64 protein-coding genes, 1 pseudogene and 1 riboswitch (1 of these 66 running past the window's edge) are annotated in these 57,671 nt (G+C 31.2%); of the genes and pseudogenes, 7 read left to right on the plus strand and 58 right to left on the minus strand.

The annotated features are described in order from the left end of the window. Positions 1-198: 198 nt before the first annotated feature. From pyrR to KM800_RS07075, 3 genes are read left to right on the plus strand one after another with little or no spacing between them, the layout of a single operon-like run. The gene (gene pyrR / locus KM800_RS07065; RefSeq protein WP_217812463.1) at positions 199-744 is read left to right on the plus strand and encodes a bifunctional pyr operon transcriptional regulator/uracil phosphoribosyltransferase PyrR; all 546 of its coding nucleotides are present in this window, start codon (positions 199-201) and stop codon (positions 742-744) included. Between the two features lie 16 nt (positions 745-760). Then, positions 761-2,059, plus strand: a complete 1,299-nt coding sequence (uraA, locus tag KM800_RS07070) for a uracil permease (protein WP_217812464.1) — start codon at positions 761-763, stop codon at positions 2,057-2,059. Between the two features lie 29 nt (positions 2,060-2,088). Then, positions 2,089-2,850: an exodeoxyribonuclease III gene (locus tag KM800_RS07075; RefSeq protein WP_217812465.1), complete on the plus strand. Its 762-nt coding sequence runs from the start codon at positions 2,089-2,091 to the stop codon at positions 2,848-2,850. 34 nt (positions 2,851-2,884) lie between these two features. Here the strand turns inward: KM800_RS07075 and KM800_RS07080 are convergent, their stop codons facing one another. From KM800_RS07080 to mraZ, 21 genes are all read right to left on the minus strand, one after another. Next, positions 2,885-3,796 (minus strand): RluA family pseudouridine synthase, encoded by a 912-nt coding sequence (locus KM800_RS07080; protein WP_217812466.1) that lies wholly within the window; start codon positions 3,794-3,796, stop codon positions 2,885-2,887. After that, on the minus strand, positions 3,786-4,241 hold the full coding sequence (gene lspA / locus KM800_RS07085) for a signal peptidase II (RefSeq protein ID WP_217812467.1): 456 nt from the start codon (positions 4,239-4,241) through the stop codon (positions 3,786-3,788). Before lspA ends, KM800_RS07080 begins: the two co-directional genes overlap by 11 nt. A 29-nt stretch (positions 4,242-4,270) precedes the next feature. Beyond that, complete coding sequence (locus KM800_RS07090) at positions 4,271-4,963, minus strand: 5'-methylthioadenosine/adenosylhomocysteine nucleosidase (RefSeq protein WP_217812468.1); 693 nt, start codon at positions 4,961-4,963, stop codon at positions 4,271-4,273. A gap of 20 nt (positions 4,964-4,983) precedes the next feature. Beyond that, positions 4,984-6,060, minus strand: a complete 1,077-nt coding sequence (gene aroB, locus KM800_RS07095) for a 3-dehydroquinate synthase (RefSeq protein WP_217812469.1) — start codon at positions 6,058-6,060, stop codon at positions 4,984-4,986. A 68-nt stretch (positions 6,061-6,128) separates the two neighbouring features. After that, positions 6,129-6,743: a DivIVA domain-containing protein gene (locus KM800_RS07100; RefSeq protein WP_217812470.1), complete on the minus strand. Its 615-nt coding sequence runs from the start codon at positions 6,741-6,743 to the stop codon at positions 6,129-6,131. 15 nt (positions 6,744-6,758) lie between these two features. Then, complete coding sequence (locus tag KM800_RS07105; protein WP_217812471.1) at positions 6,759-7,535, minus strand: RNA-binding protein; 777 nt, start codon at positions 7,533-7,535, stop codon at positions 6,759-6,761. 6 nt (positions 7,536-7,541) lie between these two features. Next, positions 7,542-7,808 (minus strand): YggT family protein, encoded by a 267-nt coding sequence (locus tag KM800_RS07110; protein WP_217812472.1) that lies wholly within the window; start codon positions 7,806-7,808, stop codon positions 7,542-7,544. A gap of 18 nt (positions 7,809-7,826) precedes the next feature. Further along, entirely contained in the window at positions 7,827-8,285 is a 459-nt protein-coding gene (locus tag KM800_RS07115) for a cell division protein SepF (protein WP_017750795.1), read from the minus strand. A 28-nt stretch (positions 8,286-8,313) separates the two neighbouring features. Then, positions 8,314-8,985 carry a YggS family pyridoxal phosphate-dependent enzyme gene (locus KM800_RS07120; RefSeq protein ID WP_217812473.1) on the minus strand — a complete coding sequence of 224 codons (672 nt, stop codon included), beginning with the start codon at positions 8,983-8,985 and terminating at the stop codon, positions 8,314-8,316. A gap of 127 nt (positions 8,986-9,112) precedes the next feature. Next, on the minus strand, positions 9,113-9,844 hold the full coding sequence (locus KM800_RS07125; protein ID WP_217812474.1) for a DUF881 domain-containing protein: 732 nt from the start codon (positions 9,842-9,844) through the stop codon (positions 9,113-9,115). Between the two features lie 10 nt (positions 9,845-9,854). Beyond that, entirely contained in the window at positions 9,855-10,199 is a 345-nt protein-coding gene (locus KM800_RS07130) for a small basic family protein (protein ID WP_217812475.1), read from the minus strand. Between the two features lie 21 nt (positions 10,200-10,220). Next, a complete protein-coding gene (locus tag KM800_RS07135) occupies positions 10,221-10,946 on the minus strand; it encodes a DUF881 domain-containing protein (protein WP_217812476.1) in 726 nt (241 codons plus the stop codon). Positions 10,947-10,958: 12 nt separating this feature from the next. Next, complete coding sequence (locus tag KM800_RS07140; protein WP_217812477.1) at positions 10,959-11,735, minus strand: cell division protein FtsQ/DivIB; 777 nt, start codon at positions 11,733-11,735, stop codon at positions 10,959-10,961. Between the two features lie 157 nt (positions 11,736-11,892). Further along, entirely contained in the window at positions 11,893-13,014 is a 1,122-nt protein-coding gene (spoVE, locus tag KM800_RS07145; protein WP_217812478.1) for a stage V sporulation protein E, read from the minus strand. Between the two features lie 75 nt (positions 13,015-13,089). Continuing rightward, positions 13,090-14,043 carry a phospho-N-acetylmuramoyl-pentapeptide-transferase gene (gene mraY / locus KM800_RS07150; protein ID WP_217812479.1) on the minus strand — a complete coding sequence of 318 codons (954 nt, stop codon included), beginning with the start codon at positions 14,041-14,043 and terminating at the stop codon, positions 13,090-13,092. Between the two features lie 18 nt (positions 14,044-14,061). Then, on the minus strand, positions 14,062-15,459 hold the full coding sequence (locus KM800_RS07155; protein ID WP_217812480.1) for a UDP-N-acetylmuramoyl-tripeptide--D-alanyl-D-alanine ligase: 1,398 nt from the start codon (positions 15,457-15,459) through the stop codon (positions 14,062-14,064). 62 nt (positions 15,460-15,521) lie between these two features. Then, entirely contained in the window at positions 15,522-16,979 is a 1,458-nt protein-coding gene (locus KM800_RS07160) for a UDP-N-acetylmuramoyl-L-alanyl-D-glutamate--2,6-diaminopimelate ligase (RefSeq protein WP_217812481.1), read from the minus strand. A gap of 145 nt (positions 16,980-17,124) precedes the next feature. Next, the gene (locus KM800_RS07165) at positions 17,125-19,317 is read right to left on the minus strand and encodes a stage V sporulation protein D (RefSeq protein ID WP_217812482.1); all 2,193 of its coding nucleotides are present in this window, start codon (positions 19,315-19,317) and stop codon (positions 17,125-17,127) included. Positions 19,318-19,322: 5 nt separating this feature from the next. Beyond that, the gene (locus tag KM800_RS07170; RefSeq protein WP_330655556.1) at positions 19,323-19,790 is read right to left on the minus strand and encodes a hypothetical protein; all 468 of its coding nucleotides are present in this window, start codon (positions 19,788-19,790) and stop codon (positions 19,323-19,325) included. Between the two features lie 33 nt (positions 19,791-19,823). Then, positions 19,824-20,753, minus strand: coding sequence for a 16S rRNA (cytosine(1402)-N(4))-methyltransferase RsmH (gene rsmH / locus KM800_RS07175; protein WP_217812484.1), 930 nt, complete (start codon positions 20,751-20,753; stop codon positions 19,824-19,826). Positions 20,754-20,774: 21 nt separating this feature from the next. Next, a complete protein-coding gene (gene mraZ / locus KM800_RS07180) occupies positions 20,775-21,203 on the minus strand; it encodes a division/cell wall cluster transcriptional repressor MraZ (protein ID WP_017750808.1) in 429 nt (142 codons plus the stop codon). A 232-nt stretch (positions 21,204-21,435) separates the two neighbouring features. Here mraZ and ychF point away from each other — a divergent pair, with 232 nt between their 5' ends. Then, complete coding sequence (gene ychF / locus KM800_RS07185; RefSeq protein ID WP_217812485.1) at positions 21,436-22,536, plus strand: redox-regulated ATPase YchF; 1,101 nt, start codon at positions 21,436-21,438, stop codon at positions 22,534-22,536. 71 nt (positions 22,537-22,607) lie between these two features. On the opposite strand, the gene KM800_RS07190 is transcribed toward ychF, so the two are convergent. Next, a complete protein-coding gene (locus KM800_RS07190) occupies positions 22,608-24,920 on the minus strand; it encodes an AAA family ATPase (RefSeq protein ID WP_217812486.1) in 2,313 nt (770 codons plus the stop codon). 230 nt (positions 24,921-25,150) lie between these two features. On the opposite strand from KM800_RS07190, the gene KM800_RS07195 reads away from it, so the two are divergent. Next, a complete protein-coding gene (locus tag KM800_RS07195; protein ID WP_217812487.1) occupies positions 25,151-25,558 on the plus strand; it encodes a hypothetical protein in 408 nt (135 codons plus the stop codon). A 40-nt stretch (positions 25,559-25,598) separates the two neighbouring features. Here the strand turns inward: KM800_RS07195 and KM800_RS07200 are convergent, their stop codons facing one another. Continuing rightward, positions 25,599-28,136 carry a calcium-translocating P-type ATPase, PMCA-type gene (locus KM800_RS07200; RefSeq protein WP_217812527.1) on the minus strand — a complete coding sequence of 846 codons (2,538 nt, stop codon included), beginning with the start codon at positions 28,134-28,136 and terminating at the stop codon, positions 25,599-25,601. A gap of 208 nt (positions 28,137-28,344) precedes the next feature. Here KM800_RS07200 and KM800_RS07205 point away from each other — a divergent pair, with 208 nt between their 5' ends. Further along, a complete protein-coding gene (locus KM800_RS07205; protein ID WP_217812488.1) occupies positions 28,345-29,985 on the plus strand; it encodes a putative manganese-dependent inorganic diphosphatase in 1,641 nt (546 codons plus the stop codon). A 42-nt stretch (positions 29,986-30,027) separates the two neighbouring features. Here KM800_RS07205 and KM800_RS07210 read toward each other — a convergent pair whose 3' ends face one another. The 32 genes and pseudogenes from KM800_RS07210 to KM800_RS07365 form a co-directional block, all read right to left on the minus strand. Further along, positions 30,028-30,312 carry a hypothetical protein gene (locus KM800_RS07210; RefSeq protein ID WP_217812489.1) on the minus strand — a complete coding sequence of 95 codons (285 nt, stop codon included), beginning with the start codon at positions 30,310-30,312 and terminating at the stop codon, positions 30,028-30,030. A gap of 77 nt (positions 30,313-30,389) precedes the next feature. Then, a complete protein-coding gene (locus tag KM800_RS07215; RefSeq protein WP_217812490.1) occupies positions 30,390-31,157 on the minus strand; it encodes a flagellar hook-basal body complex protein in 768 nt (255 codons plus the stop codon). A gap of 28 nt (positions 31,158-31,185) precedes the next feature. After that, positions 31,186-31,962: a flagellar hook-basal body complex protein gene (locus KM800_RS07220; protein WP_217812491.1), complete on the minus strand. Its 777-nt coding sequence runs from the start codon at positions 31,960-31,962 to the stop codon at positions 31,186-31,188. Then, positions 31,959-32,123, minus strand: coding sequence for a hypothetical protein (locus KM800_RS07225; RefSeq protein ID WP_330655552.1), 165 nt, complete (start codon positions 32,121-32,123; stop codon positions 31,959-31,961). Before KM800_RS07225 ends, KM800_RS07220 begins: the two co-directional genes overlap by 4 nt. 50 nt (positions 32,124-32,173) lie before the next feature. Next, entirely contained in the window at positions 32,174-32,575 is a 402-nt protein-coding gene (locus KM800_RS07230) for a hypothetical protein (protein WP_217812493.1), read from the minus strand. Positions 32,576-32,590: 15 nt separating this feature from the next. After that, entirely contained in the window at positions 32,591-33,319 is a 729-nt protein-coding gene (locus tag KM800_RS07235) for a FliA/WhiG family RNA polymerase sigma factor (RefSeq protein WP_217812494.1), read from the minus strand. Between the two features lie 2 nt (positions 33,320-33,321). Next, on the minus strand, positions 33,322-33,972 hold the full coding sequence (locus tag KM800_RS07240) for a flagellar brake protein (protein ID WP_217812495.1): 651 nt from the start codon (positions 33,970-33,972) through the stop codon (positions 33,322-33,324). Between the two features lie 13 nt (positions 33,973-33,985). Further along, entirely contained in the window at positions 33,986-34,858 is an 873-nt protein-coding gene (locus tag KM800_RS07245) for a MinD/ParA family protein (RefSeq protein ID WP_217812496.1), read from the minus strand. Continuing rightward, a complete protein-coding gene (gene flhF, locus KM800_RS07250) occupies positions 34,852-35,940 on the minus strand; it encodes a flagellar biosynthesis protein FlhF (RefSeq protein WP_217812497.1) in 1,089 nt (362 codons plus the stop codon). The genes KM800_RS07245 and flhF overlap by 7 nt, the downstream gene beginning before the upstream one ends. Next, on the minus strand, positions 35,937-37,961 hold the full coding sequence (gene flhA, locus KM800_RS07255) for a flagellar biosynthesis protein FlhA (protein ID WP_419195460.1): 2,025 nt from the start codon (positions 37,959-37,961) through the stop codon (positions 35,937-35,939). Before flhA ends, flhF begins: the two co-directional genes overlap by 4 nt. Before the next feature lie 55 nt (positions 37,962-38,016). Further along, complete coding sequence (locus KM800_RS07260; RefSeq protein WP_217812499.1) at positions 38,017-39,837, minus strand: fused FliR family export protein/FlhB family type III secretion system protein; 1,821 nt, start codon at positions 39,835-39,837, stop codon at positions 38,017-38,019. A gap of 25 nt (positions 39,838-39,862) precedes the next feature. After that, a complete protein-coding gene (fliQ, locus tag KM800_RS07265) occupies positions 39,863-40,132 on the minus strand; it encodes a flagellar biosynthesis protein FliQ (protein ID WP_217812500.1) in 270 nt (89 codons plus the stop codon). A gap of 10 nt (positions 40,133-40,142) precedes the next feature. Next, the gene (gene fliP / locus KM800_RS07270) at positions 40,143-40,919 is read right to left on the minus strand and encodes a flagellar type III secretion system pore protein FliP (protein WP_254906489.1); all 777 of its coding nucleotides are present in this window, start codon (positions 40,917-40,919) and stop codon (positions 40,143-40,145) included. 22 nt (positions 40,920-40,941) lie between these two features. Further along, positions 40,942-41,358, minus strand: a complete 417-nt coding sequence (fliO, locus tag KM800_RS07275) for a flagellar biosynthetic protein FliO (RefSeq protein ID WP_217812502.1) — start codon at positions 41,356-41,358, stop codon at positions 40,942-40,944. 10 nt (positions 41,359-41,368) lie between these two features. After that, positions 41,369-41,905 carry a flagellar basal body-associated FliL family protein gene (locus KM800_RS07280; RefSeq protein WP_017750828.1) on the minus strand — a complete coding sequence of 179 codons (537 nt, stop codon included), beginning with the start codon at positions 41,903-41,905 and terminating at the stop codon, positions 41,369-41,371. 29 nt (positions 41,906-41,934) lie between these two features. Next, entirely contained in the window at positions 41,935-42,129 is a 195-nt protein-coding gene (locus tag KM800_RS07285; RefSeq protein WP_017750829.1) for a flagellar FlbD family protein, read from the minus strand. A gap of 130 nt (positions 42,130-42,259) precedes the next feature. Then, a complete protein-coding gene (locus KM800_RS07290) occupies positions 42,260-43,135 on the minus strand; it encodes a flagellar hook-basal body protein (protein ID WP_217812503.1) in 876 nt (291 codons plus the stop codon). A 38-nt stretch (positions 43,136-43,173) separates the two neighbouring features. Then, positions 43,174-43,920, minus strand: a complete 747-nt coding sequence (locus KM800_RS07295; protein ID WP_217812504.1) for a flagellar hook capping FlgD N-terminal domain-containing protein — start codon at positions 43,918-43,920, stop codon at positions 43,174-43,176. Positions 43,921-43,939: 19 nt separating this feature from the next. After that, on the minus strand, positions 43,940-45,406 hold the full coding sequence (locus KM800_RS07300; protein WP_217812505.1) for a flagellar hook-length control protein FliK: 1,467 nt from the start codon (positions 45,404-45,406) through the stop codon (positions 43,940-43,942). Then, positions 45,407-45,856, minus strand: coding sequence for a flagellar export protein FliJ (fliJ, locus tag KM800_RS07305; protein WP_217812506.1), 450 nt, complete (start codon positions 45,854-45,856; stop codon positions 45,407-45,409). It abuts the gene before it with no gap. A 15-nt stretch (positions 45,857-45,871) separates the two neighbouring features. Continuing rightward, on the minus strand, positions 45,872-47,179 hold the full coding sequence (gene fliI / locus KM800_RS07310; RefSeq protein ID WP_217812507.1) for a flagellar protein export ATPase FliI: 1,308 nt from the start codon (positions 47,177-47,179) through the stop codon (positions 45,872-45,874). Between the two features lie 23 nt (positions 47,180-47,202). Continuing rightward, entirely contained in the window at positions 47,203-47,979 is a 777-nt protein-coding gene (locus KM800_RS07315) for a flagellar assembly protein FliH (protein WP_217812508.1), read from the minus strand. After that, positions 47,963-48,978: pseudogene (fliG, locus tag KM800_RS07320) on the minus strand (flagellar motor switch protein FliG). The gene KM800_RS07315 and the pseudogene fliG overlap by 17 nt, the downstream one beginning before the upstream one ends. Before the next feature lie 6 nt (positions 48,979-48,984). Next, positions 48,985-50,598 (minus strand): flagellar basal-body MS-ring/collar protein FliF, encoded by a 1,614-nt coding sequence (fliF, locus tag KM800_RS07325; RefSeq protein WP_217812509.1) that lies wholly within the window; start codon positions 50,596-50,598, stop codon positions 48,985-48,987. Between the two features lie 16 nt (positions 50,599-50,614). Continuing rightward, positions 50,615-50,947 carry a flagellar hook-basal body complex protein FliE gene (fliE, locus tag KM800_RS07330; RefSeq protein ID WP_217812510.1) on the minus strand — a complete coding sequence of 111 codons (333 nt, stop codon included), beginning with the start codon at positions 50,945-50,947 and terminating at the stop codon, positions 50,615-50,617. Positions 50,948-50,961: 14 nt separating this feature from the next. Further along, a complete protein-coding gene (gene flgC / locus KM800_RS07335; RefSeq protein ID WP_217812511.1) occupies positions 50,962-51,393 on the minus strand; it encodes a flagellar basal body rod protein FlgC in 432 nt (143 codons plus the stop codon). Between the two features lie 12 nt (positions 51,394-51,405). Then, positions 51,406-51,807: a flagellar basal body rod protein FlgB gene (gene flgB / locus KM800_RS07340; RefSeq protein WP_217812512.1), complete on the minus strand. Its 402-nt coding sequence runs from the start codon at positions 51,805-51,807 to the stop codon at positions 51,406-51,408. Positions 51,808-52,096: 289 nt separating this feature from the next. Beyond that, a complete protein-coding gene (locus KM800_RS07345) occupies positions 52,097-52,942 on the minus strand; it encodes a flagellin (protein WP_017895331.1) in 846 nt (281 codons plus the stop codon). Positions 52,943-52,987: 45 nt separating this feature from the next. After that, positions 52,988-53,326: a hypothetical protein gene (locus tag KM800_RS07350; protein ID WP_017895330.1), complete on the minus strand. Its 339-nt coding sequence runs from the start codon at positions 53,324-53,326 to the stop codon at positions 52,988-52,990. Positions 53,327-53,474: 148 nt separating this feature from the next. After that, on the minus strand, positions 53,475-53,807 hold the full coding sequence (locus KM800_RS07355; protein ID WP_136710703.1) for a single-stranded DNA-binding protein: 333 nt from the start codon (positions 53,805-53,807) through the stop codon (positions 53,475-53,477). 74 nt (positions 53,808-53,881) lie between these two features. Continuing rightward, a complete protein-coding gene (thiC, locus tag KM800_RS07360; RefSeq protein WP_017750844.1) occupies positions 53,882-55,183 on the minus strand; it encodes a phosphomethylpyrimidine synthase ThiC in 1,302 nt (433 codons plus the stop codon). 101 nt (positions 55,184-55,284) lie between these two features. Beyond that, positions 55,285-55,386, minus strand: a riboswitch (TPP riboswitch). A 64-nt stretch (positions 55,387-55,450) separates the two neighbouring features. Next, positions 55,451-55,822 (minus strand): VOC family protein, encoded by a 372-nt coding sequence (locus KM800_RS07365; RefSeq protein WP_217812513.1) that lies wholly within the window; start codon positions 55,820-55,822, stop codon positions 55,451-55,453. 129 nt (positions 55,823-55,951) lie between these two features. On the opposite strand from KM800_RS07365, the gene KM800_RS07370 reads away from it, so the two are divergent. After that, positions 55,952-56,701, plus strand: a complete 750-nt coding sequence (locus tag KM800_RS07370) for an MBL fold metallo-hydrolase (RefSeq protein WP_217812514.1) — start codon at positions 55,952-55,954, stop codon at positions 56,699-56,701. A 25-nt stretch (positions 56,702-56,726) separates the two neighbouring features. Here KM800_RS07370 and dut read toward each other — a convergent pair whose 3' ends face one another. The 3 genes from dut to KM800_RS07385 all read right to left on the minus strand — a co-directional run. Next, positions 56,727-57,155: a dUTP diphosphatase gene (dut, locus tag KM800_RS07375; RefSeq protein WP_017750847.1), complete on the minus strand. Its 429-nt coding sequence runs from the start codon at positions 57,153-57,155 to the stop codon at positions 56,727-56,729. A 75-nt stretch (positions 57,156-57,230) separates the two neighbouring features. After that, a complete protein-coding gene (locus tag KM800_RS07380; protein ID WP_243276268.1) occupies positions 57,231-57,488 on the minus strand; it encodes a hypothetical protein in 258 nt (85 codons plus the stop codon). Next, positions 57,476-57,671 carry the 3' portion of a hypothetical protein gene (locus KM800_RS07385; protein WP_017750849.1) on the minus strand. Its footprint extends 98 nt past the window's final position, so 196 of the gene's 294 nt are visible here — the last part of the coding sequence; its start codon lies off the right edge, out of view — the gene reads right to left on this strand; it ends in the stop codon at positions 57,476-57,478. The genes KM800_RS07380 and KM800_RS07385 overlap by 13 nt, the downstream gene beginning before the upstream one ends.

Here is a 57,671-nt window from a genome sequence, read left to right on the forward strand (position 1 = left end):
TTTTATATTACGAATTGAAGTTACAATAAATAATTTCTTGAAATTGATTGCAATATAGTATATACTATATTAGAAATTTATATATCCTTTAAAATGGTCCAGTGAGGTCATAAGGTATTTTGAACGTTATTGCTATGTCCTCCAATACCATGGGGGACATTTTTTATTTACAATATATTATGAATGGTGGTGAAAACTTTGAAATTAAAAGCTATGATTTTGGACGAAAAAGCTATGAAAAGAACTTTAACCAGAATATCTCATGAAATTATAGAAAATAATAACGGCATAGAAGATATTATTCTTGTTGGTATAAAAAGACGAGGCTATCCTATAGCTAAAAGGCTGGCTAAAAATATAGAAAACATAGAGGGTATTAAATTGAAAGTCGAAAGTGTGGACATAAGTCTATACAGAGATGATTTAACTAAAGTTTCTGATAATCCTCTGGATCTTCCTATGATAAAAGAGGCAAACTTAATAGATGTAGAAGATAAAAAGGTAGTCTTGGTAGATGATGTAATTTATACAGGTAGGACAGTAAGAGCTGCAATAGATGCTCTTATACATTTAGGTAGACCAAGATTAATACAATTAGCTGTTTTAATAGATAGAGGACACAGAGAACTTCCAATAAGAGCAGATTATGTAGGTAAGAATATACCTACATCTAAAAGTGAGATAGTTTCTGTGGAAATATCAGAGATTGACAAATCCGATTCAGTTAAAATCTACGAAATATAAGGAGTATACTAAACATATGAAAAAAATAGTTGATGTAGAAGACAAATTACCTATAGGAATTACAATACCATTAAGTTTTCAACATCTATTCGCCATGGTAGGAGCCACAATACTTGTACCTATATTAACTGGAATGAGTCCTGCAATAGCACTATTCTGTAGTGGAGTTGGAACACTATTGTACATAATATGTACAAAAGCCAAACTTCCAGCATATATAGGCTCTTCTTTCGCATTTATAGCACCTATGCTTGTAGCATCCAAAAATTATGGTTCTCAAGCAATGCTGTCAGGTGTACTAGCTGCAGGATGTGTATACATAATAGTAGCAATAATAATAAAATTTTGTGGAATAAAATGGCTAAATAGGGCACTTCCGCCTATAGTCGTAGGTTCTATAGTTATAGTAATAGGGCTTGGACTTGCAAGTACAGCCATAAACTGGGCAGGTTTTAATCCAAACTTTACTACAGATCAGTTGAAAAATGTACCTCGATGGTGCTGGATGACTGTATCCATAATAACACTTGGTGTAGGTGTGCTTGGAAGTATGTATTTTAAAGGTTTTTTGGGAATAATTCCTATACTAATAGCTATAATCGTAGGATATATATCTGCCATAGTTTTAGGCGTATTACCTGAACAAACATTGCATAGCATAATTACTACTAAATTATTTAAATTGCCACCTTTTATGACTCCAAAGTTCAATATAAATGCTATGATGCTCATGGCCCCTATCTCCTTTGTAACTTTGGCTGAACATGTAGGTCATATTTATGTAACAAATAATGTAGTAGGAAGAGATTTTACAAAAGATCCCGGACTCCACAGATCAATACTTGGAGATGGAGTAGCTACCATATTTGCAGGTTTTGCAGGAGGACCTCCAAATACAACTTATGGAGAAAACATCGGCGTTATGGCTATAACTAAGGTTTACAGTGTATGGGTTATAGGAGGAGCTGCAATAATAGCAATAATCCTATCATTTATAGGTCCTATATCCTCATTAATTGAAAATATGCCTATGCCTGTAATAGGTGGGGTAAGCATACTTCTATTTGGAATAATAGCATCCTCAGGTTTTAGAATATTTGTAGAGGATAAAATAGATTTCAGCAAAAACAGGAATTTAATACTTGCTTCTGTTATAATAGTAATAGGAATTGGAGGTGCCTCCTTAAAATTTAATCTAGGAGGGTCACCAGTTGAAATATCCGGCGTTGCTTTAGCAACAATTATTGGAATAATATTAAATCTTATACTTCCTAAAAACAGTGCTTCTGAATTGGAAGATTCAAAATCAATATAGTAGTTTATATATGGAGATGAACCGTACATATGAAAATATACTCTTGGAATGTAAATGGATTAAGGGCAATTTCAAAAAAAAATTTCTTTCAATGGATAGATGATGAAAATCCAGATATATTGTGCATACAAGAAACCAAACTTCAAGATAACAATCTAGATGAAAAATTAAAGTGCATAGATGGCTATTATTCATATTTTAGTTTTGCTGAAAAAAAGGGCTATAGTGGTACTGCAATTTATACCAAATTAAAACCATTGTCAGTTAAACACGGTATAGGGATTCAAAAATTTGATATAGAAGGAAGAATACTCATACTGGAATTCAAAGATTTCACTATATTAAACATATACTTTCCAAATGGCCAGATGAATGACAATAGATTACAATATAAATTGGATTTTTATAATGCAATCCTTGATTATTGCAATAAGCTTGTAAATATAAATAAAAGACTCATAATATGCGGTGATTATAATACGGCCCATACTGAAATGGATATAAAAAATGCAAAAGCAAATTCGAAGAATTCAGGATTTTTACCTATTGAAAGAAAGTGGCTAGACAAATTAATTCAAAATGGTTACACTGACACATACAGATATATAAATCCCGATAAAATTGAATATTCGTGGTGGAGCTATAGATTTAAGGCCAGAGAAAGAAATGCTGGCTGGAGAATAGATTATCACTTTGTTTCAAATAATCTAATTGAGCAAATTAAAGATGCTAAAATATTGACAGATATAAAAGGATCTGATCACTGTCCAATTATGATTAAATTAGATTAAAATACAGCCAACAGATTGTACCTGTTGGCTGTATTTATCTATTATTTTTCATAATATCTATTATTTTTTTAAAGTATACTGGTAAATCTGTTTCAAACTCAATATATTTTTCTGTAGATGGATGTATAAATCCAAGTTTTTCTGCATGCAAGAGCTGTCCATTTAAATTAAATTTCTGTTTTTTATACCCATACACAGGATCTCCTACAAGTGGATGTCCTATATATGCCATATGTACTCTTATCTGATGTGTTCTTCCAGTTTCAAGTATGCATTTAACAAGAGTATTATTCTTAAATCTTTCAATAACCTTATAGTTGGTAACGGCTCTTTTACCTCCTTGAACTACAGCCATCTTTATTTTATCTCTAGGATGTCTTGCAATTGGCTCATCTATAGTTCCAGAATCTTGTTTCAATACCCCTTCTACAAGAGCTGTATACTCCCTTGTCATGGAATGATTTTTCAACTGCTCAGCTAACTTGTTATGAGCAAAATCATTCTTAGCTACTACAAGTATCCCTGAAGTATCTTTATCAATTCTATGAACTATTCCTGGACGTGTAATTCCGTTTATACCGGATAAATCAGTACAATGTGCCAAAAGAGCATTTACAAGTGTACCATTTTGGATAGAAGGTGCAGGATGAACAATCATTCCCTGTGGTTTGTTCACAACTATTACATCCCTATCCTCATAGAGTATATCAAGCGGTATATCTTCAGGATCTATTCCTGAATTAACAGGTTTTTTTATATTTATGACAATCTCATCTTGAAATTTAAGATTATAATTATTTTTTCTTGCTGTATTATTTACAAGAACGGACCCATCTCCTATTAATTTCTGTATATGTGATCTGGACTTATCAGGAAAATGTTTATGCAAAAACAAATCCAGTCTTATATCCCTATTTTCATCAAATACTATTTTTTTAATTTTCATGCTTTTCTTCCTTCAACAAATATAATACAAGTAATACAGTACCTACTACAACCATAATATCTGCAAAATTAAATATGGGAAAATAATAAACATCTTTATAATGTACCGATATAAAATCTACAACATATCTATATTTTATTCTATCAATTAAATTTCCCAATGCACCACTTATTATAAGAGATAAACTTATTTTTACAAGTTTGTTTTTAGGCTTATTTTTTATAATATAATAGATTATAAAAATCATTACGATTATAGATGCTATAGTTAAAAATATTGTTTTATCCTGAAATATTCCAAAAGCCGCCCCTTTATTTTGTATATACAAAAATGAAAAGAAATCTTTTATTATAGAAATTTCTGAAATTGGGGATAAAGTTTTTATGGCCCATATCTTGGTAAATCTGTCTATTATCAAACCTATTGCTATTATGAGTATTGTCATGTATACCTCCTGAATGTATAAAGTATATACTAATGTTTAAGAAAATATTCCAATATGTTGGTAGAATTTTTTATTGCAATAGGTGCAAATTTTTCATACTCCATATGTGCCCCTGTATTAGCATTATCAGATATAGATCTTATTACAACAAAAGGTATGGAATTCAGATAGCAAACCTGCGCAATACTTCCACCTTCCATCTCACAACCCAAGGCTTCAAATTTTTTTATAAGCCATTTACATTTATCTGGGCCTGATACAAACTGATCTCCCGTAACTATTCTTCCCACAAAACTGTTTTTGTCTTTCAATACACTGTCGCAGGCATCTTTAGCCTTTTTTACAAGTGTATCACTGCATTTAAAATCATATGTATTCAATCTTGGAACCTGACCCAATTTATCACCAAATGCTGTAGCATCCATATCATGCTGTACTAAATTGTCAGCAATAACTACATCACCTGGGCATACATTTTCTCCCAGTCCACCTGCTATACCCACATTTACTATAGAATCAACTTTAAAGTCATCTACAAGTATTTGAGCACATACGGCTGCATTTACCTTTCCTATACCGCACCTTACAACAACTACTTCTTTATCATATATTTTTCCCATATTGAATTTCATGTTTGCCTTTTCACAAACTTTTTCAATATTCATTTTAGATAATAAAATCTCCAGTTCTTCATCCATAGCTCCAATTATTCCAACTACCATAAATAATTCATCCTCTCTTTTTAACTGTCAATTGATTCACCAAGTGCTTTTTTAATTTCAGACTCAGTTACTTCTACTTTTATTTTGTAAGCTCCCATAGACTTTTCGATTAATACAAATCTTATATTTTCATCATTTTTTTTGTCATGTTTAATAGTATCTAAAAATTTACAATAATCTTCAATTTTATATCTTGTAGAAAGTCCCAATCTCTTTAATAGATCTTCTGCAGATTTATATACATTTTTGGATATATTGAATTTATACTCGGATATCTTTAATGCTGCCAAGGTTCCAAGACCTACTGCTTCACCATGAGAAATATTGAATTTCGAAGATATTTCTACTGCATGACCTATTGTATGTCCAAAATTTAATATATTTCTAAGTCCAGTATCCCTAAAATCTTTTTCAACAACATTTTTCTTTACAGCAAGACATTTTTCTATTATATGTAAAAGACATTGTGTATCCTTGTGCAATATTTGGCAATAATTACTATCTATGTAATCGAAAAACTCCTGAGAATCAATAACCCCATATTTAACTAGTTCTCCCAGTCCGTCTTTAAACTGATGATCCTCTAAAGTTTTTAGAAAATGCGGGCATACATATACTAAATCCGGATTAAAAAAATCACCTATTAAATTCTTTATTCCATCATAATTATATCCAACTTTTCCACCAATACAACTATCTATTTGAGACAACATCGTTGTAGGAACATTGACAAATTTAATTCCTCTCATATAAGTTGAAGCTGCAAAACCTACTATATCTCCAACTAATCCTCCACCTAATCCAATTAATATACTATCCCTATTGGCATTATTTTTCAAAAGGAAATCATATATTTTTGATACGGTTTCTATACTTTTATTTTGTTCTCCATGCTTAAAATAAAAAACACTGCAGTTAATTTTTTCTTGTAAATTAATTATAGTATTTTTATATAAATTGTATACAATATCTTCAGTAATTAGAAAAATTTTATTCTTACCATACTTTTCTTTAACTAAATCACATAAAGCATCTAAATTGTCCTTTATATATATTTTATAATTGCTGTTTGTTGACTTTACAAGTATGTCACTCATAATTTTCACCACCTATAATTTTTACTTAACTACCTTGAACAAAAAATCCACTCCTAAGAGTGGCATTTTTACCCTTTTATAAAGAAATTTTTGATTTCGTCTAATTCATTATCATTGGTAGATATTTCATCTTGCTTTGGAACACTTTCAATTTCCTTTGCAACTAATTTTTTGTCATCTGATTTTCCATCAGAAACTTCATTGGTTTCACAACCTATATTATAATTTTTTATAAATGTTTTTTCCATGTCGTCAAACATTTCCAATTGTGATTCCATAAAGTTTCTATATTTTGATCTAAACTTAATAAATTCCTGTTTAACTTTGTCATATTCACTATTAATAGCAAGAACATCACCATGAGACTTATCTATTATCCTTTTAGAAGTTTCATTTGCACTCTTTATTATAAGTTCACTCTCTTTTTTAGCATTTTCTTTTGCCTGATCAGAAGCATTTTGAGCTAAAAGAAGAGTATTTTGTATAGTAGTCTCCATCTTATTGTAATGTTCTACCTTTTCCTGTATTGATTGCAACTTATCCTTTAAATTAGAATTCTCTCTATTCAACGCTTCATAATCAGATGCTATTTGATCTAAAAATTCATCTACTTCATCTATATTATAACCCCTAAGTGCCCTTTTAAATTCCTTATTAGTTATATCTACAGCTATTATTGCCACTTCAAACACCTCAAATCAACTAAATTTTTTTATAAGGAGTTTAATTCTTCCTTTTCCTGTATTTCCTATTTTTCCTGCAAGTTTAAACTTCCCATATCCTTGGACTATTACAGTAGAATTGTCTTCTACGATTTTATCTTTTTTCAGAATTTCGAAATAATCAACCTGAACTTTTCCTTTTTTTACAAGTACTTCACCTTTAGATCGGGATATATTACAAAGTGAACTAACTATACAATCAATTCGCATGGAGGAAACATTTAAAGATAGCGTATTAAAATTATAGTTTGGAATTTTAGAATTACCTAAAGCTAAAATATCTAAACTACACTTTGCTTTACCTACACTTGTGAAATTTGAAGTTACATATTCACTTATATCACTAGAACAAGCTAAATAGCATTCTTCATTTTCCTTTAATATTAGATCTCCAAATTTCTGCCTTTTAATACCCAATGACATAAGTGCTCCTAAAAAATCTCTATGAGAAGGTTTGGAAAATTTAGAATTCAACTGTATTCTCAGCAAATCCAATGGATAATTTTTCATATCTTCATAAAAAGAAAACAAAATCATTCTTCGCTCAGCATCTTCAAATATTCCATAACTATAAACATTTATCTCAAGTTCAGTTTGCATATTTTCAATTTTATTCCATATGTTAGGTGTGTAAAATTCATTGGTATAAACATCCATTCCTGTTTTTTTTGCCAGATTTATTTTATTGTATATATTAGATATAATACTTTCATCATTAAAATCGATTCTTCTTATAAAACTATTCTTATCCATATTAATCTATAATATAGAAAATACAATTTCTCTTATTATATCTATAATAATAAAAGCAATTATAGGTGAGAAATCCATCATAAGACCTGGAATAAGTTTTTGTTGTAGTTTTCTTCCAGGCCTCATGAATGGTTCAGTAAACACATGGAGCAAATTCACAAAAGAATTTCCTCCCCTTGGCATTACCCATGATAATATTACATCTAAAAATATAGCACCTTCCAAAAATCTAAAAAGTAATGATAGTGCAACTGCTAAAGTATTTGTTATCATTTTTTCCTCCAATACATTCTACTTCCAATTAAACAAACCTTTGCCTGAAAGTTCATTTTTCAAATCATTACTTACTTCTACACTTGCCGGCGAAAGTATATATACACCCTTTTCTATTTCTTCCAAACTTCCACCTAAAGAATAACTTGATCCTCCCATAAAGTCAAGAAGTCTTTGAGCTACCCTGTTTTCCAAACCTGTAGTATTTATAACCACGATCTTTCTATTTTTCAATTCATCACATATATCGGCAGCTTCTTCATAAGTAGTTGGTTTAACTATTCTTATTTTAGCCGAAATAGTTGTATGTATGCTTACAACTTTATTTTGCCTTTTTGAATTTATTACAGGTTCCACCTCTTCAAAATCATTTACAGCTTTTTTATTATCTGTTTCTTCAAATTCTTCAACTTCATCTTCCAAGTCATCCTCAAGTCCTAAAAAACCCATCATCTTGTTTAACATCTTGCTCGCCATAGTAATACCTCCTACGTTTATTATATTTTTATTTTACATGTATTGAATAATCTCTTTTACCAAATATTCCTTCCCCAATTCTAACTAAATTTGATCCTTCCTCAATGGCTATCTTATAGTCATGGGTCATTCCCATGGATAATACATCCATTTTTATGTTTTTAAAACTTTTTTCTCTCAAATCACAGAATATATTTTTTAATTTTTTAAAATAATATCTGCATTGCTCCTCGTTTCCTTTTGGAATAACTGACATAAGTCCCTTAATTTTTACATTTTCACATTCTTCACAAGAATTTATCAACTCTTGTAGATGTTCTACACAAACACCTGTTTTACTCTCTTCTTTTCCAATATTTATTTGAATTAGAGCTTGTGCTATTAAATTTTTTGCCTTATAATGCTTTTCTATATCTTTAAGAAGTCTTATACTGTCTAATGAATGAATCAAATAAACTTTTCCTACAATATATTTAACTTTGTTTCTCTGAAGATGTCCTATTAAATGCCACCTTATATCATCTGGAAGATTAGGTTCTTTATCCATTAATTCCTGAACCTTGTTTTCTCCAAAATCCCTTATTCCAAATTGATAAACCTGCTTTATACTATCTATAGGCTTAGTTTTGGAAACAGCCAACAATGTAACACCATCTTTTACATTTTTTCTTATTTCTTTTAAATTTTCCTCAATTGACAATATTCCTCGTCTCCTTTATCAATTAAGCTTAAATACTTATTAATAATATTCTTCATTAATATTGAAAATCCTTCAAATTTTAATTATTTTTTTATATAAATAACAATTTAAAAATGTCTGCAAATATTTATTTGTCTTCTTTCATAAATGCTAAATTGTAATCGCCATTATAAGCAGGTATATATACTTTATCCATTTCATTTATATTTACAACTATTTTTCTCATGATCATTAATTTCAAATAGTTCTCATTAGACATCATATAACTGTTGATAACCTCTTTATTACCTATAGCATATATTAAAAAAGGTGATGATATCTTGATTCCATTTACCCTTAAAAATGGTCCACTGCAATAGATTTCAGATCTATCTATTATTCTATGTCCATTTATTGAAATAGCTTCTGAGCCAGAATTTTTCAAATCATTTATAACTTGGATGATATCAGTATTATGAACAATTCTCATCTGATATTGGAATGCATCCATACCATCATTCGTAGGTCCATCGTTTATTTCTAACTTTATTCCCTGTCCCTCTAAAGCAGTTTTACCAAGTATTATTTTATCCTGCTGTAATTCCTGACTTATGCTATTTTTTACCTGTACTTGATTTTTATCGTCATTTTCATATTTTTTTAATTTATTGGAGTACTTATTATAGTTTTCCATTTCACCAAGTATATCACTTCTAAGCTTATTTCTAAGATTATAGGCATCCTGATATTGGGCTGTACTCAAAAATACTTTCTTGCTTTTTAAAGTATTTCCTTTAGATATACTTATATTCATTGACAACAGTATTCCAATTATTAAAGCTGCTATAAAAAGAAATATATTGGCTTCACTACTCTTCATATAATACACCTCATCTTCTATGAGATTTTGCTTTTTCAAGTAATAATCGCCTTACTATTGCAAAATTATCAAATATCCTTCCTCCAAATACTATAACTGCCGCAAGATATATAGGCACTCCCAATTTATCTCCTAGATATGCCAATGCCACTGCCAAAACTGAATTTCCAAAAAAGCCTGAGATAAATATATCTAGCTTGAAATTTTTGGATAAATTAGCTCTCATAGCTCCAAATACCGAATCCAAACATGCTAAAATTGCCACAGACATATAAGGTGAAAATTTATCTGGAATATTTACATTCCAAACAACACCTACTATTATTCCCAATATAAGACCTAAAAAACCTATCATATTTTATCATCACCCCCCGAACTAATCTTTAACTGGCTTAGCATATTCAAATTTATATGTTTTATTATATTTTTTTATAGATATATTATCTGACTTTTCATATTTAATATCAGCTATATCCTTAAAATCTGCAAAGACTTCTGGAAAACTCATATCACTATACAGTAAATTTTTGTCACCAATGGCCTGAATAACTATCCTGCTTGAGGGCGATATTTTTTCATCATTTATCAATATATAACTTCCTGCCGTTCTAATACCAGTTTCTGATACAATTCTCATATCATTTATAGATATTGCTTCAGCTCCTGCAAATCTCAATTCATTTACTATGTAAACTAGTTTCTTATCTGTTATGGTATCTGACGTGCCAGTTAAATTGCTGCCAAATATTTTATTATTAGGATTAATATATATGACTATGCCCTGTCCCTTGACATCTACATCTCCTGTTAACATTCTAGAATTATCCAGTTCATCAAGAAGATTTTTTGTAGCCGTACTCTTATTGGCAGCCGCATCTTCATAGGTTTTGACTTTACTTTGTAAATCATCCACTTTTTTTTCAAGTTGTTCTTTTTCTTTTTTATATTGTTCTATTTCAACTGTAATATCTGTATTGTTATTATTGGTAGTCAAATTTAAAGTGCTTTCCTGATTCATAAGAACTTTAAATTGATATGCAACCATAAATCCCAATATACCGCATACCAAAGCAACACTTAGCTGTGCACTAAATCTACGCATAAATCTATCCTCCTAGTTATTATATATATAAAATACAGGATTGCCATCGAATCTTACATCCACATATCCTTTGGCAGCACTTAATTTTTCTTGCTCTATTATATTTAACGCTTTGTTTAACTTATTTCTCATATCATCAGCACTTCCAAGTTTTATACACATATCTTTTCTATACGCTTTTATATCTAATGAATTAGAAAAATCCACTGTATCAATACCAAACATTACATTACTCTCTTCAATTAATGACCCTATATTTTTTATTCCATCAATTTTTCTATTATCCCTGGTTTTTATACTCTCTCCAATTTTAGAGCTTGTTAGATTTATTCCATTTAATTTAACAAGATTCATATTATCTATATTACTTCTTTTTTGAAGTAATATACCGAATTTATCCACTATATAAAATTTATTATCCATTTTTATATAAAAAATAGCATTTCTCTCTGCTACATTTATATTTATCTGAGATGGCAATTTTCTACTTATCTTGACACTCCCTATATATGGATTTCTCAATATATTTTTTTCTAATTTATTTACATTTATGTAAAATATATTATTTCCCATACTTATTTTTGAAAGCGACTTAATCTCATTTACATCTATGCTTTTATTTCCATAAACTTTTATGTATTTTATATTAAAATATGGAAGTTTTATAGAAAGTACAAAAAGTACCGCCAGAAGAAATATAAACAATAATATACTATTTTTTATTCTTTTTCTTCTTCTTCTCTTCACAATAAGTTCATTTTTGGTTTTATTAATTAAAGTATCATTCATATTCACACCAACTCACAATAATCTAGCTTACAACATATATATTAACACTTAATTTGATTAATTTCATTAAAATTCTCATTAATTTTTTATTAATTCCCAACCAATAAAATGCAGTACTGTATTTTATTACAGTACTGCATTTCAATAAATAAAGTTTTTATTTTATATTATACTGATTATTTTGCCGCGATATATTGAGAAGTATACCCATCGCCATCATATTGAATAATAGCGAGGATCCTCCATAACTTATAAATGGAAGTGGAACTCCTGTTACTGGCATGGAACCTGTTACAACAGCAATATTTATTATTGCCTGAACTGCTATTACAGCGGTTATTCCAGTTGCCAGAATAGTACCATAAGTATCACTTGCTTTTATAGCAGTTACAATTCCTCTCCATATAAATACTATAAAGAGAATAATAATTATTATGCATCCTATAAGCCCAAGTTCTTCTCCTATTATGGAAAATATGAAATCATTGTGGGGTTCTGGAATATAATAGCATTTTTGTCTTGACTTTCCGAGGCCTACTCCCCATATTCCTCCTGAACCAAGTGCTAAAAGAGATTGAATTATCTGGTATCCCTTTCCTTTTGGATCTGCCCAAGGATTCAAGAAACTTGTAAATCTAGCCATTCTGTATGGCTCTAGAATTATGCCTGCAACTCCTCCCAATGCTACAAAAAGTACTATACCTATCATATGAACAGTTCTGGCCCCTGATGCATATAATACTATAAGTGTAACTATCATGATTACCGCGGCTATACTAAGATTTTTTTCTGCCAATACCAGCCCGGCATAAAATCCCGAAACTAAAAGGTATGGAAAAACACCATACAAAAAACTTCCTATTTTCCTACCACCCTTGGTTTCTATACTTTTTGCCATATACAGTACAACTATATATTTTGCTATTTCAGAAGGCTGAAATCCTACAGATCCAAGCTTTATCCATCTTTGGGCACCCTTTGTAGCTGAAAATGCAAAAACTATAAGCAACAATACTACTGAAACAATCATAAATAATTTAGTATATTTTTTTAACTTATGGTAATCAAATTTTATAGCTGCGAACATAAATATTGTTCCAATTATGGCCCATAACCCCTGTCTTTTAAGATAATAGGTACTGTCATGCAAGTTCTTATCATAAAAAGCCATATATGAACTTGCACTATATACCATAACAACACCTATTGCTATAAGCAGCATTATAGTTGAAAACATCATAAAATCTATAGATCCCATTTTTTTATTCAGTTTATACATAAATCATAATCCTCCTACCAATTACTCATTCACGCTGCCAAAAAACCGAGGTTTACAAGCTAATACTTTTATACATTAAAATGATAAAAATCCTACCAAACATAGTATTACGGTAATTATGCAAAATACAGCAACTACCTTTGTTTCATGCCAACCTGAAAGTTCAAAATGATGATGCAGCGGACTCATCTTAAATACTCTTTTACCTGTAAGTTTAAAACTTGTAACTTGAATTATAACAGATACAGTTTCTATAACATATATCCCACCAACTATTATAACCAAAAATTGTAATTTTAGTATAATTGCTGCAGCTGCAATTGCGCCTCCCAATGCTAGTGAACCTGTATCCCCCATAAAAATCTGTGCCGGAAACACATTATACCTTAAAAATCCAAGAAGGGCACCAGCTGTAACTGCACAAAAAATAGCAAGGCTAATATGTCCCATGGCAAAAGCGACTAATGCAAAGAAAATCATTACAAGTATAGTAATGGATGTAGCAAGTCCATCTAATCCATCTGTTAAATTTACTGCATTAGTAGTAGCTACAAAGAAAAAAACTATAAATGGAATATAAAACATTCCTAAATTTAAGCTTTTATGCACAAATGGCACTATTATAGAAGTACCTATATTGGGATTATTAGCGGCATAACATGCAAAAACAATAGATACTATAAGAAGTAATATCATCTTTTGATAGGCTCTAAGACCTAGATTTTTTTTTCTTGTTATTTTAAGTGCATCATCCAATCCTCCAATTACACCAAATGCTATAAGTGCATATAGGGCAATCATGGCTTCATCTGTTGGTTTCTTAACTATTATAAACATTGTTATTAAAGAAGCTATAATAAATATTATTCCTCCCATAGTTGGGGTTCCAGCCTTCTTTTTGTGACTTTTAGGTCCTTCCTCTCTTTCACTTTGTCCAAATTTAAGTTTATGTAATATTGGAATTATAATTGGTCCTTCTAAGATTGCTATAAAAAACGCTATTAATATTGAATAGATTAATCTGTACATTGTATTTGAACCCACCTCCTAATTATTGATATTCTGTTTTAATTTTTCCACTATATTTTCGAATTTCATGGTTCTTGAAGCTTTAACCAGTAGAACATCTCCAGTTTCAATATAATTGCCGGTTAAAAAATTCACTGCTTCATCATAATTTTCAAATTCCATTATTTTTCCATTATTTGTACTGAGTTTTTCAAAACCTTTTTTATAATATATACTGTAATCTCCAAGTACAATCAATAAATTCACACCCAGTTTTGATGCATATTCTCCAATTTCTTCATGAAGTTCCTGTGACTTTTCACCAAGTTCTCCCATAGTTCCCAAAACTGCAATTTTTCTATTTCCATCAAATCCACACAATACATCTATTGCTGCCTTCATGGAATCAGGATTTGCATTATAGCAGTCATTTATAATTTTAAACTTTTTTCCCTGTATGATTTCAAGTCTCATCTTCGTAGTTTCTAAATTTTTAAATCCAAGTCTTATTTCATTATATGTAAGCTTAAACAATCTAGCACACATAGCAGCTAAGAGAGAATTTATCACACTATGTTTTCCTGGTACCATAACAGCTATTTTTTCATTTATATCAAAGTCATTTTCCTTTACAGAAAATTCTATAGAATTTTCCATCAGTTTTATATTAAAAGCACTTAGATTTGATTTATTATTAAGTGATACTGTATTTATTTTAAATTTATTGCTTTTTACTGTAGATAATAAATCATTGTCATTATTTAACACAAGTATATTTTTATTGGAAAAGAAATCCGTTATTTCAAGTTTTGCTTTTAATATGTTCTCCATTGATTTAAGTCTTCCAATATGTGCCGTACCAATATTAGTTATAACTGCTATATCTGGCTTTGATGCCTCTGCCATATTGTGTATCTCGCCTAAATTGTTCATTCCCATTTCCAGTACTGCAATATCATAGCTATTATCCAGATTGAATATCATATGTGGAAGTCCTATTTCATTATTAAAATTTCCTTCTGTTTTAAATACCTTGAATTTATAACTCAATGCTGCCGCCACCAAATCCTTTGTGGAAGTTTTACCTACAGATCCAGTAATACCTATAACCTTGATATCAAGTATACTTCTGTAATATTGTGCCAGATCAAGAAGTGCAGATCTTGTATTTTCAACTTTTATTATGGTAGTATATGGTCTTATTTCACTATCATCATAATTTATCTCATCTACTATGCATATAGATGCTCCCTTTTCACTTGCTTGTTTTATATAGTTGTTTCCATTAAAATTTTCACCTTTAAGAGCTATAAATATATCTTTTTTTTCTATCTTTCTCGTATCAGAATTCACATTGTTGAATCCTTCATATATTCCTTCAAATATAATTTTTCCATCTATTGCTTTAACAATATCCTCAAGGCTCATATATTCCAAGAATTACACTCTCCCTTTTGTTCAATTAACAATTATAATGCACAGTTCACAATTGCAAACTTCTAATTGTCAATTGTTAATTGTTTTATAATGTCTGCTACAATTTCTCTTTCATCAAAATGTATTGTTCTGTCTTTTAAGATCTGATAATCTTCATGCCCCTTACCTGCAATGACTATAACATCACCTTCTTTTGCTATTTTCATAGCCTTTTTTATAGCTTCTCTTCTATTTTCAATAACTATATAATCTTGTTTTTCTATTCCAGAAACTACTTCATCTATTATTTCCATAGGATTTTCTGTTCTTGGATTATCAGATGTGATTACGGCAAAATCAGATAAGTCTGTTCCTATTTTACCCATTATAGGTCTCTTGGTATTATCTCTATCTCCTCCACATCCAAATACTGCAATTAACTTGCCATTTGTAAATTCTCTAACACTTTTCAATATATTTTCGAGTCCGTCCGGGGTATGTGCATAATCTACTATAACTTCATAACCCAGATTATATCCATCTGTTACCAGTTCACATCTACCTGGTACAGCCTTTAATTTTTCAAGCCCAGATTTTACAACATCAAGTTTTATTCCTTCATTTACACAAGCACCTATACTTCCAAGTGCATTCAGCACATTATATTTTCCTGGTATATTTAAATTTATATGCTTTTTTTCACTTTTATATGTTACATCAAATTCTACTCCCCTGGAATGCATATTTATATTGTCAGCTTTTACATCTGCTGGTTTTTCAATAGCATATGTTACCTTATTTCCAATAGCATCTTTATATACCCTTGCTCCATATTTGTCATCTATATTTATTATTGAGTTAAGCGTATTTTTAAATAGTATAAGTTTTGCTTGATAATAGTTTTCAAATGTTTTATGAAAATCAAGATGGTCCCGCGTTAGATTTGTAAATATTGCCTGACAAAATTCCACTGAATATACCCGGTTTAAATAAAGCGAATGAGAAGATGCTTCCATAACACAATATTCAACTTTTTCGTCCACCATTTCTTTAAATAATCTTTGAAGTTCCAATGACTCTGGTGTAGTTCTTTCAGAATGCAATTTTTTATTTCCTATATAATTTGCTATTGTACCGACTAATCCAACTTTATACCCTGCAGATTCCAGAATGGATTTTATCATAAATGTAGAAGTTGTTTTACCGTTGGTTCCAGTTATTCCTATAACTTTCATCTTGCTGGAAGGATTTCCATAATAATTTGATGCCACTTTTGCAAGTGTTTTTCTGCCATCCTCCACTTTTATAGTAGTGCACCCTGGTAATGATCCTATATTTTCACTGTATATTATTACTGATGCACCATTTTTAAATGCATTATCTATATAATTATGTCCATCAGTTTTATATCCTTTAATACATATAAATACATCTCCACTTTTAACCTTTCTTGAATCATATTGAATCTCATTTATATCCACTACATCTGATCCACTTGTTATCTCATAATCCATACCACAAAGTATATCTTTCAGTTTCATATCAACACCCCTATCTAAAACATTATTAAACATAGTAATTATACACATATATAGTTCCAAAAGGAATATATTTTTGAATTTTTAATCATACAAACACAGCATTGGCATGCAATTCACACTTTTTAGTGTAATTGCATGCCATAATTTAATCTCCAACAAGTTCAGTACTAATATTTATAGTTGTTCCCTTTTCAACCTCCTTGCCTGGTTCTACATCTTGATCAGACACCATTCCATTTCCATGGACATTAGCTTTTAATCCCAGGCTATTAAATACACTTATTACATTTTCAGGGCTCATACCATTTACATCTGGTACTGTTACTACCTTGTTGTACTCCTGACTTTGTGATGTATGAAGAACAACTTTGCTTCCCTCTTTAACAGTATAGCCAGGTTTAGGATTCATATCTACCACATACTCGCCATTATTATCAGATTCTGGCACTAAGTTCATCTCTTTAAGTTTATTTTCAACATCAGATACTTTCATTCCTCTAACATCAGGAACTACTACATTTTTAAGCATGCTTCTGGCAATTTCCTCAGAACTTCCATCACTTTTCATTCCAAGATAATTGAATATATCCAAAAATAATTGTCTAGCTGCAGGAGCTGCGGTCTGAGCTGCATAGTAATTTGAGGAATCCGGTTCATCAATAGATAAAAGCAGCGTTATTTTAGGATTGTTGGCTGGAGCCATTCCTGCAAAAGAAGATACATATTTTCCTGCCTGATATCCACCTACACCAGCTTTTTGTGCAGTTCCAGTCTTACCTGCTATATGATATCCATCTATAAAAGCATTCTTGCCTCCACCTTCTGAAACTACTCTTTCAAGATATGTTCTAAGCTGTGCTGCCTTACTGGAATCTATAAGCTTCTTCTTATTTTTTTCATTTAAATTATATTTTTCATCAACTACTTCTTCATTTTTGCTTTCATTATAGTGATCTATCTCTTTCATGACATGAGGCGTTATAAAATATCCTCCATTAGCTACTGTATTAAAAGCTTTTAAATACTGCATCATATTAACCGTATTTGCCTGTCCAAAAGAAATGGTAGCCAAATCTATGTCACTTATATCCTTGGTCTTTTTTATAATACCCTTTGCCTCTCCTGGAAGGTCTATTCCCGTTTTTTGTCCAAAACCAAATTTTTGTATATATTGATTCAATTTTTCTTTTCCTATCATCTTTCCAAGTTGAGCAAATCCTACATTACATGAATTCTTTAATATATCGGGAAATTTCTGTACTCCATGTCCTCCTGACTTCCAACAATGTATGGTCTTGTTTCCTATAATTATACTTCCATTACAGGAAAAACTATCTTTATTTACATCTACAGAATTAGTTTCAAGCGCGGTATCTGCTGTTACGACCTTAAATATGGAACCCGGCTCAAAAGTATCACTTACGGCCCTGTTTCTCCAACTCTTCTGAAGTTCGTCATAGGTCTTTCCCTTTACCCATGGATCATTTGGATTGTAGTCTGGTTTGTTTACCATAGCCAATACTTCTCCATTATTTGGATCCATAACCACTATACTTACAGCTTTTGCTTTATTGTCCTTTAAAGCCTGATCTGCTGCTTTCTCAGCAAAATGCTGAATCATGCTGTCAATTGTAAGTTCAACATCTTTCCCATCTACTGGTTTTGTGAATTCAGATATAGTATATGGAAGATCCTTGCTCTTGCTGTCAGTTTCGGTAATTCTTCTTCCTGGAGTTCCCGAAAGCTGTTTATTATAATAAAGTTCTACTCCTGTAAGTCCCTTTCCATCTGAATTAGTATGTCCAAGCACATGTGCCAAGAAATTATTATTGGGATAATATCTTTTTGTATCTGCCGAAACAAGTACTCCATTTAAATTCAAACTTCTTACTTTATCTGCTTCAGGTTTTTCTATCCTTCTCTTAAGTGTGGCAGATCCCAGTGGAAGTCCTCCTGGAAGTCTCTTTCCAAGAGTTTTTAGCACCTCGCTTTTATCCATAGAAAGAGCAGAAGAGATCATTGTTGCTACCTGATCCTTGGAAAGTTTTTTTTCTTTCATGGTGTCTCTTAAAGTATTCATATCCAAATCTACCCTATATACATTTGCACTTATAGCCATTTCATTCCCATTTCTATCTAGGATTCTGCCTCTTTTAGCATCAATTTTAACATCACTTGTCCATTGTGCCACTGCCATGGCTTTTAGCTTGGGAGATTTGTAGACCATAACATATAGCATTCTGCTAATTAGTACAAAAAAAGTTATAAACAGAAAACTAAAAACAATTATCATTCTTTTTCTAGTTATAACTCTATCTCTGTATTCCCTTTTAGGCAATTATACTACCTCCATTTAAATTGCTTTACCTTATCCATGATACTATTAATTTTCTTTTTATCTTTTGAGGTATCTTCTTTTATAATTGTCTTATTTAGATCTGCATATACAGCTGAACTTTTTTGAGGTTGTATCATACGGAGTTTATTTATTGCCGTATCCTCTATGTACCCAAGATTATTGTATTTAACCAGTTCTACTGTTAGATTTTCATTTTGTTTATTTATTTTATCCACCCTACTCTGAGTAGAATTCAACTGCATCTGCATGTTGTATATAATAGAGTATCTAGCTATTAATACAACTCCAATTACAAAAACTATTCCTATATTTCTCATAACTTTAATCTTGTGTTTAGTTTGTTTCTTTCTATTGTTCCTCTTGATTTTAACTTTTTTTACAGTAGGTTTATATGGCTCATATTCCGGCTGTATTGCATTGTTTCCATTTATAATTTTATCCTCATTCACCACTATCAATTTATTCACCCCATTCAAATTTTAGAACTAAATTTTCTCTGCTACTCTGAGCTTAGCACTTCTACTTCTAGAATTTTTTTCTCTCTCATCCTCTGTAGGAATTATAGGTTTTCTAGTTATAATCTTTATTACAGGAACCTTTCCACATACACATATAGGAAAATCCGGTGGACAGGTACATGGATTCTGCAGTTCTTTAAACTTCACCTTTATTTTTCTGTCTTCCAGTGAATGAAATGTTATAATTGCTAATCTTCCGCCTGACTTAATATGTTTTACACTGTCCTCCACTGCCCTGTCCAATATACTGAGTTCTCTATTTACTTCTATCCTTATTGCCTGGAAAGTTCTTTTAGCTGGATGTCCATCATTTTGAAATCGCATTGGAACAGCTTTTTTTATAATGTCTACTAGCTGAAAAGTAGTTTCAATAGGTGCTTTTTCTCTTGATTCTACTATAAATTTTGCTATTCTACGTGAAAATCTATCTTCACCATAGTTCTTTATAATTTTAAATATCTCATCTAAACTATATTTATTTACTACATCATAGGCCGTTAAGCTTTGATCTGTATCCATTCTCATATCCAAAGAAGCATTTCTCATATAACTAAATCCTCTTTCTATATTATCCAGTTGATAAGAAGAAACTCCCAAATCCATAAGTACGCCATCTACATTTTCAATATCCAGTTCATCCAGTATCTTATCTATATTATAAAAATTATCATGTACATAAGTTACATTCTTATATTGTTCAAGTCTTTTTGAGGCTGCATTAAGTGCATCTTTATCCTGGTCTATTCCTATGAGCCTTCCTTTTTGTCCAAGTCTTTTCAATATTTCACTAGAATGTCCCCCTCCTCCTAAAGTACAATCTACATATATTCCATCTTCTTTTATATCAAGTGCACTTATAGTTTCCTCTAAAAGTACAGGTTTATGATTGAATTCCATAAAATAAATCCTCCAATTTTGTTATATTCCAAGGTCACTCATTTTCTCTGCTATATTGTCAAAATCTATATTTGAATTATTGTATTCTATCCAATTTTCCTTGCTCCATATTTCAATTCTATTGGATACTCCTATACTTACTACATCTTTTTTTATTATTGCATATTCCAAAAGAGACTGTGGTATAAGAGCTCTTCCCTGTTTATCAGTATTTAACTCATTGGCTCCTGAGAAAAAGAATCTTACAAAAGCCCTGGCACTCTTATTTGTAAGCGGAAGCTTTTCCATTTTCTTCTCCAATATGTGCCACTGTTCTTTAGTATATACGTAAAGGCATTTATCTAAACCCTTTGTAAGTATAAAATTACTTCCAAGACTTTCTCTGAATTTAGAGGGTATAATTATTCTATTTTTACTATCCAGGGAATGCTCATATTCACCTATAAACATAATTACACCCTTTTCCTATATATTCACTCCACTTGTCACCACTTTAAACCACTATTTTTATTTATTCTATATATACATAAAAATTCCTGCATGTTTTATGTATATTTAATATATTTTTAAAAGAGATTAAACTTAATCTAGTTATTATTCAATTTATTGAAATGATGTCTGTTGTAGAGTATAATTTAAAATGAATTTTATACTAGATATATAAGGAAAGGAATGTACATAGATGAAACTTGGAATCGTGGGTTTGCCTAATGTTGGCAAAAGCACTCTATTTAATGCTATAACAAAGGCAGGAGCTGAATCTGCTAATTACCCTTTTTGTACTATAGAACCCAATATAGGCGTAGTAAGTGTTCCAGACAACAGAATTGATGTGCTTGAAAAAATGTATAAATCTGAAAAAAAAGTCTATACAGCTATAGAATTTTATGACATAGCCGGTTTAGTAAAAGGTGCCAGTAAAGGTGAAGGACTTGGAAATAAATTTTTATCTCATATAAGAGAAGTTGAATCCATAGTCCACGTAGTAAGATGCTTTGAAGATGAAAATATAGTCCATGTTGATGGTTCTATAGATCCTCTTCGTGATATTGAAACCATAAATTTGGAATTAGTATTTTCAGATATGGAAGTAATAGATAGAAAACTAGAAAAAATAGTAAAACTAGCTAAAAGTGGTGCTGACAAAGATGCAAAAGCTGAATACGAATTGATGTTAAAGATAAAAAAACATTTGGAAGATGGTAAACCTGTAAGAACTCTGGATCTTACAGAAGATGAATCCGAAAAAGTCAAAGGTTATTTTCTGCTTACAACTAAACCAGTATTATATGTAGCAAATATTTCAGAAGATGACTTGATTTCAAATAATACAAATAATAAATTTGTGCAAAAAGTAAAAGATTATGCAACTACTGAAAATGCAGAAGTTATAACAATCTCTGCAAAAATTGAGGAAGAACTTTCCACTTTAGATGAAGATGAAAAACCTGAAATGTTGAAGGAATACGGTTTAAGTGAAGCGGGTCTTGATAAATTAATAAAAGCAAGCTATAAACTCTTGGGCCTAATGAGTTTCTTGACAGCCGGAGTTAAAGAAGTAAGAGCATGGACAATAGTAAATGGAACAAAGGCTTCTCAAGCAGCTGGTAAAATACATTCAGATATTGAGAAGGGCTTCATAAGAGCAGAAATCATATCCTATGACAAATTAGTCGAGTGCGGCTCTGAAGCTGCTGCCAAAGAAAAAGGATATTATAGACTAGAAGGAAAAGATTATGTAATGCAAGATGGAGATGTAGTCAATTTTAGATTCAATGTATAATTGATTATTGATTATATACAATATAGAAACAGGTCTATTTATACAAAAACCTGTTTCTAAAAATATAATTACTATTTATGTCTGTTTTTTTCCTGTCTTACATAGTATTTCCTGCATTCTTTTTTAATTGTGGAAATCACATCCGAATAATTTAAATTTTCATCCCCCATTAAAATATCTACGGCATCTTCTACTGTTTCCATTGAATATATGTGAAAATTTCCATTTTTTATTTCTTGCTCCACTTCATTTTTCAATGCAATTCCTTTTACATTTGATGCCGGAACAAGTACTCCCTTACCCTTAGTTTCCCCCAATATCTTGCAAGTATTGAAAAAGCCTTCAATCTTTTCATTTACTCCTCCTATTGGCTGAACTCTTCCAAATTGATTAATTGAACCCGTAACCGCTATATTTTGTTTTATTCCTATTTTGGAAAATGATGATATAATTGATACTACTTCTGCTACAGAAGCACTGTCTCCATCTACAGGTCCATAAACTTGTTCAAAATTCAAATGAAAATTCACAGGAAGTTTGTCATATCCACCAATTATATTATTATTTATATATCCTCTTATTATATTTATCGCTTTATTATGAATTTTTCCAGATAAACTGCTTTCCCTTTGAACATCAACTATATTACCTTCCCCTTTCATACATGAACAAGTTATCCTTACAGGTCTTCCAAAACTAAAATATCCTGTACTTAAAATTGAAAGTCCATTTATCTGACCTATACTTTTTCCGTCAATATCTATAAATATCTGTTCTTCCCTAAAGCTGTCATCTATCTGCTTTTCTAACATTTCTCTCGTATATACAGCATTCTCTATATCCTGTATATCTATATAATTTCTTTTTGCTTCCCTTGCACTGCTGTCGGAAAGTGTTAGTATTCTTTCGATTTCATAGTCATCTATAAAAATCTTTTCTTTATTTTCCGTTTTTCTGGATAAAATTTTTGCAATTTCCTTTATGCCATCATCTGTAACCGGCTTAAAACAATTTTTCTTGCATGTATATATTATCTTTGCTAAAAATGACTTCTTTACAATTTTATTCATGTCAAGTATAGAACTGTACTGTGATCTTATTTTAAATATTTTTTTGAAATCTGTATCATAATTATATAATAAATCATAAGTACTATAATCTCCTATAAGTATTACCTTTTCTTTAAACTTAACAGGCTCAGGACTTAAACCACTTAAAGATAAAACTTCAAGATATCCAGTTTTATAATCCAATTTTACTTTTTCACTTATAAGGGATTTTTTCAAATAATAATAGGCATTTGGATTATTCAAGAGACTATTTGCTCTAAGTATAAGGCATCCTCCATTTGCTTTTAAAATAGACCCTGCTTTTATAAGACTTATATCCGTTATATAATTTCCATCTTTATTTCTATATTCTATATTGCCTATTAAATTAGCAGCACTCGGATCCTCTTCAAATATTACAGGTGGATATTTTCTTCCAGAGTTATCAACAATCACATTAACAGAATATTTAAATATTATCTGTTTTATAGTATTTTCATCATTCTTATATTCTATTGAATATATATCTTTTATTCTTTTTTCTATAGTACTGCATATATAATTTAAAAATTTCAATACATTTTCGTTTTCAGAAAATACATCCAAATAATTGTCTTTAATATCTACGGTTTTACTACTATAGTAATGATCCATAAGTATTTTTATTTTTTCAGTTCCGTTTATTTCTATATCTTTTAACTTATCAAGTATTTCTTGAGAAGAATTTTTAAGCAAAGCAACCTTATTTATTATATTTTCTTTTTCATTAAAATTTAATAAATTATATTCTTTTTCATTCATCATATTTCCATCTTCTTTAAGAGGAATAAATACAAAACCATCATCTACAGATTTTAAAGTAAAATTATCTTTTTTGGCTATATCCATCATTTTCTCTATTAAATCATTTTTCTTATTGCGAATATTCTCTATGATAAATTCCTTTTCTTGATCTGATCCATTGTAAAATTCATAAGTTATTCTAAAATACAGTTTTTGGATCTCTTCTACAAAATATTTCAATTTTGCACCATATCCTGATTTTAAAACTATCACTTCGGGAGATTTGATATCTTTATATATAACATAACATATATCATATATTTCTCTGTTTTTAATGATTTTGTCTATATATTTAGCTATATCTTCAAGCTTGTTTTTGGAAAAATCTTCTACAATATATAAATTATAACCTTGTTTATCTATACTAAAAGCTGTATTTATTTTTCTATATATATCCTCATATTCAGGCTTATACTGAGATTCATCTTTTAAATCTATATCTCTTACATTAAAATCATATATAATTTCCTCCGGCGCTACTTCTCTCTTCACCAAAATCCCTCCTTAGCTATTAATTAGCCATACAATATTAACCGTTTAATATAATAGTATTCTTAAACAGTATATTTAGGAACAAATTTGTTGAAACTATAGTTTGTTTAACAATACATGTATTTTAAAAAAATATATACTATGATATAATGAGTTATAATTATCAATATGTTAATATTTTAAAATATAAGACGTAAAATAAAATAAGTGACAAAGGAGTTAATATAAAAATGAGTTTAAAAGAAAAAATCTCACAATATTATGCTAAATCCTATTTTAAAAAATATGGAGATAGATTAACACAGATTCAAGGTACTATAGTATCTGTTAAAATAACAACAAAAACCATATTGTGGATATTCAATACATTAAAGGTAACCCTTCTCGTAAGACCAGAGAGAAGCAAAAACATAACCCACTGTAGTTATATAAAGAAGAAGTGGTTTAAAAAACCTGAGTTTATTCCCATTAAGCAGGGTAATTTTGTATTGGTTCAGGGATTAAAAGGAAAAGCGGGTAAGGGAAATAGAGAACAAATTCAACTTATAAATATTAGAAATATGACTACTAAAAAAGACCTTGTTCCCATAGAGGGAAAAATACCAAAAGTACAGAGAAGAGTACAAAGATTCAAGTAAAGAGGATTAGAATTCTAATCCTCTTTACTTCATATTTATTTTATTTGAAATACAAATATAGACTATTTATAAGTGCAATTATACCTGAAAAGAAGATTACTATACCCCACTGTATTAAACTCATTGCAGAAGTATGAAATACATTTTGAAGAAATGGAATATAAAATATTGCCAAAATCATACATATGGAAGCTGCTATAGCACCTAAAAGATATTTATTGCTAAACAGATTTATTTGAAATATGGAATGATTTTCCGATCTACACTCAAAAACATGTATAAGCTGCGACATTACTAGCGTTGCAAGTGCCATAGTCCTTGCAGTTTTAAGTCCAAATCCCAGGTACTGGGCTACTACAAAAGAAAGTATAGTACACGTTCCTATGAGAGCTCCTCTTACAAGTATTTTTTCTGTTAATCCTCTTGCAAATATGCTTTCATTTTTAACTCTAGGCCTTTCTGACATTATATCACCTTCAGGAGGATCTACTCCAAGTGCTATAGCTGGAAGTCCGTCAGTAGCTAGATTTACCATCAATATCTGTATAGGGAGAAGTGGTATGGCCAGATTAAAAGCCGATGCTAAAAACATAGTTAAAACTTCCCCTAAATTACATGACAAAAGATATCTTATGAATTTTCTTATATTGTCATATATAACTCTACCTTCTTCAACTGCTGACACTATAGTTGTAAAATTATCATCTAAAAGTACCATGGAGGCTGCTTCTTTAGTAACATCTGTTCCTGAAATACCCATGCATATACCTATATCCGCTTCTTTTACAGCTGGAGCATCATTTACTCCATCACCGGTCATGGCAACTACTTTGTTTTTAGATTTAAATGCTCTTACTATTCTAAGTTTGTGTTTAGGTGTAACTCTTGCAAATATAACTTTTTTATCCACTACTTTTTCCAGTTGTTTATCTGTTAACTTATCCAATTCATCTCCTGTTATAACCTGATCCTGTGTCTTACTTATACCAAGATCATGCCCTATAGCAAATGCAGTGTTTTTATGATCTCCAGTTATCATGACAGGTTTTATACCAGCCATTTTACATTTTAAAACAGCATCTTTTACTTCTTTTCTTGGAGGATCAATAATACCTGCAATTCCTACAAAAATCAAATTATCCTCAAGAGATTTTCCTCTTGTCAAATTCTTTTCTTTATAAGCACCTGCTATACATCTAAGTGCATTAAGTGACATATTTTCAATTGCCTTTACTATATTATTTCTCTCATTTGAAGTTAAAATTCTTACATTTCCTTTATCTAATACATATTTGCACTTTCTTACAAGTTTCTCTGGTGCACCTTTTACATAACCTATCTCCTTTGAACCTTCTTTTACTATAACTGACATCATCTTTCTATCAGAATCAAATGGTATATCATATATTCTTCTAGCTCTACCTAAAAAATTTTTTAGAGTCTTTCCGTCTCTGAAATAAGCTTTAATAAGTGCAGTCTCTGTAGGATCGCCAATTAAACTTTCTGAAATATTCTTTTTATCTGTATCAACATTACAATCATTACAATATGTAAATATTTTTTCGAGCATTATATTCTCAGGAACTGACTCTCTATCTAGACTATAAGTTCTTCTGTTAAAATACATTGCTTTTACAGTCATCCTGTTTTCAGTAAGCGTACCTGTTTTATCACTGCAAATTATAGAAGTGCATCCAAGCGTTTCTACTGCAGGTAATTTTCTTATTAGAGCATTTCTCTTTAACATTCTTGATACTCCAAGGGCCAAAGCAACTGTTACTATAGCTGTAAGACTTTCTGGAATAGCTGCAACTGCCAGACTTACACCGAGCAAAAACATCTCATACTTATTTTCACCTCTCATTATTCCGGCAATAGTAACTACAGCACAAACAATCAAACATAATACAACTAATATTTTACCTAAATTATTTAATTTTTCTTTAAGTGGTGAAGTATCCTTTTCTATATTCTGAAGCATACCCGCTATTTTTCCCATTTCAGTTTCCATACCAGTTCCAGTAACTTTTGCCTTTGCATTACCTGTCAATACTATAGTACCCATATAAATGGAATTTTCCTTTTTCTGAATACTTTTGCTTACACCTGCAGATTCACCTGTCAAAAGAGATTCATCTATCATAAAATTACTTGATTCTGTTATCATACAATCTGCAGGTATCTTGTCTCCACTTTCAATAACTATAAGATCTCCTACTACCAGTTCCTGTGCATTTACAATTTTTAATTTTCCATTTCTTATAACTTTTGAAGTAGGAGATGCCATATTTTTTAAAGCTTCCAGTGATTTCTCTGTCTTGAATTCTTGAATAAATCCAAGTACAGAATTCATAATTATAATTATAATTATAGTTACAGCATCTGCCTTTTCCCCCATAAAACCTGATATTATAGTAGCTCCTATTAAAACCCATGTTATAAAATCATTGAACTGTGATAAAAATATTGTCAATGGTGATATTTTTTTCTTTTTTTCAAGCAAGTTTGGACCATATTTCTTTATTCTTCTATCCGCCTCATCCTGGGTTAAACCACTTTGAACTTCCCTTTCATTAATCACTTTTAATCCCTCCATGCGCTATCTGTTTATTTACATTAATGTATATGCACAGGTACACATACATTATTACTTTTGAGATTAGATTTAATAGTACATTTTTTTAGTAAATTCTTTGATAAAACGCCATTATCATATATAATATATATGACAATCTAAATTATTAATTTCAATTGTCAATTGAATAAACTGGGAGGAAAAAATACAAATGAATGATATAGTATACATAACAGGGCATAAGAATCCAGATACAGATTCAATATGTTCTTCCATATCTTATGCTGAATTAAAAAATAAGCTGGGAATAAAAGCCGTTCCCATAAGGCTCGGAGAATTAAGCAGGGAAACTCAATTCGCATTGGATTATTTCGGGGTTAAACCTCAAAAATTAATTGATACAGTAAAAACTCAAATAGCAGATTTGGACTTTGATAAAATAAAGCCAATTTCTCCTAAGACTTCCCTGAAATCGGCTTGGGCAATAATAAGTAATGGTAAAGTAAAAACTCTTTCCGTTGTAGATTCTGATGACAAATTAATTGGAATTGCATCTCAATCCAATATAACTACATCTTACATGGACGTGTGGGATAGCAATGTAATTCAAAAAAGCGGCACAACTCTTGAAAACATACTTGACACCCTATCTGCCAAATGTATTTATCAGCATAATAATACAGATGAATTTAAAGGGAAAGTAATAGTTGCAGCCATGCAGCCAAACAGTATTGATCAAGTTATTGAGAAAAATGACATAGTAATATGTGGAGATAGAGTAGATGCCCAAAATGTAATTTTAGATTCCAAAGCATCTCTCATGATAATTGCTGGGAATCATGAAGTTTCAGATGAAATAATAGAAAAGGCGAAAAAAGTTGAATGTTCTATTATAATAACTCCTTATGACACCTTCACTACTGCCAGATTGATTCCTCAAAGTATTCCAATAAGTTATGTAATGAAAAAAGAAGACATTGTATCTTTTACAATACATGATCTTGTAGATGATGTGAAAGAAGTTATGCTGGATACAAGATACAGAAGCTATCCTGTAGTAGATGATAATAACAAAGTTGTAGGAAGTATATCAAGATATCATTTAATATCCAAAAATAAGAAGAAGATAATACTGGTAGATCATAATGAAAGATCCCAGGCTGTTGATGGAATTGAAGATGCTGAAATACTTGAAATACTTGATCACCATAGAATAGCTGATATCCAAACAGGTTCCCCTATTTATTTTAGAAATGAACCTGTAGGTTGTACTGCTACAATAATAGGATCCATATTTGCTGAAAATGGATTAACTCCATCTAAAGAAACAGCTGGTCTTCTATGTTCAGCCATAATTTCAGACACACTTCTCTTTAGGTCACCTACATCAACTGAAAGAGATAAGGCAATGGTTAATAAATTAGCTCCTATAGCCGGCATAGATCCTGAAAAATTTGCAAAAGAAATGTTTAAGGCAGCTTCATCACTGGATGGGAAAACTGCAAAACAACTCTTAAATCAAGATTTTAAAATATTCAATCTTGGCGGTGTAAAAGTAGGAGTTGCACAAATTTCAACTGTAGATCCAGATAGTTTTAATCCTCTTAGAAAAGATATTATGGATATCATGAATTCAATGTGTAAAAATGACGGATTTGGACTTATGGTATTTATGCTTACCAATATATTGGAAAGTGGTTCAGAGCTAATCAGTATAGGATCATATAGTAATATACTATCCAATACATTCAATGTAACATTAAAAGACAACAGTGCCTATGTTCCTGGTGTTCTATCTAGAAAGAAACAGATAATTCCACCTCTTACAAATGCAATGGTTAAAAACAGTTAATATAAAAGCCCGAGATATACATATGTACATCTCGGGCTTTATTTAATCTACTACATCACTTATGTCTACAGTCCTCATTTTAAGATTTTGGAACTCATGATTTTCATCTTCATCTTCATAGTAATCAAATGGCTCATATGTTGATTCATAATTTGGCTGCTGCATATTGTAATTCATTGAATTATACATCATATATGGATTAACAGGATACATGGTCATAGGTGGATACATAGGTGGAACAGCATACATGTTATAATAATAAGGTTCATAATTATCATACATATCCTCTGTATAATCCCCATACCCCATATTTGGATATCTGTACATACAAAATTCCTCCCAATATAATAAATTACTATATTATATGCATGTACATTAGATAAGTTTACTAAAAATTTGAAAATTTATCTTCTCATGCTATTTATCATTCCCCACATATCATCTGATGTACTTAAAGCCTTGGCACCAAGTTCAAAAGCTCTCTGTGAAACTATCATATCCGTCATTTCCTTGCCGGTATCAACATTAGATTGTTCAAGATATCCCTGATATATAGATGCATCATTATTTTGATAAATTTGTGTTCCCTGTTTTGGAGTGTATAGATTATCTCCTATAGATGTCATTGAATCCTGCCCAACTACATTGTAAATATTTATTTTTCCGTATAACCTATCCTGGTTGCCTTCTCTTACATATACATATCCCTGCTTGTTAACTGTAAAATTATTATTGTTTAAATTTCCTGCTCCCTGAGTCGATTCTATGTTTACAACATTTCCATCATCGTCAACCAACCTGCCTGAACTGTCCACATTAAAATTTCCAGATCTCTCATAAGCAGTTTGGCCATTAGGCGTAGTAACTCTAAAAAAGCCCTGCCCATCTATTGCCAAATTGGATTTTTTATTAGTTTCAGTTAAACTTCCCTGACTGGTATTTCTGATCAACTCAGTAGTTTTGGAACCTGAACCAGTTATAAGAGCTGTAGAAGAATTTCCGTTAACAGGATATCCTTTTCTATTTAAAGTCTCATACATTAAATCTTGAAAATTTAAATCTTCACTTTTATAACCAACTGTACTTACATTAGCTAAATTATTTGATATACTGTTTAATTTATCTTGTTGTGCATTCATTGCACTTACACTGTTCCATATAGATCTAAGCATAAAATAATCTCCTTCTAAAATAAATTATTTAAACTCTTCCAACCTGATTTATAAGCTTATCCAAAGATTCATCTATAGATTGAACGGCCTTCTGATTTGTTTCAAAAGTTCTCATTGTAGTAATCATGTTAGCCATAGTATTAACTACATTTACATTTGAACTCTCAAGAAAGTTTTGTCTTACATTTGCATTGGTCTCCTGGGCACCTGTTCCTCTATATAAGTTGTCCCCTGTTTTTGTTAAATTATTATAATCATTAAAGTCTACTGTATATAATTTATACCTTTTGATGCCATCTATACTTATATTTCCCTGTGAATCACACTGTAATTTTCCATTTCCAACATTTATAGCTCCTAAAGCTCCTGTCTGTATATCTCGTCCAAGTACGTTATCGCCACTGTCATCTACAAGGGTCCCATTTATATTTACATGAAAATGTCCGTCTCTAGTATAATATGTATTATTTGCATTACCTTCCTGTCTTGATACTGTAAAAAATCCTCTGCCTTCAATAGCAAAATCTGTAGCTATATTGGTCTGACTTATACTTCCCTGGCTATATTCAGTATTTACCCCATTGACTTTACTTCCGAGGCTTATACTTCCTATTACATTTCTTACGTTCTTTCCTCCAACTACCTTATCATAATTTTGCAGGAGCATATCGCTAAAATCACCTACTGCAAGATCATCCTGCTTAAATCCTACTGTATTTGCATTTGCAAGATTGTTTGTTATAACATCCTGTTTTGCTTCCTGGGTTATCATGCCTGATACTGCCGAATAAAAACTTCTAATCATTTTTTTCCTCCATTCTGATTATCAATAACCTTAATCTCTTCTGGATATTGCATTCCCATAGACCTTGCTTTTTGTTCTATTTGATTTTTACTCATTGTATATCTGATTTTTGATTCAAGCATTACAGAAGTTGCAATTATAATCCCAATTCCAATTCCCAAAAGAACTTTTCTATCACTCAGCAACTCAAGAATTGTTACAATTTTTTTTATTATTTTATGTATAATTCCTCTATTAATAGCAATTCCCCCTTGCCTATTCCAGTACTCTCTGATATTTCATCTATTGACATATTATCATCCAACATCTTTTTTATTTCATCTATTTTAACATTATTATAATTTTCGAATTTAGATATTTCCTCATTTGATTCACTTTTTTCCACATTATCATTACCTTTGACTCCATTGTCATTTTCCTCTATCTGTTTTTGAAGTTCAAAAACTGTCTCTGCAAATTCATGTCTTAGATTACCTATTTGTACATCAAAATCTTTAATAGAGTCCTTATTTGAATTAAGTTTATTTTGGAAAGAATTTTTGTCTCTAAATATACTTTTGGCATTAAAAACTATAAGTGCTATTCCTACTGTAAATAGTATAATTGATTCCATTACAGGATTCCACCCCTATATTTCATATTTTAACTTTATCAGTGCTTTTCTAAGATGTACTATGGCCCTGCTGTGCAATTGACATACTCTAGATTCAGATACATTTAGAATCTTTCCTATCTTCTTTAATGTAAGTCCCTCATAATAATAGAGGGTGAGCACCAGATTGTCCTTTTCATTTAAGATTTCAAGTGCTCTAGTTAAATATTCCAACTGTTCTTTTTTTTCCAGACTTCTTTCAGGGCTTGGACTTTTATTGTCCTGTATTGTACCTATAATAGGAATATTATCATCCTCTGAAAATATTAAATTTTCAAGAGATACTACTGATATATAATTAATATAATTTTCTATTTCAACTATGTCTTTAATAGAGATATCCAATTTTTGACATATTTCATTATTAGTAGGCTCTCGTCCCAATTCTGTCTGAAGTAACTCTATTACCCTATTATATCTGTTAAGCTTATCTATAGCTCCTTTGGGAATAGGACTATTTTTTCTAAGTTCATCTATCATAGATCCTTTTATCCGAATAGAAGCATATGTAGAAAATTTCATTCCGCGGCTTTCATCAAATTTATTTATAGCATCCATAAGTCCAACTATACCATAGCTAACTAAATCTTCATATTCAATATATTTGGTTTTCCCTATTATGACTCTAGAAGCAATATATTTTACAAGAGGAAGATATCTCTTTACCATCTCTTCTTTTACATCAGATTTAATTGGTATTGCCATTTCTACTCCCCCTTTACTCCTTTTCTTATCTGTTCTCTCATAATTCCAAAAACCAATTCTATTATTTTTTCTCTAGTATTTTTATCCGCATCAATAAAAGATACTCCACATATAAGTTTTTTATTTTCTTTGTTATTACTTATTCTAACTATTTTTCCCTTTACAGTTATATTTTTATCATCAACAGGTATAATAACTATAAGCAAACAGCCATATCTTATTTTATAGTCAGATTTTACATCAATAGCTAACTTTATTCCTCCACCACTTATATTAAGTGCGGTAGCTTTCAAAAAATTTATTTGATTATCCTCAGAAATTACAGAATACAAAATTTCTTTGGTAAATGGTACTCTTACAAAATTTCGTCTTTGATATTCCCTTACGTCAGTAGGTTTTTTGATTACTATTATAAATATTCTATCTATTTTTCTTGAAACAACTACTGTATTAAAAGTATACATCTGCTTATTGTCAAAATATATGCATTTTATCTTGTCACCTTTATGAAGGGGTAAATATGTTCCATTGTTAACTGGAATACTTATACCAATATAATCATTTCCCACATCTTGAATATTGCTTTTATAATATTCATCTTCCATTTCTATTTCCATTCTACTGTTTACTTCAAACTCAATATTAGAGGACATATAAATCTTCTCCTTATGAAAAAATATCAAAAATTCTTTTAAATAACTGCTGAATTCCGTTATCTTTTTTTATACTTTTTACTCCAAGTAATTTTTTTACTATATTTCTTATATCTTCTGATGCTGCTGAACTAGGAAAATTTATTACTACTGGCACTTGATTTTTAACTGCCTGTACTAACTTTCTATCTTCTGATATACATCCAAGATAATTTAAATTTATACTTAAAAATCTATTCACTGCAGCATTAAATTTACTGAAAACTTTTTCTCCCTCTGTATTATCAGATACTTTATTTATAATAATACTGGCCGAATTTTTAATTTTAAAATAATTTACAACTTTTATTAAACTATAAGCATCTGTAATAGCTGTAGGTTCGGGTGTTGTAACTACAAATAGATAGTCACAGCAAGTTATGAATCCCAAAACACTCTTATTTATTCCAGCACCAGTATCCATTATTATATAATCAATGTCCTCCAATTTGGATATCATTTTAATAAAATTATCTCTTTGCTCCTCTGTAATTTCATTTAATTTTGATATTCCCGTTCCACCTGGAAGTAATTTTATTCCAAATGGTCCTTCTATAACAACATCTTCAATGTTTTTACCTTTAAATATTATATCATATACACTGTATTTAGGTAAAAATCCCATAAGTACATCATCATTTCCCATTCCTATATCTGCATCAAATATAAGAACCTTTTTATTCATCTTCTGGAGGCATATAGCTGTATTCACTACAAAATTACTTTTACCTACACCTCCTTTTCCAGAAGTAATTGTAAGTATGACAGGTCTTTTCTGATTATTTGTTTCATAATTTTTTTCACTTTTTTTTACAAGTTTTCTTAATTGCTCAGCCTGATCTAGCATATTATATCCTCTCCTAGTACAAGCTTTGTAAGTTCATCTGAATCCATACACTTAATATCCTCTGGTACATTTTGTCCTGTAGTAACAAAACTTATTGGCCTATTGGATGAATTTTCAATATTTAATATGGAACCATATGTACAGGTTTCATCAAGTTTGGTTATTATTACATTATTATAATTTAATTGCTTGTATCCATTTACTATTACATCTATATCACTGTTTTTAGTAGTACAACTTATTACAAGATGGATATTATCTGTATTTAATTTGTCAATAAATGTTCTCAATTCTGATATCTGCATTTTATTTTTACTACTTCTCCCTGTTGTATCTACTAAAATAACATCACAATCTTTCATGCTTTCAATAGCCTTTTCCATATCTTTAACATTAAGTACTACTTTAAAAGGTATATTTATTATATCTGCATAAGTTCTCAATTGTTCAACAGCACCTATTCTATATGTATCAATAGTTATAAGTCCCACTTTTTTATTTTCAACAAGTGCCGTTTTTCCTGCAAGTTTTGCAATAGTAGTAGTCTTTCCAACACCTGTTGGTCCAACTAAAACTACTGTTTTATCAAGCTTTCTATGATCTACTCTAATCATATTTTGTATTACAAGTCTGAGCTTTTCCCTATCATCCAAATCTCCTTTTATTGTACTCATATCCCTCATTATATTGTTAATTACAGATGTATTTAAATCACTGTTTTCCAATTTTAGTTGAATTTTGGTTTTTCCTATATCCATTGTATTTTGCATTACCTTATTTAACATATTCCTCATATCTTTTACTTCTTTTATAATATCCTGATTATTTATACGTTCCAGATCATGTGTTTTATGCTTTACTGCCCTTTTAAATGCTTCAATACTTTCAGTGGTATCATAATCATTTGTATCTGAATTGTCTGCTGTTGCTGTAACCTCAAATATCTTATGTGAAAAGAGTCCTAAAAATCCACCCTTTCTTATCTTCCTCTGACTTATTATAACAGCATCTTTTCCAAGTTCACGTCTTATTTTTAAAATGGCTTCATTCATACTTTTAGCTCTATATTTTCTTACAATCATTGTATTGAAACCACCCCTTCAGTTTTTATTTCCACATCATTAGGTATTTCATTTAATGAAAGTACATTTACAGAAGGAAATACCATTTCAATCAACTTTCTAAATGCAGCTCTTATTTTGGGAGATACTAAAATTACAGGCTGATTATCATTAAAATAAACTGAATCCATTGTTGATTTAAGTGAATTCAATATTTTGCTGGTAGTATCCGGGTCTATAGCTGGAAATGAACCCTGCATGGACTTTTGTATATTATTTGCAACCAGTTCTTCCAAATCAGGTGAAAGTGTAACTACAGTAATTGAGTTGTTTTCATCAATTAGAGAATTGCATATACTTCTTCCAAGTGCAAATCTAACATACTCAGTCAAGAGTTCTATATCTTTTGTATTCCTTGAATTATCTGCAAGTGATTCCAGAATAGTTACCATATCCTTTATTGAAACTCTTTCTCTTAAAAGATTTTGCAATACCTTCTGAACTTCTCCTATAGTTAGAAGATCAGGTATAAGTTCCTCAACAACAGTAGGATACTTTTCTTTAACAGAATCCAAAATCATCTTTACTTCTTGCCTACCTATCATTTCATAAGAATGATTTTTAATAGTTTCAGTCAAATGTGTAACCATAACCGTAGTAGGATCTACAACTGTAAGTCCTTTTATCTCGACTTCCTCTCTCTGATCTTTATTTATCCATGTAGCCGGTAATCCAAAAGATGGCTCTACTGTACTTATTCCCGATATACTATTTTCTCCATTTGTAGGATCCATACACAATAGCATATTAGGCATTAGTTCTCCCTTTGCAACTACAGTTCCTCTTATCTTTATAACATATTCATTGGTTTTAAGCTGAAGGTTATCTCTTATTCTTATAGGTTGTACCACTATTCCCATCTCTATAGCACATTGTCTTCTGACTGAGGTTATTCTTTGAAGTAGATCCCCTCCTGAACTCTCATCTGCAAGTGGAATAAGTCCATAACCTATTTCAATTTCCATTGGCTCTACAGATATCAAATTCATTACATTTTCAGGTTCTTTATTCTCTATTTCAGTCATTTCCTGCTGCTTTACCTGACTCTGTTGCATATTGTGATGCATTTCATCTTTATATAGAAGGTATGCAGCCACCATGCAGAGTGCGGACAGTATTATAAATGCTACATGCGGAAGTCCTGGTATTATAGCCAAAAATAGCAAAACTGCTGCTGCAATAGCTATTACTTTTGGAAAGCCAGTTAATTGTTTTATAGCTATAGAACCAAAATTTTCATTGTCTCCAGAACGTGTAACAAGTATACCGGAAGCTGTAGATATGAGAAGTGCCGGTATTTGAGATACAAGTCCATCACCTATAGTAAGTTTTGTATAAGTTTGTGCAGCATCAGAAGCCCCCATACCCAAAACAACTATTCCCATTATAATTCCTGCAATTATATTTATCACTACAATTATAAGAGATGCTACTGCATCACCTTTTACAAATTTTGAGGCACCATCCATGGCCCCGTAAAAATCAGCTTCTCTTTGAAGTTTTTCTCTCCTGTTTTTAGCTCCTCTTTCATCTATTAACCCTGAATTCAAATCTGCATCTATACTCATCTGCTTGCCTGGCATTGCATCCAGTGTAAATCTTGCTGAAACCTCTGCAACTCTTCCTGCACCATTAGTTATTACAATAAACTGTATAATAACTATAATTAAGAATATAATTATACCTACAATATAGTTTCCACCTACAACAAAGCTTCCAAAGGCATTTATAACCTCTCCTGCGTATCCATCCCTAAGTATAAGCCTCGTAGATGAAATATTAAGTGCCAATCTAAATAACGTAGTTATTAAAAGCAGTGTAGGAAATATGGAAAATTCAAGTATTTCGGTAGTAAACATAGTTAAAAGTATAATAACTATGGATAGTGTTATATTGGATGCTATAAGTACATCCAATACTGCTGACGGCAGTGGAATTATTATCATGAAAACTACCATTATTACTACCAGTGGTACTAATATGTCCTTATGCGCTTTTAATTTAAACTTTCCTTTAATTTTGCTGTTTTCCAAAGTATCACCTCATCTTGTAAACCAAAGCCAATATTTCTGCTACTGCTTGATACATATCAACAGGTATCTCCATATCAATATCTACTTTTTTATATATAAGCCTAGCAAGTGGTCTGTTTTCAAATATTGGAACATCATTATCCTTAGCTACCTGTTTTATTCTAAGAGCTGTATTATCCAATCCCTTTGCTACAAGAACAGGTGCATTCTCACCTTCTTTGTATTTCAGTGCCACAGCCACATGGGTAGGGTTTGTAACTACCACAGTTGCTTTTGGAACCTCCTGCATCATTCTTCTCATAGCCATTTCTCTCTGTTTCTGTTTTATTTTATTCTTTATCTGTGGATCTCCTTCATCCTGTTTGAATTCCTCTTTAACTTCCTGTTTGGACATTTTTAGATCATTGTTGTATTGGCGGAGTTGAAATATGTAATCAATAACTGCAATTATAATCATGATCAGTGTTATTCTGAAAAATATTCCTACAGCCAGGCTCCCCACAGCCTTTGCTACTGCCTGTACATTCAATTCTCCCAGTGTTATTATATATGTATAATTTTTCTTTACAAAATTGTAGCCTACATATCCTACTATTACTACTATAACCGTATCTTTTAAAAGTTCCATCAAAGATCTGGCCGAGAACATCCTTTTGAACCCATTTATGGGATTTAATTTCTTAAAATCCATTTTCAGTGGTTCCATTGTTATAATTCCCCGCGTCTGAAAAAAATTGGCCATAACACCAATAATAAGTATGGGAATTACCACTGGGAGAATTACTATGGCAAGTCTCCATACAGTTACAAATAATATCTTATTCAAACTGTCATAATTAAGTGCAGTATTCATATAATTATTTAAAAAAGCTATCATGGTTGAACCAAGCTGTGAACCTACGTATCCTCCTAAAATTGCAATCAGCAATGTAGATACTAAAAGTGTCATAGCCAATGATACTTCTTTACTCTTTGCCACCTGACCTTTTTTCCTTGCTTCACTCTTTTTTCGGGGAGTAGCATCCTCTGTTTTATCATCCTTTGCAAATACCAGAAGTACAGGCAGAGCATTATAGAATCCCCTAAAGGAATTCGGTATGGCAGTAAATGCACCTTCTATTAATTTTAAAAATATAGGAAGAGCAAAACAAAATGATGCAAGTCCTATTAATATTTTAATTGGAAGACCAAGTATCATTACATTTAACTGCGGAACTGTTCTTGCAATAAGCGACATGGTCAAATCCGCAAATAATATTATTAAAATTATAGGCAGTGCTATTTGAATTGATATAGTAAAATATTCTATAAAAGCCTTAATTATTACATTAATAGAAGCCTGATTTAAAAATAAATTTCCCAGCTTTATTATGCTAAAACTTTCAATTAAAGATTTTATAAGCATATGGTGACCATCTACTATAAGAAATATTACCATACTAAACCAATAAAGCAATCGTTCAATCAATGTAGTATTGCTGTTGGATGATGGATCAAACATACTCATCATTGACAATCCAATTTGAGTATCCATAAGATTGCCTGCAAGTCTTACCATGGAAAAGCACAAACTTGTTAAGAATCCCAGTGCAAGACCCGCTGCTGCCTCATTTAAACAGTTAAACATAAAATACATGGTATTATCTATACTACTTACAGAAGAATAATTTATCCCCGGCATCAATATATAAGCCATAACTATAGTAATCCCAACTTTAACTATGCCGGGAGTTCCTTCTGGGAAAAATACTGGAACCAGTACAAAAAAACAGAATATTCTTATTGATACAAGCACCAATGCTGTCAAGTACAATGTATTTATCAAATTATCCAACTCCAATTATATATGTTCATTGAGTTATCTGTGCTATATATGTAAAAATTCTCTCGGTAAAATTTACTAGTTCATGAAGCATCCAGCTCCCTGTTATAAGTCCAACTGCAGCTATAGCTATAAGTTTAGGTACAAAAGTAAGAGTCTGCTCCTGTATCTGAGTAGTAGCCTGAAATATACTTATTATAAGCCCCACAATTATCGAAACTGCTAGAATTGGAGCAGCTACTGTAAGCCCTGTCTGTATAGCATCTTTTATAATGCCGATTACCATGTTTTCACTCATTTAACTCACCTCACGAGAAACTTGAAATCAAGGATTTCACAACTAGATACCATCCATCAACCATTACAAATAGAAGTAATTTAAATGGCAGAGATATCATAACCGGAGGAAGCATAAACATTCCCATGGACATGAGAACACTTGCAACTACCAGATCTATTATCATAAATGGTATGTAAATCAAAAATCCTATTTCAAATGCAGTTTTAAGTTCACTTATCATATAAGCAGGAATTACAACATAAAGTGGAGCATTTTCTCCATTTTCTGTAACTTTATAATTTAATTTAGCTTGATCTACGAATAGTCTTAAATCCTTTTTCCGTGTCTGCTTTAACATAAACTGTCTCAACGGCTTTGCCCCAGCATCTATAGCCTGCTCCTGTGTTATTTTGTTTTCCATATACGGAGTAATTGCATTTGAATTTATCTTTGAATACACTGGAAACATTATAAAAACTGTCAAGAACAAAGCAAGTCCTATCAATACCTGATTAGGAGGTGATTGTTGTGTACCCATTGCAGTTCTTAAAAATCCAAACACCACTATAAGCCTCACAAAACTTGTCATCATCATTATAAATGAAGGAAGCAGGGTAATAACTGTAAGCATTACAAAAATCCTTATGTTTTGCACATACTGCTGAGGGGTAGATGAAGATGAACTTCCATTATTCATAGAAACATTTATATTCGGTATTGACATAGTCTGTGATGCATCTGGCGCTGCATATACATGCTGTGAAACCATAATAGCTATAATAAAAATCAGAATAGATATTGACATAGCTATAATATTTTTCCTGTGTTTATTTTTCATGCTTATTATCTTCCTTTTTATATCTAAGTTTTTTTACCCATTCATTGTTCAATGTATTTTTCACTACTTTCTCAATACCAGATCTTTCATAGAAATCTTTTAGATTTTTATACTGTGGAAGTTCATTGGCCTTTTCCAGTGTAGAAATTTCATCTTTATCCAATTCATATAATATTTCAATTCTACCTGTTGTTGAAGAAATTACATATGCCCTTTCCCCTATTTTCACCAGGAGTAAACTATTCTCCTTTGATATTTGTGATCTTTGTATTATCTTTACAAATTTATTCTTTTGAATATTTTGGAACTTTCCACCACCATATTTGAGAGAAAGATATATCAAAAAAATCACAAAGGCGAGGGCCATAATAGTTTTAAAAAACATCCATAAAAATTGTGAATCCATATATATTCTCCTACTGCACTATAAGATCTGTAAAATATACATTATTGATCTGGCCTTTTTTAAGCATAGGATTTACTTTCTGAATTATTTCCATCTTTATAGTATCCATATTCTTTGGAACTATATCAGCTGCTTTTTTAGTCCTCAAAATTCCAATAACAGCATCAGTCAACATAGGCTGTTTTTCAGTTAATTCAGCCGTTAATTTTTTTTCATCATATCCAAAATAAACTGATACTTTCAAATATCTGCTTGCATTTGTATCTGCAAGATTAACTGTAAGTCCATCAGTAGATGACACCTGGAATGTCTTGGATGATACTACCTGTGATAATGCTGATGAATTCACAGTTTGTGTCTGTCCAGTATTCTGAACTTGCGGCACCTGATTTTGTACTTGATTTTGAGTCTGTCCTGTCTTGTTGGAACTACTTAAAAATTTGCTGTATCCAATATAGGCTCCAGCCCCTATTACAGCAAGAATCAGTATAAATATAACAACCAACTTTCCCTTGGAAGAACCCGCCTTTTCTACTTTGTTTTCCATGATGCATACCTCCATTTGTTCATTTGCATTTATTTAAAATTGCCTTCGTATATTTTTCTCTTGTACATTATCACTTTCTCTACTATTTCATCATTGGATTCCTGGACTAAAAACTTTTTCCCGTTAATAAGCGTTATAACACTTTCAGGTATAGCATCCAATCTCTCTATATTATCTGCATTTAAAATAAATTCCTTATTGTCAAGTCCCATTAATCTTATCATAAAAAGCCTCCTAAAATAATCATAATTATATTATAAATCCAAACCATGTATATTTACCAGAGACTTATAAATTATATTACTGCCTATCAGTTAAAAAACTTTACTGATAGGCATAAAGTATTACAACATATTATCTTTTGAGATTTACCAAATCCTGTAGGACTTCATCATCTGTGGATATTATCTTTCCATTTGCCTGGAAAGCTCTCTGTGCTATTATCATGTCTGTAAACTGCTGTGCCAGATCAACATTTGACATTTCAAGCATTCCCTGATTTATATCTCCAAAGCTTCCACTGCCGGACGTTCCATAAGTTGCCTCTCCTGAGTTTGGAGAAGTCTTATAGAGATTCCCCCCCATTTTTACAAGTCCACCTTCATTTTGAAAAGAAGCCAACGCTATTTGCCCAACATTATAAGAAGTTCCATCTCCAAGTTTTACAGTTATACTTCCATCTTTTCCTACAGAAAAAGAACTAACTTTTTGTGCATCAGTACCCGTATTAGCTCCATTAGTAGCACTTGTATAATACTGTTTAATTGAAAGAGCAGTAGTTGGGTTACCTGTAACAGTAGCTCCTGAGGCATAACCCATAACATGATTTCCCTCTTGAGTTAAAAGACTTCCATCTTTATCAAGTACAAATGCTCCATCTCTTGTATAATAATCATCGGTTCCTCCGTCAGGACTCACCACAAAATAGCCTGTTCCATCCAGTGCAAAGTCAAGGTTTCTATTTGTACTCTGCATACTTCCATTTGTAAAATCAGTACTTATACCACCGACCTTGACTCCAAGACCGCTCTGCTTTCCATTTACTCCACCAATACCATTGTTCACTGGTGCACTGGGATCTGAAAGATTCTGGCTTATCATGTCTTCAAAATTCATAGATTGGGTTTTAAAACCTGTTGTAGATGAATTTGCTATATTATTTGCAACTACATTTAATTTTTGCTGATTGGCTCTAAGTCCGCTAATTCCTGAATATAATGATGGTAACATATTTTTCCCTCCAAATTTAATTTATTTTTGCAATTGATTTATGAATTTTTTACATTTAGTACATCATCAAAATTGAATTCTTTACTTGTCCCATCTTCAAGCTGTACTTTTACAGCTATGGTTCCATTACCTCTGGATACAGATTGAACAATTCCACTATAGTTATTTCCACTTTCATCTTTCTGATCTATATCAACATTTTTACCAATAAGCGAGCTTGCTGTCAGAAGCATCATATTGTTGCTTGTCTGATTATAAGCATCTCCCAAATCATCAACTCTCTGCACATCATTTATATCCAGTTTCTGATATTGATTTGACACATTGCCTTCACTGTCAGTACTCTGACCTACCATAACATTTAAATATGTACTGTCACCATCTTTTATCACACCAGTTACTATACCACTAACAGCATTTCCATTGGAGTCAGTATCACTGAAAGTAACATATTTATTTATTAGTGAGTTGGCAGCATTTAATTTATTGGTAGTATTTAAATTAAGCATCTGTTGTAATGATGAAAATTGTGCCAGCTGGCTTACATACTCAGTACCACTTTGATTGTCACTATTTGTAGGATCTTGATTGGCAAGCTCTGCTGACAATATTTTCAGGAACATGTTTTCATCTATATCCTGACCCTGCTTTACTATTCTGGTTCCCCTATCAGTAGTATTTGTACTTGTAGAGTCTACTGAATAACTTTTCTGGTCATTACTTGATGTACTATCTGCAGACGCTGGAACACTATAATTATTTGAATTTGAAACCTGTATAGGCATTTACATTCTCCTCCCTAAACTATGCAAGCATATCTACATTATTTTCACTATAATCATCCTGTTGTAATATTTTATCTTCATCAGATATATTATCTATATTTAATGTCCTGTTTTGTTTACTGCTTCCCTGATCCTGTCTATTTTTGCCTTCTTCTTTGAAAAAAGTAGTATCTTCATGATATAGATTTAATGAAAAATTTTGTATTTTTATTTCACTGTTCTGAAATTTATTTGACAAATCCTGAATATTTGAGTTTAAAATATTATAAGCATCTTTGTTTGAAGCTGTAATTACAGCTTTCATTTTTCCCTCTTCCATAACTAAATTTATAGTTATATTACCCAATTCTTTAGGAGAAATTTTAACAGTCATATCTTTTACATTATTGATTTCCATATATTTAACGGATTTTATTATATCTTCAGTAAAAGAATTTTTATTTATATTTAAATTTTCCAATGAATTTTCAGTTGGTACAGTATTTTTATTATTAATATTATTGAATTGAGTCATAAAATTAACCGTTTTGTCAATTTTATTGTTACTCTCACCTGAGTTCAATATTTTATTGAGAACATCTGTATCTTTATTACTGTTATTGTCTGAAGTTCCATTGTTTTGATTTTCAGAATCATTCAACTGTGTAATTGAATCTGTATTAACACTTTTCAATATACTAGTATCTGAATTAGAAAATTGAAGTAATTTATTATCTGTAATATTGCTATTTTGTGTATTGCTATTGTTCATAGAAGTACTTTCTGGTTTTAAGTTGAGTTTATCCATCAATTCCATATAAATCTGTGTTTTCAAATCAGTTTCACCGACAATATTTTTATTATCAACTATCTGAGATTGAGACAACTGTGCTGCTATATTTTGAGATACCTTTTGAGACAAATTTTGAGATATCTTTTCTAAGACCTGATTTCCCTGGCTGGAATTATCTAACACATCTTTTAGAAAATTCAATTTTGTATCTACAACTTTATTTATAATATCTTTAATACTTGATGTATCTCCATTAAATGAATTATTCAATATTTTACTGCTTAATTCTTGTGACAATTCATTCAAAAAATCCTTTGATTGAATCTTGATTTCTGTATTATCTCCAAATAACAAACTAAGCATATCATATATACTGTTCTCACTTATTTGATCCTTGTCAATTTTTTCTTTTATATTTTTTATCTCTTCATCTGTAAATCCTGCTTCTTTTAGATAACTTTCAATTTTTGAATCTTTTTTTGTGGAATCTTCTTTGTCAACATTATTTAATTTATCTGTTTTTATATCTTTATTATTTTGTTTTGATGTATCAATTTTAACCTTATCATCAGTTTTATTACTAGTAGTATTGACAGATTTTTGTACCATTTTATTGAAACTGTCATCATGTACTGAGTTGGTATTTCCAGTATCATTTTTAGAAGACTTTAAATATGAGTTTTGAATTTTAACACTTACTGTATTAACATCCATCTATTCACCTTCTTTCAACAAGAAATTTTTTCTTATAAATCCATATAGAGCAAATTCATCATTTTGATTTTGTTCTATTCTATTTTCAAACTTTATAAAAGCAGCTTTGTCTTTTTCCTTTAAAATATCTACAGTTTTTCTATCGATCTGTCTCTGTTTCATTTCTTCTCTTTTAACTTCAACTATTTTTTGTTTGTTCTGAAATTCTATTTCAGAAGCATCTATACTTCCTGTTAATGATTTTAAGTATATATGGGTTATCTTTTGTTGCATTGAATTTTTAACATGTGACAGATCCTTATACTTGTCATAACTGTACTTCATAGAATCCAATTTTTCTTTTACCTTCATACTATCTTCTTTGGCTTTCTGAAATTCCATCTTACTTTTATCTTCTTGATCTTCTCTTATGTCTAAAAGTTTTTGAAGTTTAAACTCATATTTCTTCATATACTACGCCTCTGTTCAACTAAAAATTTTCTGAAGTTTGTCCACACTTTCATCGAAAGATGAACTCTCATCTACTCCCTGCCTAAGATAGGAAATTATCTTATCATAATATAGCATTGCCATATCTATTTTCTTATTACTTCCCTTTACATAGGCTCCTATATTTATAAGATCCTCAGAGTTTTTATAAGTTGAAAGCATATCTCGTGCTAGAGAAGCCTTTTCTTTATGCTCTTTTGATGCTATTTCAGACATAAGTCTGCTTATACTTGCAAGTACATCTATAGAAGGATAATGATTTTTATTTGCAAGTGTACGAGAGAGTACTATATGTCCATCCAATATACTTCTTACAGAATCTGCAATTGGCTCATTTAGATCATCTCCATCTACCAGTACAGTATAAAAAGCTGTGATAGAGCCAATATCAGACATTCCAGCTCTTTCCATAAGTCTTGGAAGTTTTGCAAATACAGATGGAGTATAGCCCTTTGTTGCTGGAGGTTCTCCTATTGCCAATCCTATTTCTCTCTGTGCCATGGCAAATCTCGTAACAGAATCCATCATTAAAATTACTTTTTTACCCTTATCTCTAAAGTATTCTGCAATTGCGGTAGCTGTAAATGCCCCTTTCAATCTTACCAAAGCAGGTTTGTCAGATGTAGCACATACTATGACTGACTTTTTCATACCTTCTTCTCCAAGGTCTTTTTCTATAAAGTCCCTTACTTCTCTTCCTCTTTCACCTATTAAAGCTATTACATTTACATCTGCTTCGGCATATTTGGCAATCATTCCAAGAGTAGTGCTTTTACCAACTCCACTTCCTGCAAATATTCCTACTCTCTGTCCTTCCCCACAGGTAAGAAATCCATCTATAGCTCTTATTCCAGTTGGAATAACTTCTTTAATCCTCTTTCTCTTCAACGGGTTTGGAGGTTCTGAATCCAATGGATACTGAACTCCACTTGATATAGTAGTTCCATCTATAGTATTTCCCAGTCCATCAACTACCTTGCCAAGTAATTCATCACAACACCTTACGCTTAATGGTGTTCTTTCAGGTACTACTCTACATCCTGGTGCAATTCCATTAAGTTCTCCAAGTGGCATCAATATTACATTATTTTCATTAAATCCAACTAATTCACAGGTAATTCTGCTGTTTTCCTCATTATATATAGTGCATACTTCGCCTACTGAAGCTTTGATTCCCTCTACTTCTACAGTTAACCCAATAACCTTTTTTACAATTCCCTCCTGGTAATCATAGCTGACTTCTGATATTTTTTTATTTATTTCATCAAAATTTATGATTATCAAAAACTTCACCTCAATTTTAAACTTTATCCTTCATTTTCAAGTATTTGCTTTAATTTATCACATGCAATATCTATACCTAAAACCATTTTTCCAGAATCTCTTTCTATAATAACAGTACCTTCCTCCACAGATTCATCGGGTATTACGAATATGTCTCCCTTAAAAGGCATCTGTTCTTTCCATATATCCACATGTTTCTTAAATTCTTCAGAATACTTTTTTCTGCTTTTCACTACAAAAGTATTTGTATTTCTCATCTGCCTTAACGCATCAAATACAGCATCATTTAGACTATCCTTGTCTATAATTTCATGTCTCAATATATTTTCCACTGCATTTACTATAAGTTGTTTGATTTGAGCTTCTTTTTCTTTTAAATAGTGTTGCTTTTCCTGTATAGCACTATTTAATACACTTTCAGCATTTTTCTTTATCGCTTCGCCCTGTTTTTTAGCTTCATTAAAATTTTTCTCATAACCTTCTTCATAAGCAGATTTATATCCGTCTTCCCTGCCCTTTTTCATTCCTGCAACATAACCTGTTTTATAGCCATTATCTTTAGCCTGTTTTTCTATCTGTGATGACTTTTCATAAGCTTCATTCAATATGCTTTCCTTTTTTCTGTTTGCATCTTCTAAAATAGTTCTTCCTAGATTTTCATAGCTATTGGCAACTGGATATATTTTCATTTCTGTATTTTCTTCAGGTTTCTTTTTACTTGTATAGTCAGTAAGTATCTTTTTTGTATGTGTTCTCTCAATGCTTTCACCTTTTAATATGACTTTATACGACGATTGCATCTTCTCCACCTCTTGATAATACTATTTCTCCTGATTCATCCAATCTTCTTATTATATTGACTATCTTCTGCTGTGATTTTTCTACATCCATAAGTCTAACAGGTCCTAAAAATTCTATATCTTCTTTTAGTGCAGCAGCAGCTCTCTTTGACTGGTTCCTGAATATACAATCTGCCACTTCTTCCGAACAACCTTTAAGTGCAAGTGCAAGTTCTTTCGTATCTACTTCTCTTAAAACTCTCTGTATTGAAACATCATCCAATGTAATAATATCTTCAAATACAAACATTGAATCCTTGACTTTTTCAGCCAATTCTGCATCTTCTTTTTCAAGACCTTCTGTAATATTCTTTTCTGTATTTCTATCAACTTGATTGAGTATATCCACAATTGTTGGAACTCCACCAATTATCTTCATATCAGATTTAACCACAGATGACAATTTTCCATCCAGAACTTTTTCTATTTCTTTTACAACCATATGAGATGTATTTCGCATAGTAGCTATTCTATATGCCACCTCTGCTTGAATGCTTTCAGATAAGGCAGACAATATCTGTCCAGCCTTATCTGGTTGAAGATAGCATAGTATGAGTGCTATGGTTTGTGGATGTTCATCAGATATTATATTTAAAAGCTGATGAGCATCTGCCTTCCTGGCTATAGCAAAAGGTCTGAATTTCTGAGTTGCTTCTGTTACCTTATCCAATATCTCCATAGCTCTTTGATTTCCAAGTGCTTTTGATAGAAGACTTTTGGCATATTCAATTCCGCCCTCTATGAGATAATCCTTGGCTTTGTTTATCTGAACAAATTCCGTAAGTATTTCTTTTTTTGATCTGACTTTACAGAAGATATATTTGCTATTTCATAAGTTATCTTTTGTATTTCGGGTTCAGGTAATTTTTTAATTATCCCTGAAGCCGCTTCAGGTCCCAGCGTTATAAAAAGTATGGCCGCCTTTTGTACACCAGTTAATTGCTGAATATCTTTAGACATCTTATATCACCTCTCGTCTTCTGCTAACCATGATTTGATTATATCAGCAACCTGCTCCGGCTTTTCTTTTGCATATTTCTTTATTTCATTTTCAACATGAGTATCCTCATTTTCTTCTTCAAATTCTACTGGTTTGAATTTAGGTTTAGGCTGTTCCCGTGTCATGTCATTATCTCCTATAACAGTATCTATACCCTGAGGGCTTATATCTTCATCAAAAATTTCGTCATCTTCAGCATGTTTTCTTCTCCACAATATAAAACCTACTATTGCTGCTATCACTATAGCTCCAACTATTGCTCCTGTCATTATTAGCTTGTTTCGTTTGGCTGTGCTTTCTTCCTTCTGCATTGCATTTAAATCCTTTTTGGCATTATCCTGTGCTGTAGTGTCAAAAGGAATTGATTCAACACTTATAGTATCTCCTCTTGTTTCATTGTATCCTATTGATGAAACTGCAAGATTTCTTATGGCAGTCCTTGTTGCATCATCTACATTTCCATCCAATGCCACTGAAGCTGTAAGTCTTTTCACACTTCCTGGAGACTTTATAGTCTTTTGTTCCACTTTAGGCACATCATAATTTCTTGTAACTTCATTACTGGTTGACTTGCCATTATTTGTATCTGAAGTAGTAGTATTACTCATATTATTATCCACAGGGCTTGTTCCAGTATTATTTGTTCCACCATCCCCATTTGTGGAATTTATAGTGTGTTCACTCACTACTACATTATTTTTATCATAGGTTGTAGAATCCTGTTGAACTGCATCAAAATCCAAATCTGCATTTACTGTAACTTTAACTTTATCTTTTCCATATACAGATTCCAACATAGAAAGAAGCTTTTTTTGAAGATCATTTTCATAGTTCTGCTGTAATTTCTGTTGTTTTTCAACTGAAGTATCTGAATCGGAAGAACTATCAGAATCAGTGCTATTTCCACTATTGCTTTGATACAAATTTCTTGATAGCAAATTCATATTGCTGTCTACTATTTCCACATTTTGCTTAGGTACATTCTTTACACTTCCAGATACCAATTCAATCAATGCTTTGACCTGATCCTGACTTAACTGCTGTCCAGCTTTTAATTTTATTGTCACTGAAGCACTTCCAGGTGTAGTATCTTTTACAAATTCAGTATCATCAGGAAGTACAAGATGCACCCTTGCATCACTAACTTGAGACATTGATTTTATAGTTCTCTCAAGTTCTCCCTGAAGAGCTCTCTGATACTCAACTTTAAACTGCTGATCTGTTTCCCCAAATTTACTTTTATCCAACAGTTCGAAACCCTGACTTCCATTAGTAAGTTGAACTTCAGAAAGAGTTTGCATTCTTATTTTATCCACTTGATCCTTAGGAACAAGTATTGAATTTCCTTCTACTTTTACATCTACCTTGTCACTTTCCAATTGTTTATAAATAGATGCTGAATCTGTAGAATTCAAATTGGAAAACAATACGGCATATTTAGTCTTTCCTAAAGATATTCCTACAAATGCCAGTGCTCCTATAATTGCTATACATACAATAATAACAGCTGCCTTTTTATTGTTACTGGATTGTTTCCATTTATCTCTTAAATTTTTAAAGAATTGTGATAGCTTAGCCATTCATTAAGCGCTCCTTCTATAACTGTGTTCTATTAAGCTCCTGATATGCATCAACCAGCTTATTTCTCATTTGAACTGCAAGTTCCAATGACATTTTAGCCTGTTCTGCATCCATCATAACATTATGTATATCCGTGTTATCCCCACTTACAAATGATTGTATACTATTGTCAGCCTGTACTTGATCACTGTTTACTTCATCAAGTTTATTCTTTAACAGTTTTCCAAAATCAGATACTCCACTTACATTATTTGTTCCACTATTATCATCATATAAATCCAGACTTGAAGTATTTCCAGTTACATTCTTAAATATATCTGTATCTGGCGTGTATTCATTTATTTTCATATGTATTTATCCTCCTATTTTCCTATTTCAAGAGCTTTTGAAAACATAGACTTTTCAGAATTAATAGCACTTACATTAGCTTCATATGACCTGGTTGCAGTCATCATGTCAGCCATTTCATTTAATACATTTACATTAGGCATTAAAACATATCCTTGAGCATCTGCATCAGGATTGGATGGTTCATAAACCCTTCTAAAAGATGAGGTGTCATTTTCTACACCCACGGCCTTTACTCCCATCGGCACATTTTCATATTTTCCATCTTTACCTAACTCTCTGTTTAAATTTTCCTGAAAAACCGCTACCTTTCTTCTATATGGTTGTCCATTGGCTCCATGAGTAGTTTCAGCATTTGCCATATTTGAAGATATTGTATCCATTCTAAGGCTCTCTGCAGAAAGTCCACTTGCACTTATTCTCATAGTATTAAAAGCCTGAATCATAAAATCACTCTCCTAATTTCCCATTATTACAGATTTTCTCATGCTCAATCTGTTATTCTCCAAAGTAATAAGTGAATTGTACATAAGTTCATTTGCAGCTTGATTTACCGTCTCAACATTGATGTCCACATTATTGCCATCATCTCTCATGCTTGTAGAATTATCAGTATTTGTAGTTATAGAACCCGGATCATTACCTAAACCAATGTGCCTTGTATCATCCTGCTTCAACTGGATATTATCCATACTTTGCTTAAGATTTTCCTCAAAAGTGACATATTGTCTCTTATAGCCCTTGGTATTAATATTTGCTATATTATTTGATATGGCACTGCTTCTAGCCGATGCAGCATCTAGCCCTCCACTGAGTAAATTATCTGTCAATTGATCATTGGAAATATTTGATATGTTCAATTTATTGTGTCTCCTTTCGAGTTTTTTAAAAATCTTAAATTAAATTTAATTTTATATTAAAATTATGTCAAATCTGTTATAAATATATTTAATTTTATCATAATTACTAATTAAATTCTATGGCTAAAATTATTATGTTTTAAATTTATTGACATTTTTCAAATGTTTATTTCATGTTTTTTTGTTAAAATATTGATAAAATACTATTATTTTTAAGATAAATGTTATTTTTCATAAATAAAAAGATACCTGACCATAAGACAAGTATCTTTAATTGTCATAAACATGACTATTTTATATTATTTAGTATACTCAGTATATCTTGCGGCAATTTATTCGCCTGTGCAATCATGGCATTGGATGCCTGAACAATTATGTCCTCCTTGGAATAGTTCATTATTTCTTCACCCATATCAGAATCTCTTATACTACTATCAGCACTTGTCATCTGTTCATTTAAATCCTGTATATTATTATAATTGCTTTCAAATCTATTTTCCAATGCACCATACTGGCTTCTAGTAGAAATTATTGTATTTATAGTTTCATCTATAGTATCTAAGGAATCTTGAATATCTCCGCTTAATATATCATTATCTCCCCCTGACTTTATAGTATATAAACTTGAAATTGAACTATCTCCACTATTACTCAAATCTATCTGAGGTATATCAACACTTTCCCCAGCATTGGCACCTACTGGCATAGTTAATGTATTTTTTTGGCTAAGTAATTTTAGTCCATTGAATTCTGTGCCTTTTGCAATGGAATCTATACCATCTATCATCTGATCTATCTCACCTTGTATTTTCTGTTTATCACTATCTGTAACTGAGCCACTGCCTGCCTGGACACTAAGCTGCCTTATTCTCTGAGCCATACTTGTTATTTCCTGAAGTCCACCTTCTGCAGTCTGAAGCATACTTACGCCATCTTGAACATTTCTTGATGCAACTTGAAGTCCTGAAATTTGCATTCTTATATTTTCACTTTGTACAAGAGCTGTAGGATTATCTTTAGCAGTTATTACTTTATATCCACTTGATATTCTAAGTGAATTTCCGCTCTGCCTATTTAGAGCTTGATTTTGGAGTAAATGCATTGTAAGCGCCGGCATGTTATAACTTATTCTCATAAAATTCACTTCCTCTTTATATAATTTAAAATATAAATAAATTGTTTATTCTATTGTTTTATCATAAGGTTCTATCTTTATATACATATTATATAATTCAAGTGCTTCTTCTTCAGTTATACGACCATTTACCAGATTGCGATACAATATATACAAATTTGCATTCATACTTGGATCCGAATTTTTAGTTTCCTTCATCTTACTAAATATCTTTTCTTTAAGAGATATATTATCATAATTTAATTCACTTTCAAGCATATCCAATAATTTAGATACATCTTTTTTAAAATTTCTATTATTGGTATTTACCTTTATAATTTTTAACTCCGTTCTTATCTTTTCTATACATTCTCTACTAATTAATACTTTTTCATTTTGGTCCAAACTTCTCCCCACCCTCGACTTACTTTGAAACTTTAATAACATATATTATTATATACTTAATATTATCAGCAATTATATATCACTGTCAATTACAGTATATAAAAAAGCCGAACATATAGAGTTCGACTTTTTATACTTAAAAATTGATTTAAGCCAGAGTTTCCTTTTTATATTCCAAAAATTGAATGGTATCAGCTTCTACATTGGTGTAATACTTTTTTACACTGTCCTTTACATAACTTTTAGTGGTTATCTTTCCTGTAACACCTAAAAGTCTTCCCTTTGTCAGATACTGCTGAAGTTTTTCTGCTCCTCCACTAAAATAAGATACAGAAATAAAATCAGCCCTCCTTTGTCCTTCTTTATTCACAAATCCTTTATCCACTGCCAATACAAATCTCAGAATACTTCTCTTGCTATTTTCTATTTTTATGAGATCTGCATCTCTAGTCAATCTACCTATAAGAGTTACATTATTCAACTTATTTACCTCCCAACTGTTTTTTTATAATTATATCCAGCTTGGAGGATTTTAAACGTAACAAATAGAGTAATTTAAAGTATATTTACATCTTCTCCGCCCATAACCTTGTTCATATTTCTAACGGCACACATTTTTCCGCACATGGTACAAGTATCATCACATTCCGGAGTAGACTCTTTTCTATATCTCATAGCCTTTTCGGGATCAATAGACAGTTTAAAAGTTTCTTCCCAATCAAGCTTTTGTCTTGCATCTGCCATCTTATTATCCCATTCAACAGCACCTTTTACACCTTTTGCTATATCTGCCGCATGAGCAGCTATTCTAGCGGCTATAATCCCCTCTTTCATATCATCAAGTGTAGGAAGTCTCAAATGTTCAGCTGGAGTTACATAACATAGAAAATCTGCTCCATATGAGGCTGCAATAGCTCCGCCTATGGCACTTGTAATATGATCATATCCCGGTGCAATATCCGTAACCAATGGTCCAAGTACATAGAAAGGTGCATTATGGCATAACTTCTTTTCAAATACCATGTTTGCCTTTATTTCATTTAATGCCATATGACCAGGTCCTTCTATCATAACTTGTACATTTTTTTCCCATGCTCTTTTAGTAAGTTCTCCGAGAGCTATAAGTTCTGTTATTTGAACTGCATCTGTGGCATCTGAAACACATCCTGGTCTGCAGGCATCTCCAAGACTTATAGTAACATCATATTTGGCGCATATATCAAGTACTTCATCAAAGTATTCATAAAAAGGATTTTCCTTGTTATTCAACTGCATCCATGCATATATAAGTGATCCTCCTCTTGAAACTATGTTCATACGCCTTTTATTTCTCTTGAATACTTCCGCCGTAGCCCTGTTTATACCAGCGTGGATAGTCATAAAGTCCACACCCTCTTTGGCCTGGTTTTCAATGACTTGAAGAATCTCTTTTTCTGTAAGATCCTTGAGTTCTTTATCATAAAGGCCAACTACATCGTACATTGGAACAGTGCCTATCATTGCACTGCTTATATTTATAACCTTTTGTCTAAATTCTGCTGTTTTTCCAAAAGAACTCAAATCCATTATAGCTTCCGCTTTCATATCAATGGCTTTTTTTACTTTTTCAAGCTCTAAATCAATGTCATAACAGTCTTTTGATATTCCCAAATTTACATTTATTTTAGTCTTAAGGCCACTTCCTACACCTTCAGGATCAAGTGATTTATGATTTTTATTTGCTGGAATTGCGACCTGTCCTTTGGCAACTAGTTCCATAAGTTTTTTTACTTCCATATTTTCTTTTTCAGCTACTCTCTTCATTTCTCTAGTAACTATTCCCTTTTTAGCAGCATCCATTTGAGTTGAATAATTCATATTATTTGCACCTCCATTTATTTAGTGCTACTGGATATGATGTATAGACCTATAAATAAAAATCAGCTTGCCAAAAGGAAAGCTGAATATATAACAATGAATTTAATTATATATTACCTTCCCTACGGTAGAATTAACTACATCAGGTTCTAAGGTTTGAGATATAAATCCCTCTCAGCCATATGGCACACCCAGTAACAAATCCTATTTAATTTTATCCATAAAACAATACAATATCAGTTTAACACAACTTGATGCAATTTACAATTATCTCGCAGGTAATATTTCAGTCCAATATCCATCAGGATCAGCTATAAAATAAAGTCCCATCTTTTTATTTTCATAACATATACATCCCATTTCCTTATGATGTTTATATGCAGCATCAAAATCATCTACTGTAACTGCCATATGTATCTCATTGTCTCCTAGGTTATAAGGTTTCTTTCTATCTCTAAGCCATGTAAGCTCAATTTTATAGTTACTCTGCCCATCTCCCATAAACACAAGTATAAAACTATTGTCATCTGAAATTTTTCTTCCTATTTCCCTGAATCCTAAAGCCTCTTCATAAAATTTTACTGTTTTCTCTAAATTTAATACATTTATATTATTATGGTCAAATTTAAATTTCAACATGCATACCTCCATTACATACTTATATTAAGTATATTATAGCATTTATATTTACTTTTTATCTATAGTTATTATAAAATAAGGTTATATTTAGAAAATTTATCAACTATAAAAAAGTACGAGGTGATTTCATTGAATAATTATAAAATAAAAGTTCATTATTTATATCACAGCGGATTTGCCGTTGAAACAAAAGAACATTTTTTAATATTCGATTACTATAAGGACAATTTTCAAGGAAAGGAACGAACTCTGGAAAATGGAGTTATTTCAAAAGATCTTATAAAGAATAAAAAAAATGTATTCGTATTTTCGTCTCACAGCCATGCAGATCACTTTAATCCAATAATACTAAAATGGAGTACTTACAATAAAAATATAAAATATATACTGAGTAGTGATATAAAATTAAAACGTCCAGTACAAAATTATTATAAGCTCTCCAAATATGAAAATATAAATTTAGGTAGTGTATATATAAAAGCTTTTGGTTCCACTGATATAGGAATTTCATTTTTGGTAAAAGTAGATGATATCACATTATTTCATGCAGGGGATTTAAACTGGTGGCATTGGAAGGAAGATTCTTTGCAGGACCAAAAAGACGCAAAAGCAAATTTTAAATATGAAATATCTAAATTAAAGGGTGAAAAAATTGATATAGCCTTTTTTCCTGTAGATCCAAGACTTGAAGAATACTATCTTAAAGGCGGGAAATATTTTATAAAAGAGATAAATCCTTCAATATTCTTTCCCATGCATCTGTGGGATAAAATGTCTACTACGGATAACTTTAAAGATGCAATGAAAGATTACAGTACAAAAATCATGACCATTCACAAAAATGGAGAAACTTTTTTAATTGACAGTTCACAATTATAATTGTGAACCGTCAATTGTAAATTGTCTAAACTCCCGTAGAGCCAAAACCCCCTTCGCCTCTTTCAGTATCACTCAATTCATAAACTTCTTTCACCAAAACCTGTTCTACAGGTTTTATAACCATTTGGGCGATTTTCATATTTTCTTCCACTAAAAAAGGTTCCTGGCCTAAATTTATTACGAGCACTTTTATTTCACCTCTATACCCTTCATCTATTGTTCCAGGTGAATTTAAAAGTGTTATTCCATATTTTAAGGCCAAACCACTTCGCGGCCTAATCTGTGCTTCTGTATTTTTAGGGAGTTCAATCTTTATACCTGTTGCTATGAGTTTTCTCTCCATTGGCTTTAATATGGACTTCTCAACTGAAAAAAGATCAAGTCCCGCATCCCCAACATGTGCATAAAAAGGTATAACTGCCTTTTCATTAACTTTTTTTACAAGCAATTTCATAATTTATATCCATCCTTTCCAAATGTATTATACTATAAAAATAAAAAATAGCCAGAGATTAAATCTCCAGCTGTTTTAAGCTATATGCTTATTTAATTTAAGTTCAACAGATTCACTATTAGTAACTCTTGGTGGTTTTATAAATGCCAAAATTAAAGATGATATGATACACATAACACCTATTACTATGAAAGTGATTCTAAAACTTCCCATGGCACCTGCATTTGCAGCTATCCCAACATCAAGCCCTACCAATCTTACCCCTATATCTTTCACAATTTCTATAAGATATAGTCCACTCATACAAGCTGTAAATACAGCTATAAACAACAAATATGCCTCTTTTGTCTTAAGCATTTGTTTAACAGTAAAATTAATCCCATTCCCAGTACCATTCCGCATATAGAAATAAGCTTTTTGATTCCAAACTTTTCTTGCAACTTTCCCGAAGCAAGTGTAGAAAATGATAATGCAACTTTATTCAAATCCCAGCCAAATTTATTTACAATGGGCTGA

The organism is Clostridium tyrobutyricum (genome assembly GCF_019144085.1).
Lineage (GTDB): Bacteria > Bacillota > Clostridia > Clostridiales > Clostridiaceae > Clostridium_B > Clostridium_B tyrobutyricum_A.

Coding starts and splice junctions, on each gene's coding strand:
- uraA (WP_217812464.1), top strand. CDS start 761: ATGAAAAAAATAGTTGATGTAGAAGACAAATTACCTATAGGAATTACA.
- KM800_RS07075 (WP_217812465.1), top strand. CDS start 2,089: ATGAAAATATACTCTTGGAATGTAAATGGATTAAGGGCAATTTCAAAA.
- KM800_RS07080 (WP_217812466.1), bottom strand. CDS start 3,796: ATGAAAATTAAAAAAATAGTATTTGATGAAAATAGGGATATAAGACTG.
- lspA (WP_217812467.1), bottom strand. CDS start 4,241: ATGACAATACTCATAATAGCAATAGGTTTGATAATAGACAGATTTACC.
- KM800_RS07090 (WP_217812468.1), bottom strand. CDS start 4,963: ATGGTAGTTGGAATAATTGGAGCTATGGATGAAGAACTGGAGATTTTA.
- aroB (WP_217812469.1), bottom strand. CDS start 6,060: ATGAGTGACATACTTGTAAAGTCAACAAACAGCAATTATAAAATATAT.
- KM800_RS07105 (WP_217812471.1), bottom strand. CDS start 7,535: ATGGATAAGAATAGTTTTATAAGAAGAATCGATTTTAATGATGAAAGT.
- KM800_RS07110 (WP_217812472.1), bottom strand. CDS start 7,808: ATGATAACAAATACTTTAGCAGTTGCACTATCATTACTTTTTAGATTT.
- KM800_RS07115 (WP_017750795.1), bottom strand. CDS start 8,285: ATGGCGAGCAAGATGTTAAACAAGATGATGGGTTTTTTAGGACTTGAG.
- KM800_RS07125 (WP_217812474.1), bottom strand. CDS start 9,844: ATGAAGAGTAGTGAAGCCAATATATTTCTTTTTATAGCAGCTTTAATA.
- KM800_RS07130 (WP_217812475.1), bottom strand. CDS start 10,199: ATGATAGGTTTTTTAGGTCTTATATTGGGAATAATAGTAGGTGTTGTT.
- KM800_RS07135 (WP_217812476.1), bottom strand. CDS start 10,946: ATGCGTAGATTTAGTGCACAGCTAAGTGTTGCTTTGGTATGCGGTATA.
- KM800_RS07140 (WP_217812477.1), bottom strand. CDS start 11,735: ATGAATGATACTTTAATTAATAAAACCAAAAATGAACTTATTGTGAAG.
- spoVE (WP_217812478.1), bottom strand. CDS start 13,014: ATGTATAAACTGAATAAAAAAATGGGATCTATAGATTTTATGATGTTT.
- mraY (WP_217812479.1), bottom strand. CDS start 14,043: ATGTACAGATTAATCTATTCAATATTAATAGCGTTTTTTATAGCAATC.
- KM800_RS07160 (WP_217812481.1), bottom strand. CDS start 16,979: ATGAAACTGAAAGATATACTTTGTGGTATGGATTATGAGATAACAAGT.
- rsmH (WP_217812484.1), bottom strand. CDS start 20,753: ATGGAATTCAATCATAAACCTGTACTTTTAGAGGAAACTATAAGTGCA.
- mraZ (WP_017750808.1), bottom strand. CDS start 21,203: ATGTTTATAGGTGAATATGAGCATTCCCTGGATAGTAAAAATAGAATA.
- ychF (WP_217812485.1), top strand. CDS start 21,436: ATGAAACTTGGAATCGTGGGTTTGCCTAATGTTGGCAAAAGCACTCTA.
- KM800_RS07195 (WP_217812487.1), top strand. CDS start 25,151: ATGAGTTTAAAAGAAAAAATCTCACAATATTATGCTAAATCCTATTTT.
- KM800_RS07205 (WP_217812488.1), top strand. CDS start 28,345: ATGAATGATATAGTATACATAACAGGGCATAAGAATCCAGATACAGAT.
- KM800_RS07210 (WP_217812489.1), bottom strand. CDS start 30,312: ATGTACAGATATCCAAATATGGGGTATGGGGATTATACAGAGGATATG.
- KM800_RS07215 (WP_217812490.1), bottom strand. CDS start 31,157: ATGCTTAGATCTATATGGAACAGTGTAAGTGCAATGAATGCACAACAA.
- KM800_RS07220 (WP_217812491.1), bottom strand. CDS start 31,962: ATGATTAGAAGTTTTTATTCGGCAGTATCAGGCATGATAACCCAGGAA.
- KM800_RS07230 (WP_217812493.1), bottom strand. CDS start 32,575: ATGGAATCAATTATACTATTTACAGTAGGAATAGCACTTATAGTTTTT.
- KM800_RS07235 (WP_217812494.1), bottom strand. CDS start 33,319: ATGGCAATACCAATTAAATCTGATGTAAAAGAAGAGATGGTAAAGAGA.
- KM800_RS07240 (WP_217812495.1), bottom strand. CDS start 33,972: ATGTCCTCTAATATTGAGTTTGAAGTAAACAGTAGAATGGAAATAGAA.
- KM800_RS07245 (WP_217812496.1), bottom strand. CDS start 34,858: ATGCTAGATCAGGCTGAGCAATTAAGAAAACTTGTAAAAAAAAGTGAA.
- flhF (WP_217812497.1), bottom strand. CDS start 35,940: ATGATTGTAAGAAAATATAGAGCTAAAAGTATGAATGAAGCCATTTTA.
- fliQ (WP_217812500.1), bottom strand. CDS start 40,132: ATGAGTGAAAACATGGTAATCGGCATTATAAAAGATGCTATACAGACA.
- fliP (WP_254906489.1), bottom strand. CDS start 40,919: ATGTCAATATCTATTCTGATTTTTATTATAGCTATTATGGTTTCACAG.
- fliO (WP_217812502.1), bottom strand. CDS start 41,358: ATGGATTCACAATTTTTATGGATGTTTTTTAAAACTATTATGGCCCTC.
- KM800_RS07280 (WP_017750828.1), bottom strand. CDS start 41,905: ATGGAAAACAAAGTAGAAAAGGCGGGTTCTTCCAAGGGAAAGTTGGTT.
- KM800_RS07285 (WP_017750829.1), bottom strand. CDS start 42,129: ATGATAAGATTAATGGGACTTGACAATAAGGAATTTATTTTAAATGCA.
- KM800_RS07290 (WP_217812503.1), bottom strand. CDS start 43,135: ATGTTACCATCATTATATTCAGGAATTAGCGGACTTAGAGCCAATCAG.
- KM800_RS07295 (WP_217812504.1), bottom strand. CDS start 43,920: ATGCCTATACAGGTTTCAAATTCAAATAATTATAGTGTTCCAGCGTCT.
- KM800_RS07300 (WP_217812505.1), bottom strand. CDS start 45,406: ATGGATGTTAATACAGTAAGTGTTAAAATTCAAAACTCATATTTAAAG.
- fliJ (WP_217812506.1), bottom strand. CDS start 45,856: ATGAAGAAATATGAGTTTAAACTTCAAAAACTTTTAGACATAAGAGAA.
- KM800_RS07315 (WP_217812508.1), bottom strand. CDS start 47,979: ATGCAATCGTCGTATAAAGTCATATTAAAAGGTGAAAGCATTGAGAGA.
- fliF (WP_217812509.1), bottom strand. CDS start 50,598: ATGGCTAAGCTATCACAATTCTTTAAAAATTTAAGAGATAAATGGAAA.
- fliE (WP_217812510.1), bottom strand. CDS start 50,947: ATGAAAATAAATGAATACACGCCAGATACAGATATATTTAAGAATGTA.
- flgC (WP_217812511.1), bottom strand. CDS start 51,393: ATGATTCAGGCTTTTAATACTATGAGAATAAGTGCAAGTGGACTTTCT.
- KM800_RS07345 (WP_017895331.1), bottom strand. CDS start 52,942: ATGAGAATAAGTTATAACATGCCGGCGCTTACAATGCATTTACTCCAA.
- thiC (WP_017750844.1), bottom strand. CDS start 55,183: ATGAATTATTCAACTCAAATGGATGCTGCTAAAAAGGGAATAGTTACT.
- KM800_RS07365 (WP_217812513.1), bottom strand. CDS start 55,822: ATGTTGAAATTTAAATTTGACCATAATAATATAAATGTATTAAATTTA.
- dut (WP_017750847.1), bottom strand. CDS start 57,155: ATGAAATTGCTTGTAAAAAAAGTTAATGAAAAGGCAGTTATACCTTTT.